This is a genomic window from Streptomyces sp. NPDC032161 (genome assembly GCF_040636995.1).
Classification (GTDB): domain Bacteria; phylum Actinomycetota; class Actinomycetes; order Streptomycetales; family Streptomycetaceae; genus Streptomyces.
Genome location: NZ_JBEZVN010000005.1, coordinates 114,121 through 171,476 on the forward strand (window position 1 = coordinate 114,121; position 57,356 = coordinate 171,476).

Annotated in this window: 46 protein-coding genes and 1 pseudogene (2 of these 47 only partly in view); 20 read left to right on the forward strand and 27 right to left on the reverse strand. The window is 72.8% G+C overall.

Annotation, left to right across the window (positions count from 1 at the left end; genetic code table 11):
- On the forward strand, positions 1-234 hold the 3' end of the coding sequence (locus AB0E67_RS14750) for an alpha-L-glutamate ligase (RefSeq protein WP_362025842.1). The gene continues 606 nt to the left of window position 1, outside the view; 234 of the gene's 840 nt are visible here — the last part of the coding sequence; its start codon lies off the left edge, out of view; it ends in the stop codon at positions 232-234.
- 352 nt (positions 235-586) lie between these two features.
- On the opposite strand, the gene AB0E67_RS14755 is transcribed toward AB0E67_RS14750, so the two are convergent.
- From AB0E67_RS14755 to sph, 5 genes are all read right to left on the reverse strand, one after another.
- Positions 587-1,231 (reverse strand): class F sortase, encoded by a 645-nt coding sequence (locus AB0E67_RS14755; RefSeq protein WP_362025845.1) that lies wholly within the window; start codon positions 1,229-1,231, stop codon positions 587-589.
- Between the two features lie 252 nt (positions 1,232-1,483).
- Positions 1,484-1,867: a sortase-dependent protein gene (locus AB0E67_RS14760; protein WP_362025847.1), complete on the reverse strand. Its 384-nt coding sequence runs from the start codon at positions 1,865-1,867 to the stop codon at positions 1,484-1,486.
- A gap of 162 nt (positions 1,868-2,029) precedes the next feature.
- A complete protein-coding gene (locus tag AB0E67_RS14765; protein WP_362026444.1) occupies positions 2,030-4,006 on the reverse strand; it encodes a HAMP domain-containing sensor histidine kinase in 1,977 nt (658 codons plus the stop codon).
- Positions 4,007-4,070: 64 nt separating this feature from the next.
- On the reverse strand, positions 4,071-4,799 hold the full coding sequence (locus tag AB0E67_RS14770; protein WP_362025850.1) for a response regulator transcription factor: 729 nt from the start codon (positions 4,797-4,799) through the stop codon (positions 4,071-4,073).
- A gap of 276 nt (positions 4,800-5,075) precedes the next feature.
- Positions 5,076-6,056 (reverse strand): sphingomyelin phosphodiesterase, encoded by a 981-nt coding sequence (sph, locus tag AB0E67_RS14775; RefSeq protein WP_362025853.1) that lies wholly within the window; start codon positions 6,054-6,056, stop codon positions 5,076-5,078.
- A 390-nt stretch (positions 6,057-6,446) separates the two neighbouring features.
- Between sph and AB0E67_RS14780 the strand changes: the two genes are divergently transcribed.
- Entirely contained in the window at positions 6,447-8,579 is a 2,133-nt protein-coding gene (locus tag AB0E67_RS14780; RefSeq protein WP_362025856.1) for a tetratricopeptide repeat protein, read from the forward strand.
- An 11-nt stretch (positions 8,580-8,590) separates the two neighbouring features.
- Here AB0E67_RS14780 and AB0E67_RS14785 read toward each other — a convergent pair whose 3' ends face one another.
- Complete coding sequence (locus AB0E67_RS14785; protein ID WP_362025859.1) at positions 8,591-9,910, reverse strand: hypothetical protein; 1,320 nt, start codon at positions 9,908-9,910, stop codon at positions 8,591-8,593.
- Positions 9,911-10,705: 795 nt separating this feature from the next.
- Here AB0E67_RS14785 and AB0E67_RS14790 point away from each other — a divergent pair.
- Together AB0E67_RS14790 and AB0E67_RS14795 are read left to right on the forward strand one after the other, a co-directional pair.
- Positions 10,706-12,019 (forward strand): cytochrome P450, encoded by a 1,314-nt coding sequence (locus AB0E67_RS14790; RefSeq protein WP_362025862.1) that lies wholly within the window; start codon positions 10,706-10,708, stop codon positions 12,017-12,019.
- Entirely contained in the window at positions 12,016-13,278 is a 1,263-nt protein-coding gene (locus AB0E67_RS14795) for a cytochrome P450 (RefSeq protein ID WP_362025865.1), read from the forward strand. The genes AB0E67_RS14790 and AB0E67_RS14795 overlap by 4 nt, the downstream gene beginning before the upstream one ends.
- A 106-nt stretch (positions 13,279-13,384) precedes the next feature.
- Here the strand turns inward: AB0E67_RS14795 and AB0E67_RS14800 are convergent, their stop codons facing one another.
- The 5 genes from AB0E67_RS14800 to xylB all read right to left on the reverse strand — a co-directional run bounded on the left by AB0E67_RS14800 (position 13,385) and on the right by xylB (position 19,611).
- Positions 13,385-13,930 (reverse strand): DUF4232 domain-containing protein, encoded by a 546-nt coding sequence (locus AB0E67_RS14800; protein WP_362025867.1) that lies wholly within the window; start codon positions 13,928-13,930, stop codon positions 13,385-13,387.
- A 160-nt stretch (positions 13,931-14,090) separates the two neighbouring features.
- Positions 14,091-15,458 (reverse strand): cytochrome P450, encoded by a 1,368-nt coding sequence (locus AB0E67_RS14805; protein WP_362025870.1) that lies wholly within the window; start codon positions 15,456-15,458, stop codon positions 14,091-14,093.
- A gap of 336 nt (positions 15,459-15,794) precedes the next feature.
- Positions 15,795-16,643, reverse strand: a complete 849-nt coding sequence (locus AB0E67_RS14810; protein WP_362025873.1) for a hypothetical protein — start codon at positions 16,641-16,643, stop codon at positions 15,795-15,797.
- Positions 16,643-17,920: a VWA domain-containing protein gene (locus AB0E67_RS14815; RefSeq protein WP_362025875.1), complete on the reverse strand. Its 1,278-nt coding sequence runs from the start codon at positions 17,918-17,920 to the stop codon at positions 16,643-16,645. The genes AB0E67_RS14810 and AB0E67_RS14815 overlap by 1 nt, the downstream gene beginning before the upstream one ends.
- A 200-nt stretch (positions 17,921-18,120) precedes the next feature.
- Positions 18,121-19,611 (reverse strand): xylulokinase, encoded by a 1,491-nt coding sequence (xylB, locus tag AB0E67_RS14820; protein WP_362025878.1) that lies wholly within the window; start codon positions 19,609-19,611, stop codon positions 18,121-18,123.
- Positions 19,612-19,920: 309 nt separating this feature from the next.
- Between xylB and xylA the strand changes: the two genes are divergently transcribed.
- The gene (gene xylA / locus AB0E67_RS14825) at positions 19,921-21,093 is read left to right on the forward strand and encodes a xylose isomerase (RefSeq protein ID WP_362025881.1); all 1,173 of its coding nucleotides are present in this window, start codon (positions 19,921-19,923) and stop codon (positions 21,091-21,093) included.
- Positions 21,094-21,163: 70 nt separating this feature from the next.
- On the opposite strand, the gene AB0E67_RS14830 is transcribed toward xylA, so the two are convergent.
- The 5 genes and pseudogenes from AB0E67_RS14830 to AB0E67_RS14850 form a co-directional block, all read right to left on the reverse strand.
- Entirely contained in the window at positions 21,164-22,405 is a 1,242-nt protein-coding gene (locus AB0E67_RS14830; RefSeq protein ID WP_362025884.1) for an ROK family protein, read from the reverse strand.
- A gap of 293 nt (positions 22,406-22,698) precedes the next feature.
- Positions 22,699-23,340: pseudogene (locus AB0E67_RS14835) on the reverse strand (DUF305 domain-containing protein).
- Positions 23,337-23,840 carry a DUF3105 domain-containing protein gene (locus AB0E67_RS14840; protein ID WP_362026446.1) on the reverse strand — a complete coding sequence of 168 codons (504 nt, stop codon included), beginning with the start codon at positions 23,838-23,840 and terminating at the stop codon, positions 23,337-23,339. Before AB0E67_RS14840 ends, AB0E67_RS14835 begins: the two are co-directional and overlap by 4 nt.
- A gap of 230 nt (positions 23,841-24,070) precedes the next feature.
- Positions 24,071-25,447: a 3-carboxy-cis,cis-muconate cycloisomerase gene (pcaB, locus tag AB0E67_RS14845; RefSeq protein ID WP_362025887.1), complete on the reverse strand. Its 1,377-nt coding sequence runs from the start codon at positions 25,445-25,447 to the stop codon at positions 24,071-24,073.
- Between the two features lie 218 nt (positions 25,448-25,665).
- Positions 25,666-26,433 (reverse strand): VOC family protein, encoded by a 768-nt coding sequence (locus AB0E67_RS14850; RefSeq protein WP_362025890.1) that lies wholly within the window; start codon positions 26,431-26,433, stop codon positions 25,666-25,668.
- Positions 26,434-26,724: 291 nt separating this feature from the next.
- On the opposite strand from AB0E67_RS14850, the gene AB0E67_RS14855 reads away from it, so the two are divergent.
- Positions 26,725-28,392 carry an FUSC family protein gene (locus tag AB0E67_RS14855; protein WP_362026449.1) on the forward strand — a complete coding sequence of 556 codons (1,668 nt, stop codon included), beginning with the start codon at positions 26,725-26,727 and terminating at the stop codon, positions 28,390-28,392.
- Positions 28,389-28,895: a MarR family transcriptional regulator gene (locus tag AB0E67_RS14860; RefSeq protein WP_073781438.1), complete on the forward strand. Its 507-nt coding sequence runs from the start codon at positions 28,389-28,391 to the stop codon at positions 28,893-28,895. The genes AB0E67_RS14855 and AB0E67_RS14860 overlap by 4 nt, the downstream gene beginning before the upstream one ends.
- A gap of 83 nt (positions 28,896-28,978) precedes the next feature.
- On the opposite strand, the gene AB0E67_RS14865 is transcribed toward AB0E67_RS14860, so the two are convergent.
- Positions 28,979-29,734 carry an IclR family transcriptional regulator gene (locus AB0E67_RS14865; protein WP_362025893.1) on the reverse strand — a complete coding sequence of 252 codons (756 nt, stop codon included), beginning with the start codon at positions 29,732-29,734 and terminating at the stop codon, positions 28,979-28,981.
- A gap of 132 nt (positions 29,735-29,866) precedes the next feature.
- Between AB0E67_RS14865 and AB0E67_RS14870 the strand changes: the two genes are divergently transcribed.
- The 7 genes from AB0E67_RS14870 to AB0E67_RS14900 all read left to right on the forward strand — a co-directional run bounded on the left by AB0E67_RS14870 (position 29,867) and on the right by AB0E67_RS14900 (position 36,699).
- Positions 29,867-30,061 (forward strand): hypothetical protein, encoded by a 195-nt coding sequence (locus tag AB0E67_RS14870; RefSeq protein ID WP_362025896.1) that lies wholly within the window; start codon positions 29,867-29,869, stop codon positions 30,059-30,061.
- Positions 30,062-30,515: 454 nt separating this feature from the next.
- Complete coding sequence (locus tag AB0E67_RS14875) at positions 30,516-32,141, forward strand: ATP-binding protein (protein WP_362025899.1); 1,626 nt, start codon at positions 30,516-30,518, stop codon at positions 32,139-32,141.
- On the forward strand, positions 32,138-32,545 hold the full coding sequence (locus AB0E67_RS14880; RefSeq protein WP_073781436.1) for a roadblock/LC7 domain-containing protein: 408 nt from the start codon (positions 32,138-32,140) through the stop codon (positions 32,543-32,545). Before AB0E67_RS14875 ends, AB0E67_RS14880 begins: the two co-directional genes overlap by 4 nt.
- On the forward strand, positions 32,542-32,913 hold the full coding sequence (locus AB0E67_RS14885; RefSeq protein WP_362025902.1) for a DUF742 domain-containing protein: 372 nt from the start codon (positions 32,542-32,544) through the stop codon (positions 32,911-32,913). Before AB0E67_RS14880 ends, AB0E67_RS14885 begins: the two co-directional genes overlap by 4 nt.
- Positions 32,894-33,508, forward strand: coding sequence for an ATP/GTP-binding protein (locus AB0E67_RS14890; RefSeq protein ID WP_362025904.1), 615 nt, complete (start codon positions 32,894-32,896; stop codon positions 33,506-33,508). Before AB0E67_RS14885 ends, AB0E67_RS14890 begins: the two co-directional genes overlap by 20 nt.
- Positions 33,509-33,588: 80 nt before the next feature.
- Entirely contained in the window at positions 33,589-35,247 is a 1,659-nt protein-coding gene (locus AB0E67_RS14895) for a cytochrome P450 (RefSeq protein WP_362025907.1), read from the forward strand.
- Between the two features lie 105 nt (positions 35,248-35,352).
- A complete protein-coding gene (locus tag AB0E67_RS14900) occupies positions 35,353-36,699 on the forward strand; it encodes a 6-phospho-beta-glucosidase (RefSeq protein WP_362025910.1) in 1,347 nt (448 codons plus the stop codon).
- A gap of 514 nt (positions 36,700-37,213) precedes the next feature.
- On the opposite strand, the gene AB0E67_RS14905 is transcribed toward AB0E67_RS14900, so the two are convergent.
- The 7 genes from AB0E67_RS14905 to AB0E67_RS14935 all read right to left on the reverse strand — a co-directional run bounded on the left by AB0E67_RS14905 (position 37,214) and on the right by AB0E67_RS14935 (position 48,866).
- Positions 37,214-39,265 carry a hypothetical protein gene (locus AB0E67_RS14905; RefSeq protein WP_362025913.1) on the reverse strand — a complete coding sequence of 684 codons (2,052 nt, stop codon included), beginning with the start codon at positions 39,263-39,265 and terminating at the stop codon, positions 37,214-37,216.
- Positions 39,262-40,590, reverse strand: a complete 1,329-nt coding sequence (locus AB0E67_RS14910; RefSeq protein WP_362025916.1) for a VWA domain-containing protein — start codon at positions 40,588-40,590, stop codon at positions 39,262-39,264. Before AB0E67_RS14910 ends, AB0E67_RS14905 begins: the two co-directional genes overlap by 4 nt.
- The gene (locus AB0E67_RS14915; protein ID WP_362025918.1) at positions 40,587-42,989 is read right to left on the reverse strand and encodes a DUF5682 family protein; all 2,403 of its coding nucleotides are present in this window, start codon (positions 42,987-42,989) and stop codon (positions 40,587-40,589) included. The genes AB0E67_RS14910 and AB0E67_RS14915 overlap by 4 nt, the downstream gene beginning before the upstream one ends.
- On the reverse strand, positions 42,989-44,119 hold the full coding sequence (locus AB0E67_RS14920; RefSeq protein ID WP_362025921.1) for an AAA family ATPase: 1,131 nt from the start codon (positions 44,117-44,119) through the stop codon (positions 42,989-42,991). Before AB0E67_RS14920 ends, AB0E67_RS14915 begins: the two co-directional genes overlap by 1 nt.
- Positions 44,116-47,739: a DUF4132 domain-containing protein gene (locus AB0E67_RS14925; protein WP_362025924.1), complete on the reverse strand. Its 3,624-nt coding sequence runs from the start codon at positions 47,737-47,739 to the stop codon at positions 44,116-44,118. Before AB0E67_RS14925 ends, AB0E67_RS14920 begins: the two co-directional genes overlap by 4 nt.
- Positions 47,740-47,973: 234 nt before the next feature.
- Positions 47,974-48,414 (reverse strand): hypothetical protein, encoded by a 441-nt coding sequence (locus AB0E67_RS14930; protein ID WP_362025927.1) that lies wholly within the window; start codon positions 48,412-48,414, stop codon positions 47,974-47,976.
- Complete coding sequence (locus AB0E67_RS14935) at positions 48,408-48,866, reverse strand: ATP-binding protein (protein WP_362025930.1); 459 nt, start codon at positions 48,864-48,866, stop codon at positions 48,408-48,410. The genes AB0E67_RS14930 and AB0E67_RS14935 overlap by 7 nt, the downstream gene beginning before the upstream one ends.
- Before the next feature lie 205 nt (positions 48,867-49,071).
- On the opposite strand from AB0E67_RS14935, the gene AB0E67_RS14940 reads away from it, so the two are divergent.
- The 4 genes from AB0E67_RS14940 to AB0E67_RS14955 all read left to right on the forward strand — a co-directional run bounded on the left by AB0E67_RS14940 (position 49,072) and on the right by AB0E67_RS14955 (position 51,607).
- The gene (locus AB0E67_RS14940; RefSeq protein ID WP_362025933.1) at positions 49,072-49,932 is read left to right on the forward strand and encodes a helix-turn-helix transcriptional regulator; all 861 of its coding nucleotides are present in this window, start codon (positions 49,072-49,074) and stop codon (positions 49,930-49,932) included.
- Positions 49,932-50,168, forward strand: a complete 237-nt coding sequence (locus AB0E67_RS14945) for a DUF397 domain-containing protein (protein WP_073781424.1) — start codon at positions 49,932-49,934, stop codon at positions 50,166-50,168. The genes AB0E67_RS14940 and AB0E67_RS14945 overlap by 1 nt, the downstream gene beginning before the upstream one ends.
- Positions 50,169-50,282: 114 nt before the next feature.
- Positions 50,283-51,092 carry an SAM-dependent methyltransferase gene (locus AB0E67_RS14950; RefSeq protein WP_362025935.1) on the forward strand — a complete coding sequence of 270 codons (810 nt, stop codon included), beginning with the start codon at positions 50,283-50,285 and terminating at the stop codon, positions 51,090-51,092.
- Between the two features lie 65 nt (positions 51,093-51,157).
- Positions 51,158-51,607 (forward strand): YchJ family metal-binding protein, encoded by a 450-nt coding sequence (locus tag AB0E67_RS14955; RefSeq protein ID WP_362025938.1) that lies wholly within the window; start codon positions 51,158-51,160, stop codon positions 51,605-51,607.
- 13 nt (positions 51,608-51,620) lie between these two features.
- Here AB0E67_RS14955 and AB0E67_RS14960 read toward each other — a convergent pair whose 3' ends face one another.
- Both AB0E67_RS14960 and AB0E67_RS14965 read right to left on the reverse strand, forming a co-directional pair.
- Positions 51,621-51,884 (reverse strand): hypothetical protein, encoded by a 264-nt coding sequence (locus tag AB0E67_RS14960; RefSeq protein WP_362025941.1) that lies wholly within the window; start codon positions 51,882-51,884, stop codon positions 51,621-51,623.
- A gap of 146 nt (positions 51,885-52,030) precedes the next feature.
- Positions 52,031-53,323 (reverse strand): helix-turn-helix domain-containing protein, encoded by a 1,293-nt coding sequence (locus AB0E67_RS14965; RefSeq protein WP_351524718.1) that lies wholly within the window; start codon positions 53,321-53,323, stop codon positions 52,031-52,033.
- An 870-nt stretch (positions 53,324-54,193) separates the two neighbouring features.
- Here AB0E67_RS14965 and AB0E67_RS14970 point away from each other — a divergent pair.
- Both AB0E67_RS14970 and AB0E67_RS14975 read left to right on the forward strand, forming a co-directional pair.
- The gene (locus AB0E67_RS14970) at positions 54,194-54,802 is read left to right on the forward strand and encodes a hypothetical protein (RefSeq protein ID WP_360110883.1); all 609 of its coding nucleotides are present in this window, start codon (positions 54,194-54,196) and stop codon (positions 54,800-54,802) included.
- 205 nt (positions 54,803-55,007) lie between these two features.
- Positions 55,008-56,552 (forward strand): DUF6801 domain-containing protein, encoded by a 1,545-nt coding sequence (locus AB0E67_RS14975; RefSeq protein WP_362025944.1) that lies wholly within the window; start codon positions 55,008-55,010, stop codon positions 56,550-56,552.
- A gap of 124 nt (positions 56,553-56,676) precedes the next feature.
- Here the strand turns inward: AB0E67_RS14975 and AB0E67_RS14980 are convergent, their stop codons facing one another.
- Positions 56,677-57,356, reverse strand: partial view of a hypothetical protein gene (locus AB0E67_RS14980; protein WP_362025947.1) — the 3' portion only. 253 nt of this gene lie beyond the right edge of the window; the window shows 680 of its 933 coding nt (coding positions 254-933); its start codon lies beyond the right edge, outside the window — the gene reads right to left on this strand; the stop codon is at positions 56,677-56,679.

Sequence of the window (57,356 nt, forward strand, 5' to 3'; positions counted from 1 at the left end):
TCCGCGCCACTGGTCCGTGACCTGCCGCAGTCCTGGACCCGACTCGCCCTCCGCACGGGAGAGGTCTTCGGCCTGGACGTCTACGGTGTCGACGTGCTGGACCGCGAGGGGGCGCCCGTCGTCGTCGACATCAATGCCTTCCCGGGCATCCGCGGACCGAAGGGCGCCCCTGCGGCGCTGGCAGCCCTGGCACTGCGATGCTCCCGACCCGGCCCTCCCGCCTACGGAGCCTGACACACCCCGGCCTCCACCAGGAACTCGCGGAGAACCGCGCTCGCTTGACGCTCCCACTCTCCGTGGCGTGCCGTCAGAAAGGGCCCTTCCAGCGCCACGCTCGGCCGGTGGACACCTCATCGGCGGCGCACGCGGCTGGGGCGGGCATTGCATACCGCCCCAGCCGTCGCTCCCCAGCTCGCTCTTCCTGGCCCAGGACAAAGGAGAAGTCGCTGGTCGCAGGATTGTTTCGGTTGGCCGCCACCACCAGCGAAGACCCCACTTCATGTGGGGTCTTCCTCATGTCCGGGCAGTGGTGCGACCCGCCTCGCGACCACCGATCCGGCGAACCCCCGGGGCGGCGCGGGCGCCGTCAGCTCCGGGTGGCGTACACGATGAGGTTGTCCACGGGGTGGCCCTCGGCGTCGAAGGCGCCGTCGCAGGTGATGAGGCGCAGGGCGCGCTCGTCGGTGGCGCCGTAGACCTTCTCCGTCGGGAACGCCTTCTTGCCGACGGTCTCGGTGCCGGTGACCCGGAAGTGGAGTTCCGCGCCGCGGTCGTTGCGGATCGCGATGTCCGCACCCGCGGCGATCTTCTTCAGGTCGTGGAAGACGGCCTTTCCGAAGCGGGTGTCGTTGTGCCCGATGAGAACGGCGGCGCCGCGTTCGCCCGGGGCGGGGTTGCCGGTGTACCAGCCGACCATCATGCCCTTCTCGGCGGGCGGTACCTCCACGGTGCCGTCGGCGTTCAGTCCGAGCCGCATCACGTCACTGTCCACGCCGATCGAAGGGATGCTCAGATGGATGGGACGGGCGGCGGTGACCGTCCTTCCAGGGGTCTTCGTGTTCTCGGAGCCCGTGTTCCCGGCGGAGTCGGCCGCTCCCGGGGCCGTGGCGGGGTACGCAGCGTCGCGGGCGGTCGACGGGGCGTCCGTACCGCCCGAGGAGCAGCCGGCGAGAGCGAGACAGACGAGCGCCGGAAGCATGGCGCGCCGGAGCGGCACGAGGGCACGGAACATGGGGGCTCCAGGGCGGGTGACGGGGAGGCAGGACGGTGGGAAGGGGGAGTGGCGCCGCCCCGTCCGGGACGGGGCGGCGCCGGATGCGTGGACCGGGGCGGCGCCAGAGCGCTTGGCGGTCGTCGTGCGCGGTCGTACGCCCCGCGCGGTGGCTGCCGTACGTGACGCCCGCCTCGACGGTTCGTACCGGACCGACGGGGTTCCTATTGCCCCGACGGTCCGGGACCGCCGTGTGCCGGTCCGCTCAGTGGATCAGCGGCCCGGCTGCGCGGCGGCGCGGCGGCGCAGCACGAGCGTGCCCGCTCCCGCCACCAGAAGGGCGGCCGCGGCCGACCCTGCGAGGACGGTGGTGTTGTCGTCGGAGGTGGCGACCGGCCGCTCACCCGCGGCGACCCCGCCACGAGGCACGGCACCGCGGGGCGCCGGCGAGGACTCCCCGAGATCGATCTTACCGACGGGCTTGGATGCGTCCTTGATGAGGACGGGGCTCTCGGACGTGCCCTTCCCGGTGGTCGAGGCGGACGGCGACGCCACCGGCGCCGAAGAGTCGGCGAAGGCGGCGGCGGACGGGACGAGTACCGCACCGGCCGCGACGGCGGCGAGGACGGCGGTACGCAGGGTCGAGCGATGGCGCATGCAGTGGACTCCATTCCGTATCGGCCCCGGCCATGCCGGGCGCTGGACCGCACCGCGCGCCGGGGCATGACGACAGGCTGGCGTGGACTTGTGAAGAAGCTGTCAGACCGGTGTGGCCATCGCATCAGGTCCGCCGCGCGTCGTCCGGCCCGTCGGTCCCTGTCACCACGCCGGGCCCCCGGCCCCGTGCGTCCCTCCCTCCGGCTCGGGCTCCGTTGCCGCGCCGGCATCCGTGTCCGTGTTCGTGCGCCTCTCCATGCCCGCGTCCGCCTCCGCGTCCGTGGGATCGGCCGGCAGTCGCAGTGTGAACACCGAGCCCTGCCCCTCGACGCTGCTCGCGTCCACCGTTCCGCCGTGCGCCTCGACAAGCCTCCGTACGATCGCCAGGCCCAGCCCGCTGCCCCCGGTGCGCCGGTTGCGGGACTTCTCGGCGCGCCAGAAACGGTCGAAGACATGTGGCAGATCACCGGCCGCGATGCCGCTGCCCGTGTCGACGACGTCCACCACCACCCGGTCCCCGGCCTCCGACACGTACGCGTGCAAGGCCACCCGCCCGCCCTCCGGGGTGTGACGCACCGCGTTGGAGACCAGGTTGCCGATGGCCTGTCGCAGTCGCACCGGGTCGGCCGTCAGCCCGGGGACCGGGGCGTCCGCGGCCGTGTCGCGGACCGTCAGCACGACCCCGGCGGTCTCGGCACGGCCCTGATGGGCCGCGGCGACCTGTTCCAGCACGTCTTCGATGCGCACCGGCTCGGGGTGCAGCCGCAGCACGCCCGCGTCGGCGGCTGCCAGGTCCTGGAGGTCATCGATGATGTGCTGCAACTGCACGGCCTCCGTGTGCAGCGAGGCGATGAACGCCGGATCGGGCTCGGCCAGTCCGTCCTGCGCCGCCTCCAGCCAGCCCCGGATGTTGCTCAGCGGGGTCCGCAGTTCATGGGCGACGTCGCTGACCATGTCCTTGCGCTGTTCCTCCAGGCGGGCCCGGTGGGCGGACATGTCGTTGAAGGCCGCGGCGAGCCGCCCGATCTCGCTGTCGTCGGTGACCCGCACGGGCGCGGACTCCTGCCCGTCCCGCATCCGCTGCGCGGCGCCGGTGAGGGCCCGCAGCGGGCTCACGAGCCGGGCGCCCGCGAGCATCGTGGCGCCGACCGTGAGCGCCAGGACGAGGGCGGCGGCTCCCGCGATCTTCGCGGTGTTCGACGGGGAGAGCGCGAAACCGGGCACGGTCGTGTCGTTCGCGTCGCCGATGAACAGCATCGCGGGCGAGGCGACATGGGAACTGAGCTGCTCGCGACGGGCCGTGCCCACACAGGAGGCCGTGGCGCGGTCGTCGTCGCCGGTACGCACGCCCGGCACGGGGGCGGCCGCCTCCGTGGTCAGGACGATCAGTGGCGGTTCGGACGGCTGCGCCCACGTCAGGTCCAGGTTGAGCCGCACGCCCTCGCGGCCCTGCCGTACCAGACAGGCGTTGGCGAGCCGGTTGAGCGCCGTCAGCGCCTTCCGCTCGGTCGCGGTCGGCCGGTCCAGTTCCTCGGCCGCGCACCGCGTGCCGTGGACCTCGTTCGAGTCGTTGCCGACCACCTCCACGCGCGGGCGTCCGCTGGGCCCCCGTACCACGTCCGCCGCGACCCCGAGCCGGCTCATACAGACCGTGCTGCGTTCGGCGGCCCGCTGCAGAACGGCGCGTTCGGACGCCGGCAGCCGGAACGGGCCGACCGCGCGCGGATCGATCCGGTCGGCCGCGCTGCCCGCCACGCCCACCGGCTGGGACAGGGCCGTGTCCACGGAGAGCGGGTCGACGACCGCCGACGCCTGGGGCGGCAGCGCGGGCCGGGACGGCGCCGTGGCGGAGTCCGCGAGGAGCCCGCGCTGTTCCGTCGTGAGCGCGATCCGCCGGCCGGACCGACGCGCCAGGTCGCGCACGGTGGTCTCGACGCCGTCCCACGTGGGGTGGGTGGCCGCGTATCCGAGAAGGGTGTTGTAGATCCTGGCGTCGGCGGTGAGGTTGCGCCCCTGCTCCTGCTTGATGGCGCCGGACGTGGTCTGCACGGCCAGCCACGCGGTCGCGGCCACCGAACAGGCCGCCACCAGTGCCGATACGGCCAGCAGACGGCCGAACAGGCTCTTGCGGAGCGGCAGCCGGTCCGGCCGGACGCGATGTCGGGCCGCCTCCGGGCGACGGACGCTCGCGCCGCGGCCCGGGTTACGACGGCGCACGGGAAGCGCCTCTCGCCGGGTCGGTCAGCTTGTAGCCCACCCCGAAGACGGTGAGCAGCCGGGCGGGCCTGCGCGGTACGGGCTCGATCTTCTTCCTCAGGTTCATGATGTGCACGTCGACGGTCCGGAAGCTGATGTACCGGTCGAAGCCGTGCAGTTCCTCCAGGAGCCGCTGCCGGGAGAAGACCCGTTCCGGCTCGGCCGCCATGGCGGCGAGGATCCTGAACTCGCCACGGGTGCACTCCACGGACCGCCCCTCCACCGACACCTCGTGCCGGACCGGATCGACCGTCAGCGCACCCACCCGCAGCACCTGATCCGCGGCGGTGTCCACGGCCGCCGCCCCGCGTCGGCTGCGCCGCAGCAGGGTCCGCACCCGCGCCATCAGTTCGCGCGGGCTGTAGGGCTTCGTCATGTAGTCGTCCGCGCCGAGGTCCAGCCCCAGCAGGAGGTCGTCCTCGGTGCTGCGGGCCGTCAGCATCAGCACCGGTACTTCCCGGTGCTCGGCGCGCAGTACGCGCACCACGTCCAGGCCGTCCGCCCGCGGCATCATCACGTCGAGCACCAGCAGATCGGGCTCCCGGTGCCGGACCTCGGCGAGGGCGGCGAGCCCGTCCGCGACGACCCGGACCGAGTGCCCCTCGTGTTCGAGATAGCGGCGTACGAGCTCCGCCTGCTTCTCGTCGTCCTCGGCGACCATGACGTTTGCGCACACGCGGACGATCGTAGACGAGCCCCGACAGCCTCCCGCGGGGCTCTCGTCCGGTACGGTCCCGGTCCGCGGACCGGTGGACCCGGTCGCGGCGGCCGGGACTCCGGCTCACGGAACGCAGCGGGACCGCGACCGGGACCGGGAGCCGACGGACGCATCACGGGTAAGGACCGGAGGACCGGTCGATCCGGGGCGACGTCCGCGGCCCGGCGCGACGGCGGCGCGGGACCCGCCTCGACGCCGCCCGGCCCTCGTGACCCCGTGCGCCTCCCCGGGGCGTCAGCGCGCGGACGCGACCACCGGGTAGTGATCGGACAGGTTGGTGTACGTGTAGCTCCTGCCCCAGCTGGTCACCGTCCAGGGCGCGCTCCGCTCCTCGATCACGTCGTTGGTCCACCCGGACGGCTTGGCGTGCCCGGCGCGGTGAAGCACGTGATCGAGGTCCTCGCGCGGGTCGTCCGGGTAACGGTCGGCGGCGATGGAGTTGTCCCGGGTGTCGAACGAGTACGGGTGGCCGGTACGGGCGTCGGCGGCGGTCAGTCCCGCGTCGGAGAGCATGGACGCGTACTCGGAGGAGTGCGAGTCGACGTTGAAGTCCCCGGCCACGACGACCTGTTCGGACGCGGGGATGTTCTTCGCGTCGAGGAAGGCGTCGATCTGCTTGAACTGCAGACTGCGCTTCGCGGCCGCCTCGCCCGCCCCGCAGCCGGGATCGGTCGACTGCGTGTGCGTGCCGACGACGTGCACCGGGGTGCCGTTGACATTCAACTCGACATAGGCGAAGCCCTTGTTGGACCACCAGTCGCTGCCGCAGGCGTCCTTGTAGATGTACTGCTCCTTGCGGACGACGGGCCACTTGCTCAGCACCGTGACGCCGCCGTCCTCCGGGGTGACCGCCGAGTACGCCCCGCCGGTCGCGTCCCAGCCGCTCCTGCTCCGCCCCACCACGGGGGTCTGGTACGGGTACTGGGCGGACGCGTTGCGCAGCAGGGCGTCGGAGGCCGAGTTGTCGAACGCCTCCTGGAGCACCACGACGTCATTGCCCTGGAAGAAGGAAGCGTTGGGTATTTCCGCGGCCCGGTGGTCCTGTCCCCAGTTGGGGTAGAGGGTCTTGCTGAAGACGAACGCGTTGTACGTGAGGACGCGCAGCGACGGGGTGTCCGCCGCCGATGCCTGCGGTGCGTTCGCGGCGAGCGCGACCGCGGCGAGTGCGGTGGCCAGAGCCACGCCGGAGGCGCGGCGGACGGTGGAGTGCGGCACGGAGTCTCCCGGAGCGGAATGAGGGTGGGAAGTTGCCGTCGCCCATCAAAGCAGGGCGAGTTACCCGTGGGTAGACAGTGGATGCCGGGAGTCTTGCCGGAGCACCACGAATGAACGGGGGCGTGGGGGAGTGCCGGGCGTGCGGCGTGTGAACCGCTGCGACGGACCGTCCGACGGGTGCTCAGGGCCCATCCGTACGGGCCGGCCTCCGGGCGCCGCGGGGCGGTCCCGCTCGGCGCGCGCACGGCTGATGCGCGTCGATGGGGGCGAACACCGCGCGCTCTCCGGGGGATACCGGGCCGTGTGACGCTAACGTGGGTCCGCACGGTGACGGCGGCGGTGCCGGGGAGGGCGTACCGCGCGGAACACCGGGAACGAGGAGTGCGCGACATGCTGGATCCCACATCGGTGGCGGCGATCTCGGCGGTACTCGGTGCGATCGGCGCGGGAATGGCCAACGAGGCCGGGAAATGGGCCTGGGAGTCGACCGGCGGCGTCGTGCGCAGGATCGTCGGCAGGGAGGTCGCCGCGCCCGTCGCCGCGGACGAACGTGACGACGTGGCCCGCCTGATCCACGAACGGATCCGCACCGACCCGCAACTCGCCGGCCACTGGTCCCTGTTCGCCGCGCGACTGCCCGACGGTCCGCGCCCGGTCAGGTCCGCCGGATCACACCTTCCCGCCTCCATAAGGTTCTTCACGGACCGCAAGGAGGCGATGAGGCGGCTTCACCGGGAGGCGTCCCGCCGTGCCGACGGCAGGCCCCGGCTGGCCCTGGTGCACGGCCCCGACGGAATGGGCACCAGCACCCTCGCCGCGCACTTCGGCTCACGGCACGGCCGCCTCTTCCCGGACGGCCGGATCTACGCGGACCTCGGCGGTGGTGGCGTCGGGAGCGTGCGTGACACCGGCGCCGTCCTGCGCGCCCTGCTGCGTCAACTCGGGGTGCGCGACGAGGACATGCCGCCCGCCACCGACCTGCTCGGCGAGTTCTTCCGCCACTGCGTGACCGACCGCAAACTGCTGGTGGTGCTCGACCACGCGCATTCCGCGGCACAGGTCAGGCCCTTCCTCACCTCGGCCCCGGGTGTCTTCACCATCGTGGTGGCCGGGGCACCGTTCCCCGGCCTCGACGCCCTGCGGGTCCCCGTCGGACCGTTGACGGACAGGGACGCGGTGCGGCTGCTCACCGACATCACCGACAAGTCCACCGTCGCCGCCGCTCGCGCCACGCTGCCGTCGCTGCTCGAACGCTGTGGTGGGTCGCCCTACGCGCTGCGGGCGGCGGCGGCGCGGCTCTCCACGGCCCTGCCGCCCACGCCCGCCGCGGTGGCGGACGGCGATCCGGTGAGAGGCGCGGCGGACGACGCCTACCGGCTCCTGGCGCCGGAGGCCGCCAAGCTGTACCGGCTGATGGCGTTGCGCGGCTGGCCCGCCTTCGACGCCGATGTGGCCGCGCGGACCACCGGCCTGGACCCGGAGGCCGTCCCCGGCCTGCTGGAGGACCTCGCCGACAGGATGCTCCTGGAGCGCGTCCTCGGCGGAAACGGAGACTGGCGCCACCACTACCGCCCGGGCGTCCGCGCGCACGCCGAGACCGCGGCGATCCGGGAGGACGGCATCGCCGCCTGCTCCGCCGCTCTCGGCCGCGCGCTGCTGGCCTACGCGGAACGGGCATCGGCTGCCGCCCACCAGGCCCTCCCGGAGAGCTGGCGTGTCCCGGCCCCCGCCGACGACGGGAGCGGGCGGCGGTACGAGGACAGGGGCGCCGCACTCGACGCGCTCCTCGCGGAAACGGGCAATCTGATCGAGGCCGTTCGCTGCGCGGAGGAGTCGGACGCCCCGGAGACCGGCGTACGGCTGTGCCGCGCGCTGTGGCCGGTGCAGCTCAAGGCGGGACACCACGAGACGCTGCTGCCGGCCCTGCGCACCGGTGCGCGACTGGCCGACGCCCACCTTCCGGAGAGCACCCACGCCGGGGCGCTGCACGCGCAGCTCGCGCACTCGCTCACCGAGTTGGGGCGCTGGGAGGAGGCGGAGACGGAGGCGAGAGCGGCGGCGCGGGCCGAGGAGGCCGCCGGTCACAAGCGGGGGCAGGCCTCGGCCGTCGAGTTCCTGGGCCTGTTGAGGCTGCGTCAGTGGCGGTACCAGGAGGCGTACGAGTGCTTCGACCGGGCCGCCGGCATCCTGGACACGATGGACGCGCGGGACGAGGGCGCGGCCGACCGGCCACGCGCCGCGGCCCTGCTGGAACGCCACCGCGGTCGGGCCCTGCGAGGGCTCGGACGCGGCGAGGAGGCCCGGCGGCGGCTGGAGACCGCGCTGAGCCACTTCCGGACGGCCCGCGACACGTACAACACGGCCCGGACCCTCACCGACCTGGCCGAGACCTGGCTGGACGGCAATGACGGCGACGCGGCGCTGCCCCTGGTCGACGAGGCGGTCGCGACCCTCGAAGGCCAGCGCGCCGAGTACCACGTGGCCTACCTCCGGCGCATGCGGGAGCGCTGCGTCGCCGGGTGACGCACCGGCTCTCACCGGTCCTGCCGCGCGGGTGGCGTCAGAGGTGCGATCCGTACCCGGTGCAGCCGGTCCCCCGTCCGTACGCGGAGCCCGGCGTCCGTCACCCGGGCGAGCCGCTCCGCGGGCGGAGGCGCGTCGGGGACGTACGACGCCAGCCAGGCGTACAGGGCGGAGGCGTACGCGGCGGGATCCGCGCCGGGTGCGTCCGCCGCGTCGGCCCCCGGGTCGGCCGACAGCAGGAGCGGCTCCTCGCCCCGCACGCGCACCACGCAGGCGGATGGCCCGGTCACATGGGCCGCGACGGAGCAGTTCCGATGGCGGCGGAGCACCTCGGCGGTCCAGACCGCCGGGGAGCCGAAGCGCGGGTCGTCGGGCGTTCCGTCCCGGAACACGACATCGGCCAGGTCCAGGTGGTCCACGTCCCGGGTGTCCTCGTGCAGCGCGATGTGGAGTTCTCCGCCCCGGCCGGGGTCTGCCGCCGGGCGCGGATCCGCCCGGCGGCAGACCGCGACCTCCCCGGGCCCGAGCACCCACGTCCGTACGTGCAGCGGAACGGTCACCGTCCCCGGTTCGTGGTCCGGCAACGGCAGGGGCTTCAACGAGGCCGGGCGATCGGGCTCCGGCGCTCCCATCATCGAGTAGAACAGCCGGCGCAGCCGGGCCGCGGACTCGCCCGGGACGGACGTGGTGAATTCCGCGGGCCCGGTCAGCGGCCGGTGACCGGCGAGAAGCCCTTCGATCTGGGCGACGAGCGACGTGCCGGGATCGAGCTTCGGAGCCTCCCGCATGAACGTGGAGATCGGCGCGTCCGGATCCAGGGAGTCGAGCGGCGCCGCCCCCAGCAGCACCGGGGTGCCGAGCGCGGCCGCGTAGAAGGTCACGGAACCGTGGTCCCCGATCACGGCGTCGGCGGCCAGCAGGGCCTGCCGCCACCCGTTCAGCGGGTCGATCAGCGAGAGGCCGGAGCGCCGTGCGCGATCCAGCCAGGAACGGACCTGGCCGGGGCCGTGGCCGTGCCAGATGTTGGGGTGCAGTACGGCCGCGAACCGGTATTCGTCGACGGGGAACTCGGCGGCGACCCGGTCCAGCAGTGCCGCGACCACATCACCGCCGTCCCCGCCGTCGCCGAACAACGACTCCGAGTTCCAGGTCGAGTTGAGCAGCACGAGCCGCTGACCCGGCCGCACCCCCAGCGCGCGGCGGAAGCGCTCGCGAAGCGGCCGTGCGGCCAGTATCCGGTCGAAGCAGGGGTCACCGGCGAGGGCGGCCGTCGGCGCGGCCTCCGGGCAGGCGAGACGCAGGCGCTCGTACTGCTCGGGATGGGAGAGCACGAGGGCGTCCGCGATCGGTGTGCCTCCGCAGAGCAGCCACTCCGGCGCGAGGCCGAAGACGGGCGCGGCCCGGCCCGACCCGTGTCCGGTGTCCGGTGTCCGGTGTCCGGTGTCCGGTGTCCGGTGTCCGGTGTTGCGAGCCTTTTAGTGTAGCCGACACCGTGCGAGAGGACAGCCAACCGGCCCGAAAATACGTCCAGTTGACCACCGAAGCTGGCGGAGACGGCCAGGTCCACCCGTGTCTCGACCGCCTGCTCCCAGGGAAGGACGGGTACTCCCGTCTCGGCCAGCAGCTCCGCCGTACCGGACATGAACGCCGAGGACCCCGTACAGGTGGCCAGCAGTTGGATTCGCAGGTCGTCGTCGAACAGGGGGAGCACGTCGAGCAGCCGGGTCGCGGCGGTCACGTTGTGCACGACGACGAGGACCCGGAGGCACTCTCCCCGGGTGACCCATCGTTCCGCGTCGTCCCCCACCGGCACCCGCACCCGCCGGGTCCGCCCGTACTCGATCATCCGCACACCGCTCATCCACTCCGACTCGTCCGCTCCGGGCCGCTCACGCGTCGGGCCACGATAGTCAACCGGTGCGCGTGGTCCGACGGCCGACCGGCGGACGGGCCGTCCGTCCCTTTTCGGTCAGCCATCAGTCAGTATCGGTCTCCGGCGATCGTTCATGTGGTGACAACAGTCGTGATCGACGCCGAAAGGATCACTGAATCTCCCTATAGTGAAGCCGCGTTGATCAGCCGACCACCGCAACGAGCGCAGCCCTCGTCACAGGAGAGTCCGTACGATGACGACGCCCGCATCCGCCGTGCCCGACCGTCCGACCGAGGCCCCGGCGACCCCCGGAGGGGGCTGCCCGGGGCGCGCCGCTTCGTCGGCCGTCCCGCTCGGCGGACCCGACTTCCACACCGATCCCAGGGTCCTGTACCGCACCATGCGGAACGAACACGGACCGGTGGTCCCCGTGGAGCTGCCCGGGGGATTCCCCGCCTGGCTGGTCATCGGGTACCGGGAACTCCACCAGGTCACCAGCGACGGCGAGCTGTTCCCGAGGGACGTCGGGCTGTGGAACCAGTGGGGGCGCGTCCCGGACGACTGGCCGCTGTTACCCATGGTCGGCCGGCCGATGCCGTCGGTCTACTTCACGGCCGGGGCCGAGCACCGTCGTCACGCCCTCATGGTCGGACGGGTCCTGGAGGAGGTCGAGCAGTTCCGGCTCCGCGGGGACTGCGAGGAGCTGGCCGACCGGATCATCGACGGGTTCTGCCACCGGGGGACGGCGGACCTGATCAGCGAGTTCGCCGTGCCGCTGCCCGTGCTCGTCCTCGCCCGTCTGGTCGGCTTCCCCGACGCCGACGGCCCGCGGATCGCCGAGGTGCTGCGCGACCTCGCGGACGGCGGCCCCGGCGCCCAGGAGGCCCATCTGCGGTTCGGCGAGCACATGCGCCGGCTGCTGGAGGCCCGGCGGGCCGCACCCGGACCCGACGTGACGTCCCGGATGCTGGCGTACGGGGGTGACTTCACCGACGAGGAGTACGTGCTCGACCTGATGGCCGTCACCGCCGCCGGACACCTCACCACCGCCGACTGGATCGGCAACTCGCTGCGGCTGATGCTCACCGACGACCAGTTCGCCGTGGCGCTCACCGGCGGACGGCACAGCGTCGCCGAGGCCATGAACGAGGTGCTGTGGGAGGAGTGCCCGACACAGATCCTCGCCGGCCGCTGGGCGTCCCGCGACACCTGGCTGGGCGGCCGGAACATCCGGGCCGGGGACATGGTGCTGCTCGGTCTGGGCGCCGCCAACGCCGATCCGCACATCCGTCAGCACCTCCCGACCGCGGCCGGACCGTCGGGCCGGCGCGGCAACAGCGCGCATCTGGCCTTCAGCCACGGCGAATACCGCTGCCCCTTCCCCGCCCAGGAGATCGCGGAGACCATCGCCCGCACCGGCATCGAGGTGCTGCTCGACCGCCTGCCCGATCTGGCGCTGTCCGTCCCGGAGCGGGAACTCGTCCGGCGGCGGTCCGCCTTCCTGCGTGGCATGACCGCACTGCCCGTCCGGTTCACCGCCGTACGCCCGACAGGAGACCTCGCGTGAGCTGTCCGTACACCGCCGCCCATGGAGCCGCCTCGAGCGACGGGACCGTCGTCATCGATCCGTTGGTCCAGGACCTCGACGGCGAGACGGCGCGGCTGCGCGCCGCCGGGCCGCTCGCCCGCATCGAGCTGCTCGGGGTGCCGGCCTGGACCGTCACCCGGCACGGCCTGGCACGTCAACTGCTCGTCGACCCGCGTCTGGTGAAGGACATCGGTGCCTGGGAGCTCTGGCGCAGCGGAGAGGTCACCCGCGCCTGGCCGCTGATCGGCATGATCGACGCCGGACGCTCCATGTTCACCGTGGACGGGGCCGAACACCGACGACTGCGCGCCAAGACCTCCCAGGCACTCACGCCGCGTCGGCTGGAGGAGATACGTCCGCAGATCGAGCGGTTCACCGAGGAGCTGCTCGACTCCCTGGCCGAGCACGCCGAACGGAGTGCCGACGGCGTCGTCGATCTCAAGGCCGTGTACGCGCAGCCGTTGCCGATGCGGGTGGTCGGCATGCTGATGGGGGTCGACGAATCCGAGCACCCCATGCTGCTGCGACGGTACAAGGCGTTCTTCTCCATGCTCACACCGCACGAGGAACGCCTGGCGCTGCTGGCCGAGTTGGACGAGTTCTACGCCGCCCTCGTGCGGGAGCGGACCGCCCGGCCCACCGACGATCTCACCAGCGCGCTGATCCTCGCCGACGAGGGAGGGGAGCCGCTCACCGAGGAGGAGGTGATCGGCAACCTCAAGGCGATGGTGGCCGCCGGGCACGAGACCACCATCGGGCTGATCCTGAACTCCGTACGTGCGCTGCTCACCCACCCCGACCAGCTCCGGAGGGTCCTCGACGGCGAGATCGCGTGGGAGACGGTGATCGAGGAGTCGCTGCGCTGGGACACCCCGACCACCCACCTCCTGATGCGGTTCGCCACCGAGGACATCCCGGTGGGTGACGTGATGATCGCGAAGGGCGAGGGCGTGGTCGTCTCGTACCGTGCCGTCGGCCGCGACACCGAGCAGCACGGGCCGGACGCCGACGACTTCGACATCACCCGGCCGACCCCGATCCGTCACATGGCCTTCGGGCACGGTCCCCACATCTGTCCGGGGGCGGCACTCTCCCGGGTGGAGGCGGGCATCGCGCTGCCCGCGTTGTTCGCGCGCTTCCCAGGGCTGAGGGCGGCCGTCCCGGACCACGAGATCCGCAAGCTGCCGGTGATGACGCAGAACGACATGGAGGCGTTCCCGGTCCTGCCGCACGGCTGAAACGGGCCGGAGGCTGAGGACGGCACGGGCCGGTAGGCGTGCGGGGCCGCCCCCCGTACGCCGGTCCGTCGCCGTCCGTCGGGCGGGAGGGGCCCGGCGCCGTACGTCAGTCCGTCGCGTCCGCCAGGGCACGGTCGGCCGCGGCGCGCGACCGCTGCCACAGCGTGGTCACCGGCTCCCACACGTGGATCCCGTCGGGCATGCCCACCACGGACGCGGAGAACGTGACGCCCCGGTGGGAGGGGTCGGCCGCCACGGACAGGCTCCGGACGACGTGCCCCTCCACGGCCCTCGGGTCCGCCGTGCGCATCGCCGCGTACGCCCGCTCGCCCCGGGCGAGCGCGTAGGGGCCGCTCTCGGAGGGCGGAACGGGCTGGGCGGAACCGTCCAGGCCGCTGAACGTGACCGTCGGGATCCGGTCCACCACGCAGGTCCGGTCGCCGCGGTTGACGACGTCGAGACGGACGACGTTTCGGCGGGCGCCGGGCTCGGCCCGCACTTCGAGGTCCTTCTCCGGGCAGACGGACTGCCGGCTCGTGGTGCCGTCCGGTGCGGTGGCGGCCGTGGTCGGTGCCGCGGTGGCCGTCGACGCCAGGGCGGCACCGACGGCACCGATGGTGAGGGCGGAGACGAGAGCGGAGCGAAGACGCATGGTGTTTCTCCCGTGGGATCGGTGGCCTGCGGATACGGCCGGGCGGCCCGGCGGCCTGCGCGGTCGCCAGGGCCAGTGTGGCCGGTGCCGCCCGGCCTCCGCGACAGAACGGGGGCAAGTGGCCTCGACGGATCCGAGTCGGGGCGGGCCGGGGCGGTTCTCAGCGCGCCCGGACCGTGGCCATCACCTCGCGGTCCGGCTGCAGGGTCAGCGACGGCACGGGGTCGATGACGCCGGGATCCACCTCCAGGTGGAAGCGGCGTGCCAGCACGGCCAGCACCAGCACCGCCTCGACCATCGCGAACCGTGTGCCCAGGCAGACCCGCGGGCCACCGCCGAACGGGAACCAGGCGTACTCCGCGATGTCGTCACCGCTCTCCGGGTCCCAGCGCTCGGGCCGGAACTCCTCCGGCTCGGGGAACCAGCGCGCGTCGCGGTGGGTGGCCCACTGGCTGGTCCATACCCGGGTGCCCTGCGGAATCGGTACGCCGCCGATCCTCGCCCCCGCCTTGGCGACGCCCGTGACCAGCCAGATCGTCGGGTAGAGGCGCAGGGTCTCCTTGACGACCGATCGGGTGTACGTCAGTCGGGCGTAGTCGTCGAACTCCGGCTCCCGGCCGTCGAGCACCCGGTCCAGCTCCTCGGCCAGCGCGGTACGCGCCCGCGGATTGCGGGACAGCAGGTACCAGGCCCACACCAGGGTCGAACTGGTCGTCTCGTGCCCTCCGATGTAGAGCGTGACCGTCTCGTCGCGCACCTCCTGGTCCGTGAGGTGCGCTCCGGTCTCGTCGACCGCCGTCAGCAGTCGGCTGAGCAGGTCGGGACGGTCGCTCCCGCCGTCGCGGTGGCGGGCGACGACCCGGGCCACCTCGGCGTCGATCACCGCGGCGGCCTTCCTGATCCTCGCCCGTCCCGGTGTCGGCACCCAGTCGGGCAGCAGCGCGCCGATCCCGGCGAATTCCCTGCCGATCTCCTGTTGGGCCACGTCCATCGCCCGGCCCATCGCTTCGGCGTCGGCCGCGGTGTCGACACCGAAGATCGTGCGGACCGCGATCCGCTGCGTGAGCGCCGCCATCTCGCGCTTGATGTCGACGCGTTGACCGTCGGACCAGGCGTCGGCCACCTCCACCGTGCTGCCCGCCATCGTCGCCGCGTACGAACGCACCTGCTTGGGGCGCACGGAAGGCTGGACCAGCGAGCGCTTGCGCCGCCAGTCGGCGCCCCGGGCGACCACCACGCCGTTGCCCATCACGGTGCGGAAGGCGATGCCGAGCGCGGGCTGGTCGAAGGAGCGTTCCGTCTCGGTCAGCAGTTCTCCGATGCATGCCGGATCGGCGATGTACAGACTGGAGTTGGGGCCGAACCGCCAGGCGACCATGTCTCCGTGGCCGCGCAGCCGCTCGAAGAAGGCGAGCGGGTCCTTGCTGAACTGCGACAGGTTTCCGAGGAACGGCAGCCCCTTCGGGCCGGGTGCGATCGTGTGGCCCCGTGGTTCGGTGCCGACGGCCGGGCCGGTCTCCGTGGACATGAAGGTCTCCGCTCCCTCGTTCCGCTCCGTGTGACGCACCTCGACCGGTGCGCGACGGCGTGACATCAGGATTACCGCACGACACGCACCTCGTCATCTTCCTTGGATGGAAGGGGAGTTGTCGATGCCGAGCCGTGATCCGTGAGCTGTGTGCCGTGGGCGGGGGAGCGGCGCCCGGGCATGGGAAGCGGCGCCGGTGCGGGTGTCGCCGGGCGGGAGCGGTTCTCGGTCCCGCCCGGCGGGCCGCGGGCCCGGGGCCCGCCGGGGGTACGGTCCGGCCGGCCCGGACGTGGGACCGGCCGGTGACGCGGCTCGGTCCCCCGGTGCGACGTCGCGTCAGACGCCCGGCGGGACCCGGGACGGGCGGCCGGTGCCGCGGGTGAGGGAGTAGCCGAAGACGGCGGCGAGCGCTCCCAGGACACCGCCGCCGACGGTCCACAGCCAGCGGTTGGTCCACCAGCCGGAGGCCCAGCCGTCCTCGGGCTCGCTGCCGAGCGAGACCCTGGCCTTTCCGTCGTCGCCGTCGGTGGCCGAGGAGTCCGACACCTGCTCGACCGAGGACGCGCCGGGGACCAGCGGTTCGGCCAGCGTGCCGTCCACGTCCGCCGCGCCGCCCCGGTCGACCGAGCCGGCCTCGACCTCGGCCCGGATCGGGAGACCCAGGTCCGCCGAGGGAAGGTCGACGACCGTGAGGCGTACGTAATAGCTGCCCGGCAACGGGTCGTTGGCCCATGGCTCGGACCAGGCGCGAACGGTCCGCAGCACGCAGGTCAGCTCGACCGACGACGCGTCGGCCGCCGCCTTCCCGGTCTGGCGGCCGTACATGCACGCCTGGCGGCGCCGCAGCCCGTCGTACACGTCCAGCTGCCAGGTCGACGTGCCGTGCCGGGCGGCGCTCTCCGGCAGGGTGATCTTCGCCTTCACCGTGGCCCGCTGCCCGGCGTCGGCGGGGAACACCCAGTACAGGTAGTCACCCGTGGACGCCTCGGCGGTGGCCCGCTGGTCCTGCTGGATCGCCGTCGCCGTGCGGAAGGTGGTGCCGGCCTCCGTGGGGCCGGGAGCGCCGTCCGAGGAACTCGGGCTCGGGTCCGCCGACGGGTCGTCGGCCGTGGCGGCCCCCGCCGATGTCAGCAGGGCGAGTCCGGTCAGCAGCGCACCCGCGAGTGCACGAGTCGTCCGCCTCATCAGTTGGTCCTCCAGATGGCGATGCGCCAGCGCGAGAGCCGGCCCGTCAGCAGTCCCGCGACCAGTCCGGTGAGGACCAGGACGCCCAGCAGCCACCAGCCGTGGCCGAGACCGAACGCGGCGACGTCGGACGCGTCGTCAGGGGCGTCCACCAGGTCCACGGTCAGCTCGACCGGCATGCCCGGTTCGGTCTTCACCGAGGCCGGGACCGAGAAGGAGTTGCTGACCTGGAGGCACACGGTCTCCGCGGCGGGCTTGTCGCCGCTGTCCGTGTCGTCCTGCTCCGGCTTCGGGTAGCGCAGGCCGGAGGAGATCGCGTCGGTGCGGCCGGTGCCGGACTCCGAGCCACGGACGATCTCCCGCCCGTGCACGGTCACCGCTCTCAGCAGCACGCCGTAGTCGTTGTTCACGGCACGGTCGGCCGAGACACTGACCGAGGCGCGCAGTTCCTGGCCGGGCAGGACGTCCACCCGGTACCAGCGGTGCTCGCCGATCTTCTCGCGGTCGGTGTACAGACCCGCCTTGAGCTGGGGCGCCCCGGAGCAGCTGTTCGCGCCCTCGGTCGCCACCGGAGTGACGACGGGTTCGGCCGCACGGTCCACCAACTGCTTGACGCGGCCGGACAGTTCATCGGCGTGCTGGACGGCGGTGTAGGTGCCGCCGGTGGCCTCGGCGATGCAGGTCAGCTGCTCGCGGATCTTCGCGTTCGGCACCAGGCCCAGGGTGTCGACGACCAGGTGGATGCCGCGTGCCGCGATGTCGCGCGCCACCTCGCACGGGTCCAGCGGACCGCAGGTGTCCTCGCCGTCCGTGATCAGCACGATCCGCCGGGTGGTGTCGCCGCCCTTGAGGTCGTCGGCGGCGCCCAGCAGGGCCGGGCCGATCGGGGTCCAGCCCGTGGGGGCCAGCGTGGCCACCGCGGTCTTCGCCTCGGTGCGGTCCAGCGGGCCGACCGGGTAGAGCTGCCTGGTGTCCTTGCAGCCGACCTTCCGGTCGTCGCCCGGGTAGTTGGCGCCGAGCGTCCGGATGCCGAGCTCCACCTGCTCGGGCACCGCGTCCAGGACCTCGTTGAACGCCTGCTTCGCCGCGGCCATGCGGGACTGGCCGTCGATGTCCCGGGTCCGCATCGAACCGCTGACGTCGAGTACCAGCTCGACCTTGGGGGGAGCCTTGGTTGGGGTTTCGTCGGCCGCGGCGGGGAGCGCCGAACCGAGCCCGGCGGTCAGGGTGGTGAGCAGGATGCCCACCCCGACCGTGAGCCTTCTTCTTATGATCATCGCCGGATACTATTGAAGATTGCTTCGCTTCCCCAAACCGGTGCGGAGGCGGTGGAGGCTCCCTTCTTCCGTGCTTCCGGGGACGAGTGACATGCGGTCAGTGGCCGTGCGACCTGCGGTGAACCGGTGGGTCGCACGCACTCGGCGACGGGTGACCTGTCGTCCGCCACGCGTGGTCGGTGTCCGCGCTGCCGACGGGGCTACGAGGGAAGGGACCCGCCCAGGAGGGGGCGTGCCGCCCGCTCCAGGACCGACTCCACCCGCTCCCAGGTGACCGAGTCCCGCCGGACGGCGGGCAGTCGGGCCCCGTCGCCCGCGCCCCAGGCGGTGGCGATCGCGACCGGGTCCTCGTCCGTCGCCGCGGCCGCGGCCAGCGCCGCCGCGCCCAGCGCCACCGGTTCGCCCGGGGCGGGCACGATCAGCGGCCGCCCGGAGAGCCGTCGTACCGTCTCCACCCACGTGCGCCCCCGGGCGCCGCCGCCGATCAGGCGCAGCGGCCGGGCGGCCACCTCGGGGGCGGCCGGGTCGAGGCCGCAGGCCCGCAGGAGTTCGTCCAGGGCGCGCAGCACGGTGACGACCGCTCCCTCGTAGGCGGCCCCGAGGAGCTGGCCCGGGGTGGTGTCGTGCCGGAGCCCGGTGAGCAGGCCGGAGGCGACGGGCAGGTCGGGTGTGCGCTCGCCGTCGAGGTAGGGGAGCAGCACCGTCTCGCCGCCCGGCGTCGCGTCCTCACGGTCCAGGCCCAGCAGGACCGCGACCTTGTCGACGGCGAGCGTGCAGTTGAGGGTGCAGGCCAGCGGAAGGTACGTGCCGTCCGTCGCGGCGAACCCCGACAGGGCCTTCGACACCGGCCGCGACCGGGAGGCGGCGAAGACCGTGCCCGAGGTGCCGAGGCTGAGCACCGGGTGGTCCAGCAGCCCGGTGCCGCCGAGGCCGAGACCCACCGCGGCACCCATGTTGTCCCCGGTGCCCGCGGCCACGGCGATCCCGGCGGGCAGGCCCAGGGCGTCGGCCGCGCCGGCGGTCAGCGGGCCGATACGTGTCGCTCCCGTCCCGGCCACCTCCGGCAGCAACGCGGCTTCCAGGCCGATCAGTTGGAGAAGCCCGGAGTCGTACGCGCCGGTGGCGGTGGAGTACCAGCCGGTGCCCGAGGCGTCTCCAGGGTCGGTGGCGGCGATGCCCGTGAGGCGCTCGGTGAGGAAGTCATGGGGGAGGCGTACGGCGGCCGTCGCGTCGGCGGTGCGTGGCTCGTTCTCCCGCAGCCAGCGCCATTTCGATGCGGTGACCGAGGCCACGGGGGCCGAGCCGGTCCGCAGCGCCCAGGCGTCGGGGCCGCCCAGCGCCGCCGTGAGGGCGGCGGCCTGCGGGGCGGAGCGGGTGTCGTTCCAGAGCATCGCCGGACGGAGCGGACGCCCCGTCCGGTCGAGGACGACCAGCCCGTGCTGCTGCCCGCACACCGCGATGCCCGTCACGTCGGAGGCGGGCACACCGGAGTCCGCCAGCCCCGCGGCGACCGCGTCGCGCAAGGCCCGCCACCACGTCTCGGGGTCGCTCTCGCGGGCCCCTGCCTCCCCGGAGACCACGTGCGGTGCGCGGCCGACGGCGAGCGGTCGGCCGGTGTCGGCGTCGACGAGGACGGCCTTGGTCGACTGGGTGGAGCTGTCCACGCCGATGACGACGGCACGCGAATGCACGGCCCGTCTCCTTCCTGCTCCCGCGCGGTGCGGAGGCCGTGCCGCGGGGGGCGGTCGATTCGTGCCATGCGGCGAGTGACGCATGCGTCGGACATTTTCGACCGTGAGGAGAACAAAACAAAGAGCCGGGTCCGCGCCGGTCCGTGAACACCTCGCGGACGCGCGGAGAAGTGAGGGAGTGCGGCGGGGTTACGGCGCAGGGGCCGCGGGTGCATGATTGGTCATCTGCGTAAACAAATATCCGGGCGGGCCCCGGTATCCGGCCCCGTCCCGGTTCCGGGACCCGACGGCACCGAAGGCGGCCAGACGATGACGACGGAACGCTTCACGCCCACTCCCGCGGACAGGTTCACCTTCGGCCTCTGGACGGTGGGCTGGCAGGGACGTGACCCCTTCGGCGACGCGACCCGCGCCGCGCTCGACCCGGTCGAATCCGTACGGCACCTCGCGGAACTCGGCGCGTACGGTGTGACGTTCCACGACGACGATCTCGTCCCGCCCGGTGCGACGGACGGCGAGCGCGAGAGGATCGTGAAGCGGTTCCGGCAGGCGCTGGACGCGGCCGGGCTCGTCGTGCCCATGGCGACGACGAACCTCTTCACCCACCCGGTGTTCAAGGACGGCGCGTTCACCGCCAACGACCGGGACGTACGCCGCTACGCGCTGCGCAAGACCCTGCGCAACATCGACCTGGCCGTCGAACTCGGCGCCACCACCTATGTCGCCTGGGGAGGCCGCGAGGGCGCGGAGTCCGGCGCGGCCAAGGACGTCCGGGTCGCCCTCGACCGCATGAAGGAAGCCTTCGACCTGCTCGGCGACCACGTGACCGAGCAGGGGTACGATCTGCGATTCGCCATCGAGCCCAAGCCCAACGAACCGCGCGGCGACATCCTGCTGCCGACCGTCGGACACGCCCTCGCCTTCATCGAGCGCCTCGAACGCCCGGAGCTGGTCGGCGTGAACCCGGAGACCGGGCACGAGCAGATGGCCGGGCTGAACTTCCCGCACGGCATCGCGCAGGCCCTCTGGGCGGGCAAGCTCTTCCACATCGACCTGAACGGGCAGTCCGGCATCAAGTACGACCAGGACCTGCGGTTCGGTGCGGGCGACCTGCGTCAGGCGTTCTGGCTCGTCGACCTGCTGGAGACGGCCGGCTACGAAGGTCCGCGGCACTTCGACTTCAAGCCGCCGCGGACCGAGGACCACGAGGGCGTCTGGGCCTCGGCCGCGGGCTGCATGCGCAACTACCTGATCCTCAGGGAACGCGCCGCCGCCTTCCGCGCCGACCCCGCCGTGCGGGAAGCGCTGCGCGCGTCCCGGCTCGACGAACTGGCCCGCCCGACCGCCGCCGACGGGCTGTCCGGGCTGCTGGCCGACCGGTCGGCGTTCGAGGAGTTCGACGTCGACGCGGCGGCGGAACGCGGCATGGCCTTCGAGGTACTGGACCAGCTGGCCATGGACCACCTGCTCGGCGTCCGCTGACCGCCCGTCGCCGCGGGCGGGTCCTGCCCGGCAGGCGCGCGGGGCGCGTGCGAGGTGCGCGCCGCGCCGGTCAGCCGGTGGTCCGGTCCCCGGCGTACGCCACCGGGTCGGCGAGCACCTTCGCCGTCACCTGGGCCGCCGCGCCCCGCGCCGCGTCGCCCGCCACGGACGCGGCGCGCAGCCGCCCGTTCTCCGGGGACCAGAGCCCGGACACCACCCGCGCGGACAGCTCCTCGGCCACGGGCGGGGACAGCCACGGCATCAGGCCCCGGTAGATTCCGCCGAGCACCACCGCGTCCGGGTCGAGCAGGTTCACCGCCCCCGACAGCACCCGCCCCAGCATCCGCCCGGCCTCCGTGACCGCGGCCACCGACCGGCCGTCACCGGCCCGCGCGCGCCGTTCCAGTTCGGCGACCCCGGCTCCGGCACCGGGCTCCTCGACGCCCGCGGCCCGCAGCAGCGCTGCCTGCCCCGCGTACCGTTCCAGACAGCCGCGCGAGCCGCACCGGCACTCCGGGCCCGCCGCGTCCACCACCACGTGCCCGATCTCCCCGGCGAACCCGTGGGCCCCGCGCAGGAGTTCACCGTCGACCACCAGGGCGCCGCCGACGCCGATCTCGCCCGTCACATGAAGGAAACTTCGGACCGTGCCCGGCGAGCCGAACCACAACTCGGCGAGGGCGGCCAGATTGGCCTCGTTCTCCGAGGACACCGGCAGTGCTCCGTGCCCGGGCCGCCGGTCGGCGAGCGAGACGGCGAAGAGTTCCTCGGCCGGGACCCGGTTCCAGCCCAGGTTGGGTGCCTGACGCACCGTGCCGCCGGAGACCAGGCCGGGCAGGGCGAGCGTGGCCCCGACCGGGGACAGCCCCTGCTCGTGCGCCGACTCCAGGGCGCGTGCGGCGATTCCGGCCGCCCGCGCCAGCACCTGCGCGGGGGGCGCGCCGCGGTTGTCCAGGTGCTCGGTGAGGCGTACCCGGTCGGTGCCCGCCAGGTCCACGACGCACACCGACACGTAGTCGATGTTGACCTCCACCCCGAGCCCGGCCGGTCCCGTGCGGGCCACCCCGAGCGCGGTGCCGGGGCGCCCCGCCTGCCCGCTGAACGTCTTGCCGTACTCGGTCAGGAACCCGAGGCCGAGGAGCTGTTCGACGAGCGAGGACACGGCCGCGCGGGTCAGTCCCACCCGGGCGGCGACCCCGGCCCTCGTCGCCTCGCCCTCGTCACGGACGGCCCGCAGCACCAGGCTGAGGTTGCTCCGGCGCACGGTGTCCTGGTCGGCCTTCGGCCCCAGCGGTGCGAGGTTGCGCTTCATATCGGGGCCGAGCCTATGCGATCCCTTGTACGAAAAGTGGCGCCATCCGCGTACGGCGAGACGGGCGACCCGGGTCCGGGACAGAGGCGCCCGCGTACGGGCGGACGAGTGCCTCGCGTACGGGGAGGCGAGTGGCCCGATGGGGGGACAGGCGAGGTGCGTACGGGAAACGGGCGAACCGCGAGCGTGCGGGGACACCCGATCCGCCGCTCGCACCGCCTGCGCGCCCGCACGCACCGGCGCGCGCCCGCGTGAGCGGCCGGGCGACCGGTGTGTGCGGCAGGACCCGGCGCTCAGGCCGTCGCGCCACGCTCCTTGAGCATGTCCGTCATGAGCCCGATCTCCGACTGCTGGCCCCGGACCATGCCCGCCGCCAGGTTCTTGATCTCCTCGGTGCCGGCCGCGTCGGCCGCCGCCCGTGCCATCTCCGCCCCCGAGCGGTGATGTGCCGTCATCAGCTTCAGATACAGCGCCTCGGCGTCCCGGTCCTCGGCCTTGTGCAGCGCGTCGAGTTCGGTGTCGGTGGCCATGCCCGGCATCAGCGAACCGTCGCCCCTGGGCGTGAAGGTGTGCCCCATCCACGTCATGGGAGGAGCCCCGGACGACTTCGGCCGGCCGCACATCTCCAGCCAGCCGAGCATCATGCCGCGCTGATTGGCCTGGGTGTCGATGATGTCGTACGCGAGCCGGCGCACCTCCACGTCGGACGTCCGGTCCCGCACGATGAACGACATCTCGACCGCCTGCTGGTGGTGGATGGACATGTCCCGGGCGAAACCGACGTCGGCCTACGTCTCCGCGGGCGCGGCCGGTGGCTCGGCGGAGTCCCAGGAGGAGCGTCCGGCGAGCATCGGCGCGACGAGCCCCAACGCCACCAGCAGCACCGCGCCGCCCGCCACCGCCAGGGTGCGCGAGGAACGCGGCGAGGACGTCATCGGGCGACCCCGCCCGTGCACGCGGCGCCCGGCTCCGGGGTCTGCGGCCCCTGCAGGTACTTGGTGAAGAACTGCTCCACCCGCGCGTCGGTGGAGCTCTTCACCGTCACCTGCTTGCCCCACGCGCTGAGGACGAGCGGGGCGGCCTGGTCCTCGACGGGGCTCATCAGGGAGTACGGCGTCGCCTTGACGCGTTCGCCGAGCTTCTTCACGTCGTCCGGGTCCGCCTTCTTCGTGTACGTCACCCGGACCGCGCCGTGCTCCAGGGAGTGGACGGCGTTCCCCTTCGGTATCGGCTCGATGCAGACGTCCGCGTCGCAGTTCATCCACACCGGGTCGTGGTCGCCTCCGACCGGCGGGTTCATCGGGTAGGAGACCTTGGTTCCGACGTGGTTCTGGGAGAGCCGGCCCCAGGTCCGCTCGCCCTGGACGGGGGTGGCCCTGACCTCCAGCCAGCCCAGCTCCACCGACACGGGCGTACTCGGCCCTCGTCGGTGCATCGGTCGGCTCGGTCTGTTCATCCTCGCATCGTAGGGTGTGTGAATTTTCAATGACGGGCGGGTCAGGCGGATCCCGGATGGGAGTCCCCCGCGTGCCGAGCGCCGTATGCGCGCTTGGAGCGCCGGTGACCGGGCGCGAGCCGCCCGTGCGCGCCGGCGACCGGGTCGTTCGCGCTCCCGTGCGCCGGTGACCGGGCGCACGCCTCCCGCGCGTCAGGGACGGGCGGTGCTCACCCCCGGTCGAGCGCCCGGTCGGTGAGCGGGCCGGCGCAGCCGGTGTACCGGGCGGGTTCCGTGAGCTCGGCCAGGTCGAGACCGGTGAGCTCCGGCTCCTCGTCCAGGACGTCGGCGAGGACATCGGCCAGATCCGTGGTCTCCGCGCGGGCCCGCGCGGCGGCGTTCACCAGCACCTCCCTGGCCCGCTCGCGGCCGATGCGGCCGGCGAACACGGCGGCCAGCCGCTCCGAGACGATCAGCCCGTCGGTGAGCTGGAGGTTCTCCCGCATGGCGTACGGGACGACGCGCAGTCCCCCGGCGAGTTCGGCGGCACCGTGCGCGGCCCCGCCGACGAGCCTCAGCAGCTCGCGCAGCGGCTCCCACTCGGCGTGCCAGGCCCCGGCCGGCCGTTCGTCCCCGGCGGCCAGCGATCCGTACAGCGTCGCCGCGAGACCCGGTGCGCGTCGGGCGGCCGCCGCGATCAGCGTGGCCCGTACGGGGTTCGCCTTGTGCGGCATCGTGGACGAGTCGCCGCCGTGTCCCTCGGCCACCTCGCCGATCTCGGTGCGGGACAGGGTGAGCACGTCGGCGGCCATCTTGCCGAGGGCGCCCGCGGTGAAGGCGAGCGCGCCCGCCAGGTCGGCGACCGGGGTGCGCAGGCTGTGCCACGGCAGCAGCGGTTCGGCCAGACCGAGCTCGCTCGCGAACGCCTGGAGCAGCGGCATGCCGGGGCCGTGGCCGTCGAGAGCCGCGTCGTCCCCGTCCTCCCGCGGTGCGAGGACGTCGAACGCGGCCAGCGTTCCCGCCGCGCCACCGAGTTGTACGGGCAGCGATTCCCTCACGGCCGACAGCCGGTCCCGGGCGTCCAGGATCAGCGCGCGCCACCCCGCCGCCTTCAGCCCGAAGGTGATCGGCACGGCGTGCTGGGTGAGGGTGCGGCCGGCCATCGGAGTGTTGCGGTGCGCGACGGCGAGCCGCGCCACCGCGTCCGCGGCCCGCGCCAGATCGTCGAGCAGCCCCGCCAGGGTCCGCGCGGCGACGAGCATGGCGGCCGTGTCCAGGATGTCCTGGCTGCCCGCACCCCGGTGCACGTACGGCCGGGCCTGCGGCTCGACCGCCGCGACCAGATCGGAGATCAGCGGGACGACCGGATTGCCGGCCGCGCGGGCGCGCAGCGCCAGGTCCCGTACGTCGAAACGGCTCGCCTCGGCCGCGGCCGTCACCGCACGCCCGGCCTCGACGGGCGCGAGCCCGCAGACGGCCTGGGCGCGGGTGAGGGCCGCCTCCGCGTCGAGCATCGCCCGCAGGAAGGCGCCGTCACCGGTGGCCGCCTCGACGGGGGAGCCGGCCCTTTCGGGGGCGAGCAGTCCGGCATCGTTCTCGTACGTCAACTGAACTCCAGGAAGACCGTTCGTCACCGATGCGGCGCGCCGAAGCCAACCGGACGCCGATGGAGGAGCTTCCATCGGACACCGAAGGAGGAAGCGGCGCGCGGCGGTAGCGGCTCAGGGTGTGCTTCGAGAGTCCCGTTCGGCCTCGGGGCGGACGGGACTCTCGAATCACGCCCTGGGACGGGAGACCCGCCGGACCGCGTCCCGCAGGGTGGTGCTCAGCTCTCGTCGCCCGTCCCGTGGATGCCGAAGGCCGCGCCCTGCGGGTCACGGACCACCGCGGTCCGCGGCCCCTCCCGAACGCTCGTGGGCGGCGCCAGCAGCTCGCCGCCCGCCCCCTGGGCGGTGGCCGCCGCCGTGTCCACGTCCGCCACCCCGAAGTACGGCAGCCAGTTGGCCGACCGGTAGGCGGCGAACGCGTCGTCCATGACCACCAGACCTCCGAAGTCCTTCCCGGCCAGGCTCCACCGCGGATTCTTCTCCGAAGCGGTGTTCACCGCCCATCCGAGGACCTCCGGGTAGAAGGCCAGCGCCGGTTCGGCCTCATGGGTGATGAGTTCGACCCAGCCCAGCGCGCCGGGGGCGTTCAGTCGCTCGAAGCCCGCGAAGGCGCGCGCCTGCCACAGGGAGAAGACCGCCCCGGACGGGTCCGCGACCACCGCGAACCGTCCCTCGTCGAACACGTCCAGTGGGCCCACCAGGAGCGAACCGCCCGCCGACTTCACCTGTTCGACGGCGGCGTCCGTGTCCCCGGTGGCGAACGAGACGGTCCAGGCGGTCGGCTGCTCCGGCTGGTAGGTGGGGCTGAGGGCGGCCACGCGCGCGTCCCCCAGATGGGCCACGGTGTAACCGCCCGCCTCCGGGCGGGGATCGGTCTCGGAGCGCCAGCCGAGGACCGCCGAGTAGAACGACTTGGCGGCGGGGACGTCGGACGTGCTCAGCTCGACCCAGCAGGGGCCACCGGGCACCGGTCCGGTCGGCTTCATCGCATTCCTCCTTGTGGACGCGTGGCGGCGGGAGCACGGGGCGGCCGGGACGCGTGGACGGGTGCGGTGGGACGCGAAGGCGAGTGGACGCGCGACGGCCCGACCAGGACCCGCGTCCGGCCCTCTCTCCGGCCCCGCGCAGTCGAACGTTATGACCTTATGGGGAGGGCGACCACCGGCGCCCGGCGTTGGTGCCCGGGCCGCGGAGAGGAAGTGTTTTACGGGTGTAATACCTGCTAAAGTATTTGGGTGAGTAATGCGCCCACCCGATCCGCGCGGCCTTCCGTGCGCATGTTCCCGCTGGTGGCGCCGCTGCGCCTCGTCCGCCCCTCGGACATGTGGTTCAAACCGGCGACGAGCGTGGTCGTCGCCTCGGCGGTGCCGAACCTGACGTTGTTCGCCGTCGGCCGACTGGACCTCGTGATGTACACGATGGCCGGTTCGCTCTGCGCGCTGTACGGGCACAACCTGCCGTACGCCCGCCGCGCCCGGGCGGTCGCGGGCGTCGTGCTCGCGATGGTCATCGGCATGGCGGTCTCCCTGGTCGCGGCCTCGCTCACCGGGTCCACCGCCGTGCTGATCGCGGTGGGCGCACTGCTCGCGGCCGTGCAGAAGATCCTCTGCGACGCCACCCGCATCGGTCCGCCCGGGCCGGTGATCTTCACCTTCGTCACGTCGGCCGCGCTCTTCGGGCCGCAGCGCCTCGGTCAGGTGCCCGGCCATCTCGCGCTGGTGCTGGCCGCGGGAGTGGGCTCCTGGCTGGTGACGCTCGCGCCCGCGCTGATCCGCAGGGAGGGTCCGGAACGCCGGGCGACCGCCCGCGCCCTCGACGCCGCCGCGGCGTACGCCGACCACCCCGGCCATCGGACCCGGCACGCCGCTGTCGCCGCCGTGCACGGCGCCTGGCAGTCGCTCCTCGCCTCCGGACGCCCCACCCCCGCACGCCGGGCGCTCGAACGCCTCGTCGTCCATGCCGAGGCCGCCCTCGCCGGGGGACTCCCGGGCGGCGGCCCGGCCGCCCCCGCTACACCCGGCCCCGACCGGCTCCGCGCCTGGGCGCGCCAGACCCGGGGCCGGGGGCCGGTTCCCGTGCCGCCCCCGGCCCCCGGCACGTCCGAGGAGCTGTTCGGCATCGACGCCGAGCGGGCCGCCCGCCGCGCCGGAGGGCGCCACGAGGCCCGGCGCGCCCTGCTGCGCAGGCTCGCCCCGGGCTCCCCGCTGCTGCCCATCGGCGTTCGCGCGCTCGTGGGCTGCGCCCTGGCCGGATACGTCTCCCAGGCGGCCGGCGTCGGCCGCCCGTACTGGGCGATCGTCACCGCCGCCGCCCTCTACCAGGCCAATGTGTCGCTGTCCTGGAACCGCGCACTCCAGCGCACCCTCGGCAATCTGCTGGGCGTCCTCGTGTTCGCGGCCGTCCTGCCGCTCAGCCGGGTGTCGCCCCTCGCCCTGATCGGCTGCTGCCTGTTCTTCAACTTCGCGGCGGAGGCCCTGATCACCCGCAACTACTGGCTGGGCTCCGTCGCCGTCACGCCGATGGCCCTGCTGGTCATGGAGTTCGGCGGAACGTACCCGGCCCGCGAACTGATCGGCGACCGGGTGCTCGACACCGTGATCGGCGCCGCCATGGGTCTGCTCGGAGCCATGGCGGTCACCAACCGCCGGGCCACCGGGCGCCTGGAGCAGGCCCTGGCCGACACACACCGGGCCCGGGCCCACGCCGTCCACGCGCTCGCCGCCCCGCAGCCCACCCCCGCCGCCCTCGACGCCGCGCGCCGCCGGCTCACCGGATCGCTCGTCGAACTGCGCGAGGCCGACGACGCGGCGGCCGGCGAGTGGTGGCAGCGCGCCCTGCCGCAGGAGCAGGTCCTCGCGGCCGAGCAGGCGGGACACCGTACGCTCGCGGCTACAGCGACACGGCGGGGGCTGATCGCCCCGGCCCAGGAGAACGGAGCGGTGTGACCGACGACATCGTCGCCTCGGTGGTACGGCAGTGGCAGGCCGTCAACCCGGAGCTGGACACCGGACCCATGGAACTCATCGGCCGCATCAACCGCTGTGCGGCCCTGCTCCAGCAGGCGGAGGACGCTCCGCTGCGCGCCGCCGGACTGACCCGTGCCGAGTTCGACGTGCTCGGTGCCCTGCGCCGTACGGACCATGAGCTGACCCCCGGGGAGCTGGCCAGGGAGACGTTCTCCTCCGGTGCCGCCGTCACCAAGAGGCTGCGTGTCCTGCAGGAACGCGGACTGGTCGACCGGCGCGGCGACGAACGCGACCGCCGCGTCGCCCATGTCCGCCTGACCGAGGAGGGCTGTGCGCTCGTCGACCGGTTGCTGCCGCGGCAGTTGGCGTACGAGCGCTCGGTGCTGTCGGGTCTCGACGAGCAGTCCCGCGCCCGACTCAGCGCCCAGCTCAGCGAGTTGCTGGTGCAGCTGGAGGGGCGCATCGGCGGCGGCCGACGCTGAGACCGGGAGCCGGGAGCCGGGAGCCGGGAGCCGGGGAGAGGGGGGTGAGGGCTGAGGGGGGTCCGGTGCCTCGGCCGACGGCGTCAGGTCGCGTCCAGCAGTACGACGGACCGGCGCAGTTCCTCGGCCCGGTGCAGCAGGGCCCCGTCCTCGCCCCGGTCGGCGGGCCCCGACGCCACCAGCGCGAGCCGGTCCCGCTGGCTCGACCCGGCCAGCGGGACGGCCACGGTGTGCAGCCCCGGGACCGACTCCCCGCGGCTGACGGCGTATCCCCGGGAACGGACGAGGGCGAGTTCCGCGAGCAGCGCGGACCGAGTGGTGAGCGTCGCGGACGTGTATCCCGGCAACTCCTCCCCGGGGTACAGGGCTCGCACCTGTTCCTCCGTCAGCGACGAGAGCAGCAGCTTGCCGCCCGCGGTGGCGTGCGCGGGGCGGGTTCGGCCCAGCTCCAGCGTCGCTCGTACCGGATGCGGCGACTCGCGCCCGTCCGTGACGATGATCTGGTCCCCGATCAGCGCCGCGCTCTGCACCGTCTCGCCGGTACGCCGGGCCGCGTCGTCCAGCACGGCCCCGAGCCGTCGTCGGGCCGCCGCGCCGAAACCGGCCGGGAGGCCGAGCCGGACCAGTTCGGGCCCGGCCGTGTAGCCGCGCCCCGAGGAGTCCCGTACCGCGAAACCGCGGCCCTCCAGGGTGCTGAGCACCCGATGGGCGGTCGACCGGCCGACGGAGAGCAGCGCGGCCGCTTCCGAGACGGTCAGCCGGTCGTGGGCGAGGAACAGCTGTATGAGCCGTAGCCCGGTGTCCAGCGATTCGATCGTGTAGCGCCGTGTCCGCTCCATGGCGTATCCGTTCTCCTGTTCTGCTCTGTTCTGCCGTCCCGCGCCGTCCTGTGCCCGGACGCGGGTTCCGGTCCGGGTGCGGGTTCGTCGCCGGGCCGGGCGCGGGTGCGGTGCGGCCGGCGTACCGCCTTCGTGTACGAGGTCGTCGGCGGGTCCGGCTGGCCCATAGGGGTGAAGTTCGCGTTCCGCCGGGCGCTCGCGCCGCCCGGGCGCACCCCGGTCGGGGCCGCGGACGGTGGTGAGGACCGCGGCGGCCTGCGGGATGTCGTTCCGGCCGACCTGATGGCCGGTGCCCGACGGGGCCTCCGGCACAGCGCGGCGTACTAAGCCGCGCTCAGCCGTTCAGTCATGAATGTGCACCTTTCGAGCGACTTCGATCACAAGTGTTCTTGTCCCCTTGAGGAGGACGGCAACGGGCGTTCCTGGCCGAATGATTGAGCCGTCATGGTGCCATGTTCCCGGTCAATCCGGCCTGTTTCGCCGGGATGCGGGATCCACGCGGCACGCATCTGTCCTTCCATGCGGTACGCAGGGCCCCGAAACGCGCCGGTTTCGGCGATCCGTCACTCGTTGTGCACGCTCGGAGGCGCTGCGTAGGAAAACTCGTGAGTGTATTACCGCGCGAGCGTTCGCGCAGGGGGTTGGGTGAATGTGCCGAGGCGCTGATTCGATCTGACTAAGCTCACGCGCAGCGCAGTCGAGTTGAGATGAATTCGAGTGCTTGTTCTCAACTGTCCGGGCTGGCGCTCATATCTCCCGAATCAACCGCCCGAGGTTCTAGATGGTCCGTGTCGAATCACCACCGACCGAACGGGAAGCACCCGTCGTTCGAGCCGTGTTGCTGCCCGTGGTCCTGTGCGGTGGCGCGACCGCCGCCGCGGCGGCGCTGTTGCCCGGGGCCGCGCGGATACCAGTCATCTGGTGCGGCGCGCTCGCCACCGTTCTGATCGCCGCACTCACCGTTCAACTCGCCCGGCGCGCACGCGACATGCGCAACCAGCGCGCGGCGTACGAACGGCGCTTCGCCGACCTGGAGCGGCGCATCGCGGCCCATGACGACGAGACCGTACGGATCGGCAGGGAGCTCCTGCCCGCCGCCATCCACCGGCTGCGCGTGGGCAATTCGCCCGAGGAGGTGCTCCGGGACGTCGTCGACGCGGACGAGCGCTACCGCGATCTGCCCGAGGCCCAGCGTTCCTTGGTCTACAAGGTGCTGAACATCGTCGACAACGAAGAGGCGATGCGCGACTCCGCGCAGCGCGCCTTCGTCAATGTCGCCCGCCGCGTACAGGCGATCGTCCACCGTCAGGCGAGCGAACTGCGCGAGATGGAGGAGCACCACGGACGCAACCCCGACGTCTTCGACGACCTGCTCCGCATCGACCACGGCACCGCGCTGATCGGCCGTCTCGCCGACTCCATCGCGGTGCTCGGCGGTGCCCGGCCCAGCCGTCAATGGCCCAAGCCCGTACCGCTGTTCAGCGTCCTGCGCGGTGCCATGTCCCGGATCCTGGAGTACCCGCGGGTCGATCTGCACTCCATCGCGAAGGTCGCCATCATCGGCACCGCCGTCGAACCGCTGATCCACGCCTGTGCCGAACTCCTCGACAACGCCACCCGGTACTCGCCGCCGCAGACACGGGTCCACGTCACCGCCGTCGAGGTGCAGACCGGCATCGCCATCGAGATCGAGGACGGCGGAGTCTCGCTCAGCGAGGAGGCCCGCGCCCGCGCCGAGAACATGCTCGCCAGGGCCCAGGCGGGCTCCAGCATGAACGACCTCGGCGAGTCCCCGCGGCTCGGCATGGCCGTCGTCGGCCGTCTCTCCCGGATGTACGACCTCCAGGTCTCACTGCGCCAGTCCGCGTACGGCGGTGTCCGGGCGGTCCTCATCGTGCCCCGCGCCATGATCACCACCGGCCCGGCTCCCGGCATCGCCCACGGCATCGGCGCCACCTCGCGGCCCACCAGCGACATCGACCAGGAGGCCATGAAGCACGTCGTACCGGCCCGGCGCAAGCCGCGCCCCGTGGCCCAGCGCCCGGCCACCGGCCCGATCGCGCCCGCCACCCGACCGGCCGTGCCCGCGGCCGCCATGGAGGACGACGTCCCCGTGGTCACCGAGTGGACCGCCGGCGGTCTCCCGCAACGCCGCAGCCGCGGTCGCGCCCCCCTGGGCTCGCACAACCTTCCCGCGCAGCCCGTCGACCCCGCTCCGGCACAGCGCAACGGCCATGTCAACGGCCACGGGCACGGGCACGGACATGGTCCAGGAGGTGACGGCAACCGGGAACAGCCGCCCGGGCTCTGGCTGGAGGCCTTCACCAACGCCGTCAACGGCGTGCCGCAGGAGCCGAAGACCGACGAAGACTCTGACGACGCCTGGGACAAGGGAGACCTGAAGTGATCCAGCAGCGGGGAAACATGGACTGGATGCTCAAGGAACTGGCCGACGACGTGCCGGACATCCACCAGATCGTGGTGCTGTCCGCCGACGGACTGCGCATCGCCCAGCACGGCGGCGACCCCGATGTCGCCGACCGCCTCGCGGCGGCCTGCGCCGGACTGCAGAGCCTGGCCGCCGCCGTCGCCACCGAGATCCCCTACAGCGACGGCATCATGCGCCTGGTCGTCATCGAGGTCACCGGCGGCTTCTTCTACATGATGGCGGCCGGAACCGGCGCCTACCTCGCGGTCCTGGCCGGTGAGACCGTCGACGCCGGACTCGTCGGGGCGCGGATGCGCGACATGGTCGTCAGGATCGGCGCCCATCTGACGAGCCCCCCTCGCCATGACAGGCAGGGCGGATGAACCCGCCCCGACGAGAACGCAGAACGGCCGATCCGGTGCTGAGCGATCCGGAACGGCTGTACGTGCTCACCGGCGATCCCGACGGAAGCGAGCGCGCCGCGCTCGACCTGGTGACGATGATCGTGGCGAAGGCCGAGCCGACGCCGACGGTCCAGCCGGAGCAGGCCGTGATCCTGCGGCTCTGCCTGGCCCCGTTATCCGTCGCCGAGATCTCGGCGTACCTGGCTCTGCCCTTCAGCGTGGTGACGTCGCTCCTCACCGAACTCCTCGTGGCCGACCTCATCGAATCGCGCGCACCCATCGTTCGCGCCACCCTCCCGGACAGGTCCCTTCTCGAAGCGGTGATGCATGGACTTCAGAAGCTCTGACACGATCGCCGGCCCCCGGCGCGAGGACGTCCTTCCCACCACGGCCACGGCCGCGGTGAAGGTCGTGATCGTCGGCGGGTTCGGGGTCGGCAAGACGACCATGGTCGGATCCGTCAGCGAGATCCGGCCGCTGACCACCGAAGAGACCATGACGCAGGCCGGGGTCGGCGTGGACGACAACTACGGGGTGGAGAGCAAGACCGCCACTACCGTCGCCATGGACTTCGGGCGGATCTCCATCAGCGAGGAGCTGATCCTCTACCTGTTCGGAACCCCCGGCCAGGAACGGTTCTGGTTCCTGTGGAACGGCCTGTTCGAAGGCGCCCTCGGCGCGGTGGTCCTGATCGACACCCGCCGCCTCGAGGTCAGCTTCGACGTCATCGGCCGGCTGGAGGAGCGCGGAGTGCCGTTCGTCGTCGCCATCAACACCTTCCCCGACGCCCCGAAGCATCCCGTCGAGGCGCTGCGCAGCGCCCTGGACCTGCCCGAAGAGGTCCCGATGATCGACTGCGACGCCCGGCTGCGCGGCTCCAGTCGCGACGTGCTGATGACCCTGATGCGTTACCTGCACAGCCTGGCGCTCCCGCTCGCCTGACCGCACCACACCCCCCGCCACACACCCCCCGCGCGTCCCATCCGTCCGGATTCTCGGGAATCCTGATCCCTGGAGCGATCGTGACAACCCCCTTCCACTACGAGCCCGGAGCGGCCCAGGGGCCGGTTCCGCCCCCCGAGTGCCCGGCCCACGGCCTCGGCCCCGGCGGAATCCGCCGGCTCTACGGCCCGGAGGCCGAGCGGGACCCCCATGGGCTGTACGACAAGCTGCGCGCCGAACACGGCACCGTAGCACCCGTGCTGCTGCACGGGGACGTACCCGCCTGGCTGGTCCTCGGACACAGCGAGAACCTGCACATGACCCGTACGCCCTCGCAGTTCTCCCGGGACTCGCGGCGCTGGCGGGCCCTGCAGGACGGCACCGTCGCCGCGGACCACCCCCTGGCCCCGATCTTCACCTGGCAGCCGATCTGCGTGTTCGCCGACGGCGCCACCCATGAACGCCAGCGCGGAGCGGTCACCGACAGCATGGCGCGCATCGACACCCGTGGGGTGCGCCGCCACATCAACCGCTACAGCAACCGGCTCGTCAACGAGTTCTGCCAGGAAGGCCATGTCGACCTGGTCAGCCGGTTCGCCGAGCGACTGCCGATGATGGTCATGTGCGCGGTCCTCGGCATGCCCGAGGAGTACAACGACCGGATGGTCCAGGCCGCCCGCGACATGATCCGGGGCACGGCGACCGCCGTCGCGAGCAACGCCTACGTCTCGGACGTGCTGACCCGGCTCGTCAAGCGCCGTCGGCGCGATCCCGCGGACGACTTCGCCACGTGGCTCGTCGAGCACCCCGCGGGGCTGAACGACCAGGAGGTCAGCGAACACCTCCGGTTGATCCTCATCGCCTCCTACGAGGCGACCGCCAACCTGATCGCCAACGTCCTGCGCATGGTGCTCACCGACCCCCGCTTCCGGGCCAGGCTGAGCGGCGGTCACATGACGGTGCCCGAGGCGGTCGAGCAGACGCTGTGGGACGAACCCCCGTTCACCGCGGTCTTCGGCCGGTGGGCGGTCGGTGACACCGAACTGGGCGGCAAGCGGATCAGGGCGGGCGATGCCCTGATCGTGGGGATCGCGCCCGCCAACGCCGACCCGGTGGTGCGGCCCGACCTCGGCGCCGACATGGTGGGCAACCGGGCCCATCTCGCGTTCAGCGGCGGCCCCCACGAGTGCCCCGGACAGGACATCGGGCGTGCCATCGCCGACGTCGGCGTCGACGCGCTGCTGATGCGGCTTCCCGACCTCGAACTCGCCGTGGACGAGAGCGAACTGCGGTGGATCGGGAACATCATGAGCAGGCACCTGGTGGAGCTCCCGGCGGACTTCGCCGCCCGCCCGCCCCAGGACGACAAGGAACCGCCGTCCATGGGCAAGCCGCATTCGCAGCGCCAGGACTGGGAGGTGCAGTCGACCGTCCGGCACACCGGTCCCACACCCGACCGCGACGCGGGCCGGGCGCCGGTGCCCGCACCGGCACCCGCCTCGTCCTCCGGACCCGGTCCCACTCCTTCCTCCGCTCCCGTCCCCTCCTCCGCTCCGATCCGTTCGTCCGCTCCTGGGACGGGGGCGACGGACTCGACGGCGACGGCGGCGGCCTTCGACACGTCCCGGGACGCGCCCGCTCCCGGCGGACCGGCGGCCGACCGGATCCCGCAGCAGCGCGGTGAGTCCGCCCCGGCGCGGCTGTGGCGTGTCGTCTCGCGGTGGTGGAGCGGCAACTGACCATGTGGTGCCCGGGAGGACCGCCGGGGGACACGGGGCCCGGGGCCGTCCCCGCGCGCCGGCCCCGCCCCCGGGCCCGCTCCCGTCCCCGTACCATGCGGAAGCGTGAAGCTGACAATTCTGGGCGGCGGCGGATTCCGGGTTCCACTCGTCTACGGGGCGCTCCTCGCCGATCACGCCGAGGGCCGCGTCTCGGCGGTCACCCTCCACGACACGGACGCCGACCGGCTCGCCGCCGTCGCCCGGGTCCTTCGCGAACAGGCCGTGGACGTCCCCGACGCCCCCGTCGTCACCGCCACCACCGAGCTCGACGACGCCCTCCGGGGCGCGGACTTCGTCTTCTCCGCGATCCGCGTCGGCGGACTCGCGGGCCGGGCTGCCGACGAACGCGTCGCCCTCGACGAAGGCGTCCTCGGACAGGAGACGGTCGGCGCGGGCGGCATCGCATACGGGCTGCGCACCGTTCCCGTCGCCGTCGACCTCGCACAACGCATCGCACGGCTCGCCCCGGACGCCTGGGTCATCAACTTCACCAACCCGGCCGGGCTGGTCACCGAGGCCATGGCCCGCCACCTGGGCGACCGCGTCATCGGCATCTGCGACTCCCCGGTGGGCCTCGGCCGACGTCTGGCCCGGATCCTGGGCGCCGACCCCGACCGGGCCTGGATCGACTACGTCGGCCTCAACCACCTGGGCTGGGTCCGCGGCCTGCGCGTCGACGGGCGCGACGAGCTGCCGCGGCTGCTGGCGGATCCCGGGCTCCTCGGCTCCTTCGAGGAGGGGAGGCTCTTCGGCGCCGACTGGATCCGGTCGCTGGGCGCCGTCCCCAACGAGTACCTGCACTACTACTACTTCAACCGGGAAGCCGTACGCGCCTACCAGGCCGCCGAGCAGACCCGGGGCGCCTTCCTCAGCGAGCAGCAGGAGGGCTTCTACGCCCGTATGAAGGACCCGGACACTCCAGCCCTGACGGCGTGGAACCGCACTCGCGCCGAACGCGAGGCCACGTACATGTCGGAGAACCGGGAGGCCGCCGGGGCCGGTGACCGCGACGAGAGCGACCTGGACTCCGGCGGGTACGAGAAGGTGGCGCTCGCCCTCATGCGGGCCGTCGCCCGCAACGAACGGACCTCGCTCATCCTCAACGTCCGCAACCGCACGACGCTCTCCGTGCTCGACGCGGACGCCGTCATCGAGGTGCCCTGCCTGGTCGACGCGAGCGGAGCCCACCCCGTCGCGGTCGACCCCCTCCCGTACCACGCCGTCGGCCTGGTCACCGCGGTCAAGGCCGTCGAGCGCACCGTGCTCGACGCGGCGGACAGCGGCTCGCGCGCCGCCGCCGTGAAGGCGTTCGCGCTGCACCCGCTGGTCGACTCGGTGACCGTGGCCGAACGACTCGTCGACGGATACCTGAAGGTCCACCCCGGCCTCCGCTACCTCGACCGCCCTTAGTTCGTTCTCCGGCCTCCGGCGTCGAGATCGACCTCCGGCGCCGGAACGTACCTCGAACAAGGTCGCCGGCGCGGGCATTCTCAGGATGCCGAGGCGGCCTTCGTGCGATCGAGCGCCCCCGCCCGGCGCGCGCCGGGCAAGACGAGGGCCGCGAAAGCCGGCTTGCGTGACCTGGTGGGCGAGCTCGAGGCTTCTTCACTGAAAGTGCGAGCTTCGGTCGTACTCGGCGACTTGCCGGCCTCTGACGGTGATCACGACATGGCTCGGCACGTACTGCGCGAGGCCGTCGTCCTGGGCGAGGCGCTGGACGAAGCCGATGACCTGCTGGACTACGAGGTGAACCGGGCCCGCGACGTCCTGGAACAACTGGCCTGACACCCGACGCCTCGCGTGGAGGAGCCACGACGGCACTTCGACGACACGGCCCAGGACTGTCCCGCACCGAGGGCTTCTCGGTCCGGCCCCGAGGGGGATTTCGGCCCGCTCCGGCGTGAGACGTCCCGGGCGCGGGCCGTCAGCGTAGCGGACCGGGCGTGGACTCCTGCTCGGACGAATGGAGTTCGCTGCCGGCCAGGAGATGGAGCTGCGCCTCCAGCCAGGCGTCGGCAGCGGCTCCGAGTCCCGTCCCGTCCGTCTCCGCCCCGCCGTCCAACGCGTCGATGAAGGCGCGCACCAGTGCCGCCGAGCTGACCAGGCCGGTGCGCGACAGCGTCGTGGCGGCGCCCTCGATACGGGAGCGAGCCGGGACCGTCAGATGGCGCAGCCCGCTGTGCGGGACCGCCGAGAGCGCGGACAACGCCTCCTCCAGCGCCGCCGTCAGCGGATCGGACGGGCAGCGGGGTGCCGCCGCCAGCGCCGTGGAGCCGTCGCCCGGTGCGAGATCCGGCACGATCACCCCGGCCGGGGTGAGCACCGCGATCGGATCGATCGTGACGCCCGCGGCGGTGCGGTGCACCGCACCGCTCACATGCGTCGCGCCGTCCTCCAGGGCCGCCGCCAGGGCGTCCAGCGCCCCGGGGCATTCGGGCCGGTAGGCGGACGTCAGCAGCGCCGAGGTCCCCGAGACGTCGCGCACGACGGCTTCGACACGCTGCTCGGCCGGGTCGTAACCGACGCTCTCCACCGCCGACAGCGCGATGACATGGACCGACTCGGCCTCGACCCGAGGACGGATCAACCGGGGCGGTCTTCCCGCCCAGCCCGCCGTGAGCGCGGACAGATCCCGTACGAGCAGAGGCTCGGGGAGCTCCGTCCAGGCCGTGCCGACCGGTGTCACGGTCGGGGTGCCGAGCCTGCCGCGGCCGACGGTCAGCACACGGCTCGCCGTGCGTCGCACGTTCTCGCTGACCAGGCTCCCGGTGGCCAGCGCGCCGAGCCCGGTGGCGAGGACACGGCGGGCGGCGAGCAGATGACCGCTGAGCTCCTTGCCCTCGGCGGCCGTCCACGCCTTGCGCAGGACCAGGACGGAACCCGCGCCGGGATGAGCGAAGTACACCTCGGAGACGAGGGCCCGGGGCGTGCCGTGGACACGGCAGCCGAGCGAGACGAGCCGGACCCGACGCAGCGGGGTGTCCCCGGCCTCGCGGGTGCCCAGCACACCGGGCAGCGCGGCGGCCCGCCGTCGGGCATGCACCTCGGTGAGCAGGGCGGCCACCGACTCCGGGCGGTAGTGCGCGTCGCGGTCGGCGTACGCGATCAGCTGGTCCACCAGATCGGCGAGCGCACCGGCCGGCCAGTGCAGCGATCGTGCCGCCAGATCGGCACCGGCCCGTGCCAGGGCCCCGCCGAGCACCGGCCCGAGATGTGCCACGCCCTCCATCAGCAGCTCGTCGGCCAGTTCGACGGCCGTGTCCATCGCCGGTCCGGCCGACGGCGGGGCGGCGGGGGCGCCACCGACCTGGACGGCCACGGACCGTTCCCCGGTCCCCGCCGCGTCGGCCGCCCGGAATGCCCATACCGCGAGGGCCAGCACCTCACCGCGCAGCGCGGGGGTCGCGTCCGTCAGCGCGTAGGCGATCTCGCCGGGGACCGGGAAACGCACCGTGCAGGTGGGGAGTTCGACCCGGGGCTCGGGGTGCTCCGGGGACGGGCGGTGGACCACGGCGGCGTAACCGCGGTCGAAGGAGCGACGGGCCGCGGCGAGCGGGCGGGCGCCGGCCGCCGCCGCGAGCGCCTCGTCGTCGGTGGCGCCCGGGGACCAGTCGGCGACCGGGGCGGAGGCCGCGTTCCCATCGTCCGTAGGGTCCGTGCCGTCCCTGCCGGACGCGGCCTCGCGCTGGTACGCCAGCACCAGGCCCACGAGATGACGGCACACCCCGGGCGCGGCGCAGCTGCACGTGCCGTTCTCCAGACCGGTGCCGGGCGGCAGGGCGGTGGTGGTGCCGTCCGGGAAGCGGGCCCGCAGCGTGGTGTCCGGGTCGGTCGTGAGGGCCGGTGCCGTGCCGGTGTCGAGCTCCTTCGTGGCCCGCTTGACCAGGCCGCGGTTGGCGAGCTGCGCGAGCGTGTCGGGAGTGAGGGCGAGCAGGTCGGGGCGTGCGGCTGTCGTGTCACGAGTCGTTTCGCTCATCGGCCCAGCCTCTCGGCGACGAACTCCGCGAGATGGCCGGGCGTCATCGCCCCCACATGCGCCCCGGCCTCGGCGAGCCGCGCGGCCGTGCCCCGGTCGTAGTCGGGCTCGGCGTCCTCGTCGAGCGCGGCCAGCCCCAGGACGGTGGTGCCCTGCTCCACCAGAGACCGTACGGAACGCACCAACTGGTAGGCGTCGCCGCCCTCGTAGAAGTCGGTGACCAGTGCGACGACGGTGCGCCGGGGATTCTCCACCAGCCCCGCGGCGTAGCGGACGGCACGGGCGATGTCGGTACCGCCACCGAGCTGCACCCGCATCAGCAGTTCCACCGGGTCGCTCACGTCGGCGGTCAGGTCCACCACCTGGGTGTCGAAGGCGACCAGATGTGTCTTGAGTCCGGGCAGGCCCCACAGGCACGCCGCGGTCACCGCCGAGTGGATCACCGAACCGGCCATCGAGCCCGACTGGTCGACCAGCAGGATCAGCTGCCACTGCGTCATGTGGCGCCGGGTGCGGGAGTGGAAGTGGGCACGCTCGATGAGCAGGCGGCGCTCGGCCGGCTGGTAGTGGGCGAGGTTGGCCCGCACCGTGCGCCGGAAGTCGAAGTCCCGAGCCAGCGGCACCCGGCTGGGGGTGCGGGAACGGGTGCCGTGGAACGCCCGGCGGACTTCCGGTCGAAGCCTGGCCAGCAGCTGCCGCACCACCGACTCGACGATGCGCCGGGCCAGCCGCAGCACCTCGGGGTTCATCAGATGCTTGGTCCGCAGCACGGCCCGCAGCAGCGTCGGGCTCGGCTCGACCCGTTCCAGTACGGCGGGGTCGGTGACGATCTCCTGGATGCCGTACCGCTCGACGGCGTCCCGCTCCAGGCGTTCGACGGTCTCCTTCGGGAACAGCCGGTGGATGTCGTCGAGCCAGTCGACCGTGGTCAGGGCCGAGGGGCCGTTGCCTCCGGTGCGGGAGGTGGTGCCGGAACGGCGCACACCGCGTCGGGCGAGGTCGGGGTCGCGGCCGTAGAGCCAGTCGAGCGCGGCGTCACGGCCGGCGCCACCGGGACTCAGCGGGCCGGTGTGGTGTTCGGCCGCGGAGCCGAGCAGCAGCCGCCAGCGCTCCAGGCCCGCGTCGGGTGTCGTGCCGGAGGCGGCGTCCCCGTGCCGGGACCTCACGTCGGGGCCGGTCGCGGCAGCGGGGCCGGTGTCGGGTCGGGGTGCCGCCTCGGGGCCCGCTCCGGCCGTGGGCATGCGTCCGGCGGTGGTCGTGGGTGTCGTGCCGGCGACCGCTTCGACCGTGGGCGCCGGGTCGGGAGTGTGTTCGGGTGTGGTCATGGGGTGGCTCCCAGGTCGTAACGGGCCAGCAGCCGGGAAACGGACTCCTCCAGGGCGCGGGCCCGGGCGATCAGCAGCGGGTCCTCGGTGGTCCGCAGCAGGGAGTGCGACGAACCGCGCACGCCCCGCCGTTCCAGCAGGCGAGCGGCGATCCGCTCGCGTTCGCGGGGCGGGAAGAACGTGAAGGCCTGACGCAGCGCGGGCAGCCCCGCCAGGAACGCGTCCTCGGGCAACGCGCAGACCAGCCCGTCCAGCACGTCGAGCAGGGACTCCGCGTCTCGACCGGTCTCCTGGCCGTCCGCCGGAACCGTCGCCCCCGCAGGCTCCGTCATCTCGTCCCGGGCGAGTGCGAACAGCCCGGCCAGCCAGTCGCCGAGCGCGTCCGTGCCCGCTCCCGCCACCGCACGCACCGCCTCTGCCGGATCCCCCGACGCGTCCGGGACCGGTGCCAGAGCCCGGTGCAGGCCGAACGCGGCCCCGCGCAGATCGAACGGCGCCTGCGGATCGCCACTGATCCGCCACGCCACCGAGACCACCGCCTCCGGGCGGACCGAGAGCAGCCGATCCGCGTGCCGCACCGCGTCCCGGACGGCCGCCACGGCACGCAGCCGCGGAAAATCCACCCCCGGTCCGCCGCGTGCCCCTTCGAGGAGCCACACCAGGCGCTCCGTCGCCCGGTCGACGACCCCGGCGAGCAGCGGCCCCCGCGCCACCCCGAACACCCGGTCGTGCCGCCACAGCCCCAGCGCCGTGGAGAGGATCTCCCCGAGCACACCCGTATCCTTCAACTCGCCCACTTGGGAGGAGAGTTCACCGAGAAGCCGCCCCGAGAAGCCGTCCATTCCGCAGAGCACGGAATCGAAGAGCGCCCGGGCCAGATCGTCCGCCCCGGACGCGGCGCCACGGGTCCGCTCGACGAGCGCCACCGCCGCGGCCTCCGCCGGCGTCGCCCCGTACGCACCCGCCTCCACCAGCGCGGCCTCGCGCCCGGCGACGGACCGCGACTCCCAGCGTTCCGTGAACACCGGGTCGATCCCGTGCTCGGGACCGGAGATCCGCCCGTGCCCGGGGATCCCCAGCACCCGCAGCCGGTGCAGCAGCCGGCTGCGTTCCAGATCGGTGGCGTCCGTGAGATCGAGCCGGTACGACGTCCCGGGCCCGCCGTCGAGCGACAGCGCCGCCAGCCGCGTCGCCACGTCGTGGACCAGGGGCGGTGCGGGGGTGCCGGGGTGCAGTCTGCCGATGCGGTCGCCACCGCACGCCGACACCATCTCGACGACCACGGGGTGCGCCCCCGCGCCCAGCGGGCCCCGGCTCGTCCACGGGAGCGGCCGGTCCAGATCGTCCGTGATCAGGGCGCCCGCGAGGCCGTCCAGCACATCGATCCTGGCGGGGCGGGGGTGGCCGCGCAGCGTGGTGAGCCCCTGCGCCAGACTCCGCGCGGCGATCAGATCGGAGGTGGACACCGGGACCCTGCGCGCCCGCAGCCGCTCGACGACCACGCGCAGCAGCCCCTCCGCCGCGGCCTCGGGGCCCGACTCCCACACCTGCTGGTAGTAGCCGGGTGACGGCATCCCCGACTGGTACCCGGCGAAGGCGTCCAGCTGCCGGAAGGAGTACGGCACGAGGAAGCTCCCGGCCAGGGCCCCGTCCGGCGGGGCGGGCACCCGCGGCCACCCGTCGGCGTCGTGCTCCCATCCGTTCGTACCGTGCTCGCGCACGCCGTCGCCGGTGCCGCCGCCGCTGTCGTGGGGCCGCCCGGTCCCGGTGAGCGCCCGGAGCGCGGGCTGGTGGAAACCGCCGGTCACCACCAGCACCGGCCGCTCCCCGGCCGCGGCGACCGCCGCCCGCACCCACGCCGCCATGTACGACTCCCGCGACCGGTCGCCCGCGTCGGCCTCCGCGTCACCGCGCACCAGGGCGAAGTACGCGTCGAGCCGTTCCGCGAGGCCGTCGTCCGGTTCGACCTCGAACAGCCGGTCCCACAGGGCGTCCGGCGAGTCCACCGCGAAGTGCCGGCACAACCGGTCCGTCGCCTCCGTGTACCGTGCCTCGGCGTCGGCGTAGCGGTTGGTGCGCTCGGCGAACGCCGGATGCCAGGCCGGAAGGTCGATGAAGCGGACCTCCGCACCGGCCGCCCGTCCCGCCCGCAGCGCGACCCACTCCGGCGAGTAGTCGCAGAGCGGGGCCCAGGACGTGGCCGCCCGGTCCTCGTCCCGGTAGTGGCTGAACACCGCGACCGGCAACTCGTGCCCGAGCAGCAGTTCGTCCAGCCGACCGTTCATCTCCGCGGGACCCTCGACGAGCACATGGGCGGGGCGGAGCTCGTCGATGGTCCGCCCCACGAGCCGGGCGCAGGCGGGGGAGTGGTGCCGCACCCCCAGGAACACCGCGGACATCAGTCGGCCAGCAGATGACGCGCGTCGTACAGGGCCTGCCACGCCGGGCCGCGCCTGCGAGGCACCTGCTGTTCCAGGTAGCGGCGCAGCCTGGCCAGGTCCTCCGGGCTGTCCTTGGCCGCCGTCCCCGCCAGGCACGCCACCACATCGGCGGCACTGCCCGGCTCGCCACGCAGGAACCAGCCGCGCACCCCCACGGCATGGGCGACCGACACCGCCTCCGCCGTGCTCATCACCGCCGAGGGGCGGTCCGCGCCCGCGCCGGGCCCGCCGGCCCCGTTGCGCAGCTCCCGGAACGTGGCGACCAGGACCTCCAGCACGTCGTGGTCCGGCGGCGGTTCCACCCCGGACCGCCGCAGCAGGGTCGTCACCTCCGCCTCGACGAGCGTCAGTTCGGTGTCCAGATCGGGAATCGGGAACACGGTCTCGAAGTTGAACCGCCGCTTGAGCGCGGCACTCATCTCATTGACGCCGCGGTCCCGAGTGTTGGCGGTCGCGATGACGTTGAACCCCTGCCGGGCGAAGACCATGCCGTCCGGACCCGCCAGTTCGGGGATCGCCACCACCCGTTCGGACAGCAGCGACAGCAACGAGTCCTGCACCTCCAGCGGACAGCGCGTGATCTCCTCGAACCGCACCAGCCTGCCCTCGGCCATGCCGCGCAGCATCGGCGCGGGCACCAGCGACCGCGTGGAGGGCCCCTCGGCGACCAGCAGCGCGTAGTTCCAGCCGTACTTGATCTGGTCCTCCGTGGTGGCCGCGCCGCCCTGCACCGTCAGCGTGGAGTCCCCGCTGACCGCGGCCGCGATCAGCTCGGAGAGCAGGGACTTGGCCGTGCCCGGCTCCCCGACCAGCATCAGGCCGCGACTCGTCGCCAGCGTCACCAGCGCCCGGTCCACGAGCGAGGGATTGCCGACGAACTTCCGGCTGATGCCCGCGTCCGCGTCGCCGACGACGAAGCGGCGCGCCGCGCGCAGGCTCAACTCCCAGCCGGGCGGCCGGGGATCGCGGTCCTTCGCCCGCAGCGCGGCGAGCTCGTCCGCGTACCGCGCCTCGGCCGGGGGCCGCTGCACCCGCCCGGCCGCGTCCTCCGCCGACCCGCCGGGCCGCTGTTCGTTCCGTACGGTCATGACGCGGCGCCCTCGGTGAGTTCGGTCAGGTCGGCGAGGAGTTCCGACACGGTCACCGGGTCCAGCCCGGAGAAGCGGAGCGGGTGCTCGTGCCCGGACCAGTGGTCCTGGGGGCGGGTGTCGAGCCACACCGTTTCGAGGGTCTGGTCGGGGAACATGTCGACCACCCCGACCGCGATGCCGGTGTCGAGAGCGATCACCAGGTAGCGGTTGTCGCCCAGCCGCTTGGAGATCCAGCGTTCCACCCCGGCGTCCTGCGGCACGCCCCGCTCCCAGCCGCGCCGCTCCAGTCCGAGGACCTTTCCGGTCGGCACCTTCAGGCCCTCGAAGCGGGTGAGCCGATAGCCCTCGCGCTCCTCGTCGGACAGCGCGAGCACGGCGCGGCCGAGCTGCGGGAACGGCTGGAGGATCTCGTAGTCGGCGAACAGCTCGGACCAGGCGGCCAGCGCCTCGCCCAGCCGGACCGGGTGCGCCAGCCGCACCGCCGCGTCCTCGGCCAGTTCGAAGACCTCGTCCTCCACGTCGGCGAACGTGCGGTCCTCCGCGACCCGGAACGCGGTGGACGCCCCGTCGTCCGTCTCGCTCAGCCACACGAGTCGGCGCACCAGGTGCCAGAGCAGCGGATGGGCGACGAACAGTTCCCGGAACTCCTGGGCCGTCCAGGAGCGCCCGGTCACCATCGCCGCCTCCAGCCGGCGCACCTGGTCCGACGCGATCGTCCGGACGTCCTTCTTGAGCGCCATGAACCGCTTGCGCTCCGCCGGGGCGAGCTCCGCGTCGTCCCGGGCGCCCGGCTTGGGCAGGTCCTTGCGGCGCTTGCCGTCCCCGTCCAGCACGTACGGCCGCAGCTGCTCGTCGAAACCGACCGTGAACGTCCGCGAGCCGTAGTCGACGACGGTCGAACCGTCCTCGTCCAGACCGAGGTCCGGCACCAGGCGGTCGGAGAGCTGTTCCCCGGTCAGCCCCAGTCCGGCCGCGACCTCGGCGATCTTCTCCTGGGCCCGGGCCTTCAGCCCCTTGAACTTCACCCGCTGCGCGATCGCGTGCAGATGCAGCAGCGCGACGTCGCTGCCGATCGTCGCCAGGACGTCCAGGCCCTCCACGGCCCGGTGGTGGGCGCCCTCACCGGGCCAGGTCCGGATGACCGGAGTGAGCCTGCGCACCGTCTCGTCGTCGCCCAGCAGCCCGAGCGCATGCAGCACCCACGATTCCTTCGCGGGCATGTTGGCCAGCTGCCACTGCTCGAACAGGGCCCAGGCGAACGTGGCGAGCGTCGCGGGTTCGGCCGTCTCGACGAGCCGGCCGACACCCGGGTAGACGTCGCCGGACTTGGACAGAGCCAGGGTCGTCAGCGCGTGGTGCACCGACGACCGAGGCAGCGCACCGCCGGACCGGACCAGGATCTGGGGCAGCAGCGCGGGTTCCGCCCATGCCGGGAGTACGGGCATCCTGGCGGGCAGCGCCCGCTCCAGCGGATCCGCGGCCAGCAGCCCCTCCACCGCGGCCAGGGCCTCGGGCCCGTACCCACGGGCGGCCTCGCGCACCGCCTCCTCGCCGTGCAGCGAGGAGATCAGCGTCAGCGCCTGCTCGGCGGCGCGCCGGGCGGGGCCGGCCTTGCCCACGGCGTCGGGCACCAGGAGCGGGGCGGCGGCCGCACCGTGCCGGGCGAACCAGGAACGTGCCGTCGCCGCCACGGACTTGAGACGCACCGCCCAGTCCGCCATGTCGCGGGCGACGCCCACGTCGACGAACGGGAGCAGCACCGGTGCGAGAGCGGCCGGCTGGCGGGGGGCGGCGCGCAGCAGCAGCGGCAGAGCGGCGAGGCCGAAGCGGGCCGCGATCGGTTTGAAGGTGTCCTCGGCGTCCCACAGGTCGGTCGGATCCCACGTGGCGAGATACGGGGCGACCAGCTCCTCGGGGCCGTGGACGTAGCGCCAGGCCGAGGAGAGATGGTCTCCGCGCAGGTCGTGCTGGACGGCGGGGTCGTTCACGTCCCATCCCGCCGACCGGCCGCCGGTGCGCTCGGTCGTGTACCAGGACGTGGTGGCGGCCCAGGCCTCCCGTTCGCCGGGAAGCCACTCGACCGAGGGCGCGGACTCGGCGGTCAGACCGGTCACCACCAGGGCCTTGGCCTTGGTGCGGGGGCGGGACCAGGGCGGCGTCGTCAGGACCTCCGGGAGCGCGTCGGCGGGGGCGTCCGGGACCAGACCGACCGGGTTCAGCAGCGGCTCCACGACCTCGACGACCTCGGCGTCCAGACCGCCGAGTGCGAGGGACACCGCCTCGCGGCAGGTCGCGAGGTGGCCCCGGATCAGCTGTCGCGTCCGGTCGGCCGCCGCGCCCGAGGCGTGCCGCGATTCGGCGGCCAGCAGGCGCACGGCCCGCACCGGACAGCGGCGCATGGCTTCGAGGAGGGCAGGACGCACCTGCTTGAGGTCCGCGTGCGCCAGCAGGGCGAGGAACGCCTCGTCGGTGGGGATCTCGGCCAGGGCTTCGGCGGCGGCCTTCACCGCGTCGGCGTAGTAGGCCCCGCCCTTGAGCTGATCGGCCAGCAGTGGGGCGACGGCCGTTCCGATGCCCTCGGCCAGCGTCGCGACGAGCGCCGCGTTGTAGGCGAGGGGCGGCCGGTGGGTGAACCCCGTCACCTGGTCGCCGGAGTACAGCGAGGCGAACATCATCGCCAGCAGGCTGTCGTCGTGCTCGTCCAGAATCCGGGGATCGGCACAGAGCTCGTCGACCCAGTCCGTCTCGCTCGGCACCAGATAGGAGACGGAGACCCTGCGGATGACATCGGTACGGCGCTCGGCCAGCGCCGCGACCGCCGCGCGGTAGGTCTCCTCGTCTGCCGCGGCCAGGAGCGCGCGCACCCGGTCCGTGACCGGCCGGCGGTTCCGCGTCCAGTACGCGTGGTGGGGGCGGGTGAGCACCTGCAGCTTCGGCATGGTCCGCGAACCGCCGGCCTGCTGCCACGTCGCCTCGACCGAGAGCATCTCGGCGGCCGCGCACGCGGCGAACGGCAGGCCGTACCGCTCGGCCCACAGGTGCGCCCAGGCGGAGTCGGGCAGGGGCAGCTGGACGATCGAGGTGAGCAGGGCCGCGCCGGCCGGTGTCGGATCCCCCGAGACATGTGCCCGCAGCTGGTCGGCCAGCCCGCGGTCCGAGTCGGAGGAGTCGACGAACCGCTGGATCCAGGACGCCTGCTCCGCGACCGCCGTGTCGATCTCCTCGAACGCTCCCGACGGGAGCCCGCCCGGCACCCGGGGCGAACCGCCGCGCCGGGGAAGGAGGATGCTCTTCCACTTGGCGGGGAGCGTGAACGTGTCCTCGTCCGGCAGGACCGGCGGCCCCTCGGCGGGAGGCGTGTCCAGGACCGCCGGGGCGCCTCCGGCCGCCGATGCGGCGGGCACGTCCGAGGCGGCCACCTCGCGGTACCCCTTCTTCTCCTTCTCCGCGATCGACTTGCGGACCTGCTCCGCGGCGGCCTCGGCCGACGCGTACTCCTTCGTCTGTGTACGGCCGGTGCTTCCGCATCGTCCATGACGCACCGTCACCACGGAGCCCTCGGCCCCGGTCTCCCAGAACTTCGACGCGGTGCCCTCGACGTATTCCCAGCGGCGCACGGGTCCGCCCCCCTTTCACACCTGGACGACCCGCGCTCCGGCGGGCTTTCGATCAGTGGTGCCACAGTAGAACGGACCACTGACAACGCAGCGTGACCAGGGCATCCGCTCGATGAATCCCCAGGTCGAGCGAGGTGCGGGGCTACCGGCGGAGACCGACGGGCGGGGTGGCGGCGAGCACGGCGCGGCGACGGGCGGCGCGACGCCCGGGGGCGGGGCCGCGGACCGCCCGCGTCAGGGAGCGGAGACCGCGCGTGCGCCTCCGGACGGCGCCCATGACGGCGTCACGCCCATCACCTGGCAGACCATCAGGAAGAGGGGGATGGGCGGGGTGTACGGCGTGCGGTTGTCGGGTCGGTGGATCAGCCTCGGCCGGTCCGCCGGAACCCGCGCCCCGCGCACGTAGGCGACCTCCACGGGCCAGTCCAGATCCAGGTCGGAGCCCGCGGGCACGATCCACCACCACAGGTCCGTGTCCGCGAAGACGCAGCCGGTGCGTGGCAGGTGGGACAGCAGCCGGAAGCCGTGGCGCGCCGGCACGCCCACGGCGTCGCAGCCCAGGGTCGCCGAGAACGCGGGCGGCAGCGGCAGCCGCACCGTCTCCGTCCCGGAGGGGGGCCCGGAGTCGTGGGGCCGACGTGCCCTGCGCAGATGCGACATCGCGTTCCTCAGCATGAGCGCTCCGAACCGTGCGGCAGCTCCGCCCACACGATGCGGCCCGAGCCGAACTCCGCGTAGCGGGAACCCCACGTACTGCACATCGCGTCGACGAGTAGCAGTCCGCGTCCGTGCTCGCCGGAGGCGGTGCGGCACAGCTTCGGCCCGCCGGGCTGGTGCCCCTGGTCCTGCACGGCTATGCGCAACCGTCTGCCGAGACATCGCAGCTCGCACACGACGCGGGCGCTCCTGGTGTGCACCACCGCGTTGGTGACCAGCTCCGAGACGATCAGGACCGCCGCCTCGTACGCGTCGTCGTCCAGCCGCCACTCGTCGAACCGGGCCCGTGCCAGCTGCCGCGCGCCGGCCACGGACTCCGGGTGTGCCGGCAGCGCGAAGCAGTACCGGAGCGCTTCCGTCCCGGGGCTGAGGTCCATGAGCCGGGGGATGAGCGCACTGCCAGGTGCCACAACCATTCCTCACAGTGGGGGCTGCGTCACGCTCCGCGATCGCACACGAATGACCACGGTCGTGACTACGTGAACTGGTTCCCTCAAACACTTTCCCCCTGTCCGGAACACTTGGCAAGAGGCACTCTGAAAATTTCAGAGTGACTGTGTCACGGGGTCCCGCTCATGGCACACTGCTGCCAAACAGCGCATGGGGAGGTCTGAAGTGAGCGAACCGCGGTCCGCCCCGACCGTCGGTCAGGTCGTTCTCGGCAAGCGCCTGCAGGATCTGCGGGAGCGTGTCGGCCTGAGCCGTGACCAGGCTGCCAAGGTGCTGCGGGTCGCACCCGCGACGGTACGCAGGATGGAGACCGCCGAGGTCGCCCTGAAGATCCCCTACGTCCAGATGCTGCTGAAGGCGTACGGCATCTCCGACGACGAGGCCGACGCCTTCGTGGAGCTCGCCGAGGAGGCCAACAAGCCCGGCTGGTGGCAGCGCTACCACGACGTGCTCCCCGACTGGTTCAGCATGTACGTCAGCCTGGAGGGCGCCGCGAGCCTCCTGCGCATGTACGAGCCGCACTTCGTCCCCGGTCTGCTCCAGACCGAGGACTACGCGCGCTCGGTGCTGCGCACGGGTGCCGTCGGCCAGACCAGGCCCGAGGACATCGAACGCCATGTCGCACTGCGCATGAGACGTCAGTCCCTGCTCCACGGGCCGGACGCCCCGAAGCTGTGGGTGGTGATGGACGAGACGGTGCTGCGCCGTCCCGTCGGCAGCGCCGACGCGATGCGCGGGCAGATCGACCGGCTGCTGGAGGCCACCGAGATGCCGCATGTGACACTGCAGATCGCGGAGTTCTCGACCGGTCACCACCCGGGCACCTACGGCCCCTTCGTCATCTTCCGCTTCGGAGTGCCCGAACTCCCCGACATGGTTTACAGCGAGTACCTGACCGGTGCCGTCTACTTCGACGCGCGCCCCGAGGTGGCCTCCTACCTCGAAGTCATGGACCGCATGGCGGCCCAGGCCGCGACTGCACAACGCACGAAGGAGATCCTCCGGGATTTCCGCAAGGAGCTGTGATGGATCCCATATACAACGGCATGCCGGCCGCCGAACTCGGTACCGAGGGCTGGCACAAGCCGTGGAGCGGTGGGAACGGGGGCAACTGCGTCGAAGCCATGAAGCTGTCCGACGGCAGGGTCGCCGTCCGCCAGTCCGCCGATCCCGACGGCCCCGCGCTCATCTACTCGCACCACGAGATCGCCGCCTTCATCCAGGGAGCCAAGTCGGGTCAGGCGGACTTCCTCCTGACCTGAGCGGTGGGTCCCGATGCCGGTCCGACGGTTCCTCCTTCGGAATCCCCGGCGCCGGGACCCGTCCGCGTCCCACACTGCCGCTGTCCGCCGACCTATGGACCCATGGAGCGCGCTATGACCGGGCACGAGCCCCGAGCCGTGGAGATCGACACCAGCCGTCCGCATCCCGCACGGATGTACGACTGGTTTCTCGGTGGCAAGGACAACTACCCGGTCGACGAACAGATGGCCCGGGAGCTGCTGGCCCTCCAGCCCCGGGGACGGGACATGGCCCGGGTCAACCGGGCCTTCATGCACCGGGCCACCCGGTGGCTGGCGGAGAACGGCATCCGTCAGTTCCTCGACATCGGCGCCGGAATCCCCACCGAGCCCAACCTCCACCAGATAGCCCAGCGCATCGCCCCGGACGCGCGCGTCGTCTACTGCGACAACGACCCGATCGTCCTCGCGCACGCGGCGGCCCTGCTGCGCTCCACCCCCGAGGGGGCCACCGACTACATCCAGGCCGACGCGCGCGAACCGGACGTCATTCTCGAACAGGCCGGCCACGTTCTCGATTTCGACCGGCCGATCGCGCTGTCGATGCTGGCCCTGCTGCACTTCCTGGACGACGACGACGGCGCGGCCGAGATCGTCGACCGCCTGGTGAGCAGGCTCCCCCCGGGGAGTTTCCTGGTGCTCTCGCAGACCACGGGGGACTACGACCCGGACGGGGCGGCGACGGCCTCCGCCATGTACAAGGCGCGCGGGATGACGCTGCGGCTGCGGTCCCGCGCCGAGTTCACCGCGTTCTTCGACGGGCTCGAACTCGTCGAGCCGGGCGTCTCGCTCTCCGCGGACTGGCACCCGGAACTCGGCGAGGCCGTCGACGTCCCGGGGGAAGAGCCGATCCCGGGCTACGCGGGGGTCGCCCGCAAGCACTGACCGCCCCGGCCGGGCCCCGGACCTCCCGGGCCGTCCCGCCCGGGCCCGCAGGACACAATGGACGCATGTCACGACGCACCATACGACCGAGGCGGTCCACCGCCCCCGCCGGGCGGCCCTCCGCGATCACCGACCGGTCGCCGTGCCCCTGCGGACTGCCCGGCACCTACGGGGACTGCTGCGGCCGGTTCCACACGGGCACCGCGGCCGCCCCGACCTGCGAGGCCCTGATGCGCTCCCGGTACGCGGCGTTCGCCGTCCGGGACGAGGCGTATCTGCTCCGCACCTGGCACCCCGCCACCCGGCCGCCCGCCGTCGACTTCGATCCCGGGACGCGATGGGTGCGCCTGGAGGTCCTGGGGACGACCGACGGCAGCGCCTTCCACACCACGGGCACGGTCACCTTCCGCGCGCACTTCACCGTCGCCGGACAGCCCGACTCGCAGTACGAGAAGAGCCGCTTCGTGCGCTCCGAAGGCGCCTGGGTGTACGAGGCCGCGGACTTCGCCGAGTAGGTCCCGCGCCGGATCACCAGGCACTGCCGGGGCGCACCGGCAGCCCCGGGTGATGAGCGGCGAGGATCTTGTTGGCGCGCGCCAGCTCCCCGAGCGCCTGTTCGCGGTCCGCCTGGTCCTCGACGCAGAGCCGCGGACCGCGGAACCGGCGCACCTCCCGCGCGGCGCCCGCGGCGTCGAGTTCCGCCCGCAGGATGTGCGGGGGGATGCAGGACCCGATCAGCGCGGCGACCCGGTCCGGGATCGGCACGGGGACGAGGAGGTGCGAGGCGGTCATGAGGGGTTCCCTCTCGGATGGTCGGCCAGGAGGCGGTGCCGGGTACGGCCGCCGGGTGGGCGGCCGACTCCTCCATGTCTACGGGACACAGGTCCGGGTTTCTCCTTGAGAACGTCTCCGTGTGGCAACCGTTTGGGACTGACCGGCTATTTCGCCTTACCGCTGGGTAAGTTGACCCGTCGTGCCGTGCGTGATCCGATCCCGGCCCGCTCGCCCCGCGGTTCGCGGGCGTCGTCGCCTCCGGCGCGCAGTTGCAGCCGCAGCGCGCGCAGCACCGCCTCGGTCGAGAAGCGGGCCTCGGGGTCGACGAGCTGCTCGCCGAAGATGGATTCCAGGTTGCGCATCCGGTAGCGGACCGTCTGCGGGTGCACGTCGAGCAGTTCGCCCATCTGGGCGGCGGTGCCCCGGGTGTCGAGCCAGATCCGCAGGGTCTCGATCAGCCGCTCCCGCCGGTTCGCGCTGATTCCGGCGAGCGGGGCGAGTTCGCGGCGCGCCAGCTGGTCGAGGAGGGCCGTGTCGGACAACAGCCAGAGTGTGATCAGGTGGTCCTCGCAGCGGACGACCGGCTCGTCGTCGATGACGCCCGCGTCCACGAGTTCGAGCACCCGGCGGGCCCAGCGGATCGAGTCTGAGGCCATGGCGGTGGGGACGGTCAGTCCGACCGCGGCGTGGTGCCCCGGGAGCGTTCGGTCGAGCATGCGTCTTCGCGCGTCGTCGAACGCCCCCGGGATCAATAAGTGCGGCTGGGGATCGGTGAAGTCGACCAGTACGTCCCGGTCGGCGCCCGGTCCGCCCGGATCCGGCGAGGAGCGCACCGCCACGAGCGTCACCTCGTCGGGCATCGTCCAGCCGGTCTGCTCGCACAGTTCGGCGATGGCCGTACGGGGGACGGGACGTCCGGCGAGCAGGAGGTGCAGCAGCCGCCGTCTGAGGGTGCCCGTGTGGTCGGCCGAGGCCGCGCGGACCTCCATGTAGCCCTCGCGGGAGAGCGCCTCCAGTTCGTCGACGTAGGTGAACAGGGCGTCGGCGAAGGCGAGCATCATCGTGGGGGAGAGGTTGTAGCGTCGGCCGATCTTCTTGGCCCGGCGGAGCGCGATCCGCGCGCCCAGCCGGTAGGCGCCGTGCAACTGGTCCAGGGTGCGGCCCTCGTACGCCTCGTACCGGCCGAACCTCCGGCACATCTCGTCGCGCAGGGTGGAGGGGGCGGTCGGCTCGGCGACCTGGTCCACGAAGACGGAGATGGTCTGCTCGACGCCCACCCGGATGCCCTGTCCGTACGGGCCGTCGAGCAGTCGCGCGTACACGGGGTAGGCCCGGGTGACCTCCAGCCCGATCTCCTTGATCAGGCTGGGTATCTCGGGGCGAACGATCGCAGCGAACTCCTGCGGCAGCGGCCCGAGCGGCTCTCCGAGTTCCGAGGGTTGCACAACTCCCGGCATTCCTCTGTCCCTTGCTCTCCGGCGCCCGATGGGGGGTGGGCCGTGGGAGGAGCGCTCCCAAGCCGTCAGGTGCGTACCAACGTGGGTTGCTGAAGATAGTCCACGCACGCGCGTGTGGACACAGGCACGACAGGACGAGATGTAGGGGGCACGTACCGCACGTCGCGGGCGCGACGTGCCGGGACGCACGGATTCATGGATTCCGTTTCGTCCGCCGCGCGTGTGCGCCGGACCGGTGTTCCGCGACGGGAATTCCCGGAGATGCCCCGGTGAATACGCACCGCTCTTCCGTGCGGGGGAATGCGATACGTCTGCCGCGGGACGGCCGGGCTTGCCGATTCTTCGGTGCGAAGTCGAAGAGGGTGTGTCGCGGGATCGTGTGTGCGGCCTTCGCCCTGTACGGGGCCGGAATTCAATCCGGCCGAATCCCCTGTTGCGCCTTCGGCCGGCGAGAGGGTCTTCCGGGTCGCCGTACGGATACGGCGTGGCATGCGAGGGGATGGCTGACGATCACTCAGATAGCCCTTGACCAGGGAAAGTTGGTGCGACACGGGTCGAGTGTGCTGTGCGCGGGCGGTCCGGGACCCTTCGCGGGGGGCGCCGTGACTGCTCACTTCTGGACAAGATTTCACGGCTCGGCACTCGCGTCACGACAAATTGCCGACCGGGATTCGCGCTTCGGGAGATTCTTCGTCACGACTGTTGCGGAGCAACGTTACCCGACCGTAGCGTCTTCGCCGAACGCAAGTGGTCGCGCAGTCGGTCAGGCCGGACTGCCACTTCTCTGTCCTGTGCCCCCATCGGAGTTCCAGCCATTCCGGCGGGACGGGTTCTCCGCATGGGTCACGCCTTCTGAAGGGAAATGGAATCGTGAACACCCTTGCACGCAGAGCCGCATTCGTCACCGCAGCATTCGGCGCGGCCATCGGGATGACGGTGTCGTCGGCCTCGGCCACCACCGCGTCGCACTCCTGGACGGTCAGTCCGGGCGGCGCGTTCACCGCCAGCGCCACGCTCCCGACGCTGGACGTCCCCCTCGTCCAGCTCGTCTGCGACTCCTCGGCCGTGACGTCCGGGACGCTCCAGACGACCAGCGCCGACGGCGTCGGGATCGGCAGCATCAACAACATCACGTTCACCGGCTGCGACGTGGGCGGCATCTCCTTCACCGTCTCCATGACGGCGACGCCCTGGAAGATCAACGTCATCCAGCCCAACGCCACGCACGCGGACTGGGTCGACGGAACCGTCAGCGACATCTCGGCGCACATCTCCGGCGTCGGCTGCAACGCGGACTTCAAGGGCAAGGTGTACGGGCACTACGACAACACCAAGGGCTCCCTCGTCATCGACGGCACGGGAAGCGACCTGAAGGCGTCCAACGCCAGCTGCCTCGGCCTCATCAGCAATGGTGACGTGGCCAGCTTCAACGCCGAGTACGTGGTGAGCCCGAAGCAGAAGATCACCGCCACGTCGTGACGTGGCGGAGCCGGGCGGAGGGCGGCCCGGTCCACCTCCGGCTCGGGGTGGTGGCGGACAACGGTTCGCCACCACCCCGAGCGGCCGTTCACTGCCCGCCCGTCGCCCCGGGCACCGGGGACCCGCACGGCGGGACCGCGCCGGGGAGCCGCCGGTCCCGGGCCGTACCCCAGCAGCACCCCGTACCAGGGAGGACAGCGCCAGAATGAACGTGAAGACATCGGCGACCGGCGGCAGGCGGTCGGTGCGCCTGGCATCGGTCGCGACCGTCGTGCTCCTCGCGGGGCTGCTGTCCGGTTCCGGATCGGCCGCCGAGGAGGGCGGTTCGGCGGTGACCCTCGCCTACGACTGCGCCCTGCCGGGCGGCACCGGCCGGGTCACCGTCCGGGTCACCACGGCCTTCCCGCCCTCAGGGACCGCGGGGACACCGCTGGAGAGCGGTCCGGTGACGGTCGACGTACGGCTCGCGCGGGCGGACCTGGAGGCGCTGCTGCCGGCCGGCACCGAGGTGGTGGCGAGCACCGCGACGCTCGCCGTGGGGATCAGGCAGAAGGGCCGGTCGGCCGAGGCCCGGTGGCTGGACCTGCCGGCGCCGGGCTCCGCCGTCCCCGCCGAGGGCGAGGCGAGCCTCGTCCACACCGGGCCCGTCCCGTCGGTGACGCTGCCGGCCGCGGGCGACGTCACCTTCACCGCGGGCCGGCTCACGCTGGGACTGCGTCCCGTCGCGGACACCGCCCCGGAGGCCGGAGCGGAGGGCGGGCCGGCCGCCGCTTCGCCGCTCGGCTGCGAACCCGCCGAGGACGGCGGCACGCCGCTGGCGACCGTTCCGGTGACGGCCGGCCCGCCCGACCCCTGGCCGTCGAGGACCGAGGGGGACGAAGGGGACGAGGGGGCCCGGGGCACGAACGGGGGCGCGGGCGCCGGTGACCGCATCGCGGTGGAGCCGCGGACGGCGGAGGCCGGGAGCGAGGAGCCGTGCCCCGTCGATCCGCCCACCGGAACCGCGGACTGGAGCGACGCGCCGAAACCGCCGGAAGGCGGCCCCGTCATGGAGGTCGACATCCCCGGCGGGGGAACGTTCGGCTGTGCCTACGCGGTCGGCATGGCCACCGTGTACAAGCTGAACGGGGCGATGATCATCAACGATCCCGCCAAGAAGCCCGGTCTGATCAGCGTCCTGGCCAACGTGCACCGCGGCCAGCGCGCGGCCAACGCCCCGGGCGGCTACTACCTGCGGCTCGACTCGCTCGGGAACCTGAAGCTGCCGGACGCCGACTCCACCTTCCTGACGTTCGGGTTCCAGCCGGTGTCCGCGAAGGTGGAGTTCGAGAACGGGCCGCTCACGATCTCGACCGGGAACATCGGCACGGGCAGCACCAAGACCTACTTCGCCACCGCCTCGTTCAAGCAGTCGCTGCGACTGCGCGACGTCGAGGTCAACGGGACCCCCCTGGACGTGGGCCCGAACTGCCGCACCGTGGCTCCGTTCAAGGTGGTCCTCAACGGCGACTTCCCGAAGTACGTCAATGTCTTCGGCGGAGGCCCCATGAACGGGAAGGTCGAGATCCCGCCGTTCTCCGGCTGCGGGACCGGCGGTGAGGACCTGGACAACCTGTTCACGGCGGCCATCTCGGGTCCCGGGAACGTCGTCGCGATGAACCAGGGCATGACCTGTGTCCCCTCGGACAGCAGCACCTTCTGCCCGCCGACCGTGCCGGTGCTGCCCGGCAAGGAGACTCCAGCCGGCTGACCGCCGGCCCCGGCCGAGGAGCGGCCCGCGGGCGCGCGTCGGCCGGGCGACGTGAGCTGCCGGGCACGCGGGCGGGGCCACCCTCCGAGGACGGCCCCGCCCGCTGTCCGGCCGGCCGTGCCGGTTACCGTGCCGCCGAGTGCCAGTACCGCGACATCAGCTTGCCCGCGTCGGGGGCGGCGCTGCTCGGGTCGTTGATCGTGGCCACGTACGTCTGGGCGTTGTTCAGGACCACGTTGTTGTCGCCCGAGGCGGAGGGGAGCCCGGTCTTCAGGTTCACCGCCCAGTCGAGCAGGCCCAGGCCGCAGCCGCTCGCGCCCGGGACCGCGTAGGTGGTGTCCGTCTGGTTGGCGCCGATGAGACTGATGCGGCCCATCACGCCGGCCGGGTCCGGGGTGCCGTCACCGGCGAACTGCTGGGTGCCCGGGGTGGGGCGGGTCAGGTTCTGCGGGCGGAGCAGGATCGGCTTCGAGGCGGAGCCGATGTAGCAGGCGTCGCCGAGGAACGGGTTCTGCAGGTGGATGCGCACCGGGAGCGTGATGATCGGCTTGCCCGTGGTGACGCCCGCCAGGAGCTGGAAGTCGCTGGGGTTGCCCACCGACTCGATGGTGGCGGTGACCCGGTTCAGGGTGCTGTTCGTGATCTGGTTGCAGATGCCGCTGATCACCGGGATGTCACTGGGGCACATGAGCCCGAGCAGCCCGCCGGGGATCTGCGCGGAGTCGGCCACCAGGGCGCCGCCGGCGGGCGAGACCACCGTCGAGCCGCCGCCGGGGTGCGTGACCACACCGACCTGGAGGTCGC

What these genes read in the sequence shown, in the direction of transcription:
- AB0E67_RS14755 (WP_362025845.1), bottom strand. Translation starts at nt 1,231, where the DNA reads ATGTTCCGTGCCCTCGTGCCGCTCCGGCGCGCCATGCTTCCGGCGCTC.
- AB0E67_RS14760 (WP_362025847.1), bottom strand. Translation starts at nt 1,867, where the DNA reads ATGCGCCATCGCTCGACCCTGCGTACCGCCGTCCTCGCCGCCGTCGCG.
- AB0E67_RS14780 (WP_362025856.1), top strand. Translation starts at nt 6,447, where the DNA reads ATGCTGGATCCCACATCGGTGGCGGCGATCTCGGCGGTACTCGGTGCG.
- AB0E67_RS14790 (WP_362025862.1), top strand. Translation starts at nt 10,706, where the DNA reads ATGACGACGCCCGCATCCGCCGTGCCCGACCGTCCGACCGAGGCCCCG.
- AB0E67_RS14800 (WP_362025867.1), bottom strand. Translation starts at nt 13,930, where the DNA reads ATGCGTCTTCGCTCCGCTCTCGTCTCCGCCCTCACCATCGGTGCCGTC.
- AB0E67_RS14805 (WP_362025870.1), bottom strand. Translation starts at nt 15,458, where the DNA reads ATGTCCACGGAGACCGGCCCGGCCGTCGGCACCGAACCACGGGGCCAC.
- AB0E67_RS14810 (WP_362025873.1), bottom strand. Translation starts at nt 16,643, where the DNA reads ATGAGGCGGACGACTCGTGCACTCGCGGGTGCGCTGCTGACCGGACTC.
- AB0E67_RS14815 (WP_362025875.1), bottom strand. Translation starts at nt 17,920, where the DNA reads ATGATCATAAGAAGAAGGCTCACGGTCGGGGTGGGCATCCTGCTCACC.
- xylA (WP_362025881.1), top strand. Translation starts at nt 19,921, where the DNA reads ATGACGACGGAACGCTTCACGCCCACTCCCGCGGACAGGTTCACCTTC.
- AB0E67_RS14830 (WP_362025884.1), bottom strand. Translation starts at nt 22,405, where the DNA reads ATGAAGCGCAACCTCGCACCGCTGGGGCCGAAGGCCGACCAGGACACC.
- AB0E67_RS14840 (WP_362026446.1), bottom strand. Translation starts at nt 23,840, where the DNA reads ATGCACCGACGAGGGCCGAGTACGCCCGTGTCGGTGGAGCTGGGCTGG.
- AB0E67_RS14850 (WP_362025890.1), bottom strand. Translation starts at nt 26,433, where the DNA reads ATGAAGCCGACCGGACCGGTGCCCGGTGGCCCCTGCTGGGTCGAGCTG.
- AB0E67_RS14855 (WP_362026449.1), top strand. Translation starts at nt 26,725, where the DNA reads ATGTTCCCGCTGGTGGCGCCGCTGCGCCTCGTCCGCCCCTCGGACATG.
- AB0E67_RS14865 (WP_362025893.1), bottom strand. Translation starts at nt 29,734, where the DNA reads ATGGAGCGGACACGGCGCTACACGATCGAATCGCTGGACACCGGGCTA.
- AB0E67_RS14875 (WP_362025899.1), top strand. Translation starts at nt 30,516, where the DNA reads ATGGTCCGTGTCGAATCACCACCGACCGAACGGGAAGCACCCGTCGTT.
- AB0E67_RS14885 (WP_362025902.1), top strand. Translation starts at nt 32,542, where the DNA reads ATGAACCCGCCCCGACGAGAACGCAGAACGGCCGATCCGGTGCTGAGC.
- AB0E67_RS14890 (WP_362025904.1), top strand. Translation starts at nt 32,894, where the DNA reads ATGGACTTCAGAAGCTCTGACACGATCGCCGGCCCCCGGCGCGAGGAC.
- AB0E67_RS14905 (WP_362025913.1), bottom strand. Translation starts at nt 39,265, where the DNA reads ATGAGCGAAACGACTCGTGACACGACAGCCGCACGCCCCGACCTGCTC.
- AB0E67_RS14910 (WP_362025916.1), bottom strand. Translation starts at nt 40,590, where the DNA reads ATGACCACACCCGAACACACTCCCGACCCGGCGCCCACGGTCGAAGCG.
- AB0E67_RS14915 (WP_362025918.1), bottom strand. Translation starts at nt 42,989, where the DNA reads ATGTCCGCGGTGTTCCTGGGGGTGCGGCACCACTCCCCCGCCTGCGCC.
- AB0E67_RS14920 (WP_362025921.1), bottom strand. Translation starts at nt 44,119, where the DNA reads ATGACCGTACGGAACGAACAGCGGCCCGGCGGGTCGGCGGAGGACGCG.
- AB0E67_RS14930 (WP_362025927.1), bottom strand. Translation starts at nt 48,414, where the DNA reads ATGCTGAGGAACGCGATGTCGCATCTGCGCAGGGCACGTCGGCCCCAC.
- AB0E67_RS14945 (WP_073781424.1), top strand. Translation starts at nt 49,932, where the DNA reads ATGGATCCCATATACAACGGCATGCCGGCCGCCGAACTCGGTACCGAG.
- AB0E67_RS14950 (WP_362025935.1), top strand. Translation starts at nt 50,283, where the DNA reads ATGACCGGGCACGAGCCCCGAGCCGTGGAGATCGACACCAGCCGTCCG.
- AB0E67_RS14955 (WP_362025938.1), top strand. Translation starts at nt 51,158, where the DNA reads ATGTCACGACGCACCATACGACCGAGGCGGTCCACCGCCCCCGCCGGG.
- AB0E67_RS14960 (WP_362025941.1), bottom strand. Translation starts at nt 51,884, where the DNA reads ATGACCGCCTCGCACCTCCTCGTCCCCGTGCCGATCCCGGACCGGGTC.
- AB0E67_RS14965 (WP_351524718.1), bottom strand. Translation starts at nt 53,323, where the DNA reads ATGCCGGGAGTTGTGCAACCCTCGGAACTCGGAGAGCCGCTCGGGCCG.
- AB0E67_RS14975 (WP_362025944.1), top strand. Translation starts at nt 55,008, where the DNA reads ATGAACGTGAAGACATCGGCGACCGGCGGCAGGCGGTCGGTGCGCCTG.